Here is a 56349-nt window from a genome sequence, read left to right on the forward strand (position 1 = left end):
CCGCGCAGCGCTGCGCCACCACCTCCTCGGCGACATCGATCAGCAGCCGGGTGACGATGCCGGTGTCCGCGCCGGCCCGGTCGAGCGCCGCCACCATCACCTCGGTGGCGGCGTTGCCCGCACCCGCGCCCAGTCCGTGGCACGACCCGTCGAGGATTCCGGCACCGGCCTCGGCGGCGGCGAGGGCGTTGGCGACACCGACTCCGAGGTTGTTGTGGGCGTGCATGCCGAGGGTGACGTCGTCGTCCAGCCGATCGCGCAGTGCTTCGACGCGCTCCACGACCTGGTGCGGCAGGAGAGCCCCGGCGGAGTCGACGACGTAGATCGTGTCGGCCCCGGAGTCGCGCATGATCTGTGCCTGTTCCGCCAGTGCGGAGGGGCTGGTCATGTGAGACATCATCAGGAAACCAACGGTTTCCAGCCCTTGCCGCTTCGCTGCTCCGAGATGCTGGACGGCGATGTCGGCCTCGGTGCAGTGGGTGGCCACCCGCACGATGTCGATGCCCTCGGCGGTGGCCGCCTTGAGGTCGTCGATGGTGCCGATGCCGGGGAGGAGCAGCGCGGCGAGCTTGGACGTGGTCAGCTCCGCGCGGGCGGCCTTGATCAGGTCGAGGTCGCTCTCGGCGCCGAAGCCGTAGTTGAAGGACGACCCGCCCAGGCCGTCGCCGTGGGTGACTTCCACGACGTGCACGCCGGCTGCGTCGAGGCCGCGAGCGACGGCGCGTACGTCGTCGACGGTGAACTGGTGGGCCACGGAGTGCGAACCGTCGCGCAGGGTGGTGTCGCAGACGCTGATCGCACGATCCGCGAGGGGATCGCGGGAGGTGCCGTCGTGGATCACTGGCGAGCCGAGGAGGCCCGGTCGGTCGGCGCTCATGCGCGGGTCCTTTCCAGCTGCGGGGCGAGGCGCTCGGCGGTCGCGATGGCAGCGGCGGTGATGATGTCCAGGTTTCCGGCGTACATGGGGAGGTAGTCGCCGGCCCCGCGGACCCGGACGAAGACACTCACCTTCGTACTGCCGCCAGGGCCCTGCTCCGGGTCGATCTGTACGGGGGCGGCCAGCTCGTAACCGGGCACATAGCTCTGCACCAGAGCCACGGTCTTGTCGATCGACGCCCGCAGCTCGTCGTGGTCGGCGCAGGGGTCGACAGCGGCGAAGACCGTGTTGCGCATGATGACGGGTGGCTCGGCGGGATTGAGCACGATGATCGCCTTGCCCGATGCCGCCCCGCCGACCTTCACCAGGGCGTCGGAGGTGGTCTCGGTGAACTCGTCGATGTTCGCCCGGGTGCCCGGACCCGCGGCCCGGCTGGCGAGAGTCGCCACGATCTCGGCGTACGAGACGGAGGCGACATCGCTGATGGCCGCGACGATCGGCACGGTGGCCTGGCCACCGCAGGTGACCATGTTGAGGTTGGGTTCCGCGACGACCTGGTCCAGGTTGACGGCAGGAACAACGTACGGGCCCACGGCCGCCGGGGTGAGGTCGAGCACGGCGAGGCCCGCTTCCCGGTAGCGGGGTGCGTTCGCGAGGTGCGCTGCCGCCGAGGTCGCCTCCAGGACGAGGTCGAACTCGTCGGCGCGCTCCAGCAAAACGTCGACGCCGTCACTGGTGGTCTCCACGCCTGCGCGGCGGGCGCGGCGCAGGCCGTCGGACGCGCGGTCGATACCGACCAGGAGGCGCGGTTCGAGCACCGGCGACCGCCGCATCTTGGCGATCAGGTCGGAACCGATGTTGCCGGATCCGACGATCGCGCAACGGAGGGGCATGCTGTCTCCTTCGAGATCCTTCGAGAGGGCGTGGACCGACGGTGTGGGGTTCACCGGCGGAGCCACGCGCGAGGGTTGACGGACGTGTCGGCCAGCAGGTCGGGATCCGGCACGGCACCCGCGCTGATCAGCCGGCGGGCGGCGGCGATGGCGCGGGGGTCGTCGACGGCGGCGGCGCCGAGCAGGCGTCCGTCGTCGGCGAGGTCGAACACGGCCAGGGGGAGGCTGTCCGGTGCACCGCGCAGGACGCGTCGGCCACCGGTGCGGAGGTCTCCCACGCCTTCCACGTGCACGCCGTGGCGGTCGCTCCAGAACCAGTCCGGATCGGTGGCCGGCAGCGGCTGCCCGAGCATGGCGGCCGCCGCGGTCCGTCCGTCCTGCCGCGCCGCCTGCCAGTGTTCGCGGCGGTGCAGGGTGCCGTCCGGCCGGCGGATCCGGGCGGTGTCACCGGCGGCGAAGACGGCGGGGTGGGACGTGCGGTGGAAGCGGTCGACGATCACTCCGTCCGAGGTGTCGAGACCGGCGCTGCGGGCCAGATCGCCGGGCACCGTCATGCCGATGCCGGTGACCACGACGTCCGCGGCGTACTCCTGGCCCGCACCGGTGACGACGAGGAGGTGGCCGGGGCCGTCCTTGATGCGGGCCACGGTGTCCGTGACCAAGCGGATCCCGACCTGGGTGTGCTGACGGTGCAGGAGGGTGGCGATCTCCGTTCCGACGGCGGGCGCCAGGGGAGGTACGACCGGCTCGACCAAGGTGACCTCGCAGCCCAGAGCCACGGCGCTGGAGGCGACCTCGGCGCCGATCAGGCCGCCGCCGATCACGACGGTGCGGGCGCCGGGCACCAGGGCTTCGCGCAGAGCGCGGGCGTCGTCGACCGTACGCAGGACACGCACCCCGGGCAGGTCCCCGCCCGGAACCGGGAGGCGCCGGGCGATGCCACCGTTGGCCAGCAGCACCGCGTCGGCGGGCGCGTGCGAGCCGTCGTCGAGTTCCACCGAGCCCTCGGCCGGACGCAGCCGGACCGCCGAGCGTCGGGCGCGCAGTTCGACGTCATTGTCGTCGAACCAGGCCTCGGAGACGAGCCGGATCTGCTCGACGTCGGCCTCGCCCAGCAGGAACGCCTTGCTCAGCGGGGGCCTGTCATAGGGCTGTTCACCCGCGTCGATCAAGGTGATCTTCCCGCTGTGCCCGAGCGATCTGAGCTGTTCCACGGCAGCGATGCCGGCCACTCCGGCGCCGACCACGACGATCCGGTCCGGCGCACCACCGGGGCTCCCGACGCTCATCGGGCCTCCTCACTGCGGGGAGTGAGCGTCGCGGTGGCCGGGCAGCGGCGTATGCGGCGTGCTTCGGTCCGGTCGGTTCGAGGGAGGTGGGCAGTGGCCATGATGTGTCCTTCCGAGGTCACTGTGGTGCTTCGCGGCGGTTCTGGACGGTGTCCGGGGCGGCCCGGCGCCCGTCCGGGGCCGCGGTGGGCGGATGCCGCCCGTCCGGTCGAAGAGGCGACCCGGAGGGTCGGCGCCGACGCAGGGGCAGCCCGTTCTCATGACAGCTCACGCGGCGGACGCTGGGCACCGATCGTGCCGTTGGCCGGAACGGCGATCATGCGGGCGGAGCGCGGGCGACGGGCAGGGAGTGGGCAGTCCGGAGCCGTACGGGGGCGGACTGCGTGCCGTAGGTGCGAGAAGCACTTCTGTCATGCCGCTCCGGCACGAGGGGATCGTGCGCGGGGGTGCGCGGACTCGATGCGGACCGGCTCAGTCGCTTGCCGGTCCGCTCTCGTCCGCTTCGCCGTGCTGGATCAGCCCTGGGCGGTTTCGTCCGCGTCCCCGGCCGCGAAGGCGACCCGCACGGATCCCAGGCCGGAGATCCGGGCTTCGAACGTCCGTCCCGGCTGCGCGACGGCCATGGGGCCCAGCGCGCCCGTGAGCACTATGTCTCCGGCGCGCAGGGGATCGCCGAGCCGCGCGAGGGTGGCCGCCAGCCACACCGCGGCGTTCAGCGGGCCCCCGAGGCAGTCCGCGCCCGACCCCTCGGAGACCTTGGTGCCGTCGCTCAGCAAGGTCATCCGCACCGACCTGAGATCGACGGCGGTCAGCGGCACCGGGGCGCCGCCGAGGACGAAGAGCCCCGATGAGGCATTGTCCGCGACGGTGTCGGCGAAGGTGATGTCCCAGTCGGCGATGCGGCTGTCGACGATCTCCAGGGCGGGCAGGGCGAAGTCGACGGCCCTGAGCACGTCGGCCACGGTCGGCTCGACGTGCGGCAGGTCGGCGCCGAGGACGAGGGCGACCTCGGCCTCCACCTTCGGCTGCAGCAACCGGCGGTGGCCGACCGTGCCGCCGTCGGCCACCGCCATGTCCGACAGCAGGGTGCCGAAGTCCGGTTGGCCGACGCCCAGTTGACGCTGGACCGCGGGCGATGTCAGGCCGATCTTCCGGCCGACGACACGGCGGTCCCCCACCAGCTTGCGCGCGATGTTCAGCCGCTGAACGGAGTAGGCGGACACGGCACCGCCCTCTCCCAGGAGGTCGCGGACGGGCGGGCACGGTGTCGCGGAGCGTTCGGCCGCGAGCAGGACGTCGGCCGCCTTCTCGATCTCCGGCGTCATGAGCGGCGTCCCGGGAGCGTGACGGGGTTGAAGGGCAGCGGCATGGGAGCCTCCCGGAGAGACGTGGGCGTGCGGATGCGTTCGCCTCCGGTTTAGGCAATGACTCCGGCCGAACGCAGCATTCGTTCCGTCGACCGGAACGGCAACATCTCCTGGGAGGCGCGGGCGCGACAGCGACCGGGGGGCCGAGCCGGGGCGCGAGCCGGTTCAGCCCTTCGGGTGCTCGGCCGTCGCCGCCGCGGTGATCATGGCGCGGACGACGCCGTACAGCGGCGCCATTTCCGCGATCAGGCGCTCTCGGACGTACCCCGCGGTGAGCATCGCTCCTGCGGCGTAGACGGCGGAGAAGCGGGCGAGCCGGAACGCGAGACCGGCCGCGTCGGCGACGCCCGCCGCACGCACCACCGGTTCGATGACAGCGGCCAGCCGCCGGGCCACGGTCTCGTTGTTCTCTTCCAGCCGTTCCAGTACGCCGGGGTCGCCGCCGGTGAGCGAGCTGTGCAGGATCTTGAAGTACGCGACGTTGTTCATCAGCAGCTCGGGAGCGAGGTCGAAGTACTGCCGGAGACGCTCCTCCGGGCCCGCCGTCGCTTCCACCATGGCGTCCAGCCCGCCGTAGAACCGTCCGTTGCCCCGCTCCAGCACCGCCGCGAAGATGCCGCTCTTGTTGCCGAAGTGGTGGTAGAGCGAGCCCACGGGCAGTCCGGACGCCTTGCAGATCGCGGAGATCGAGGTGTCCGCGTAGCCGTGGTGGGCCATGAGCCGCTCCGCGGCGTCCAAGATCGCCTCGCGGGACGAGGGGCCGTCGACCGGCGTCGGGTCCGCACCGACCTCACCCTTGTCGATCATGCTCATGCTGGAGAGTCTACGCGGATCATGACACTCGGGCTTCGAGCGCGTCGGTCTGCAGCAGGGCACGGGCAATCCGCGCCGAGGTCTCCTGGAGGACGGGGACGAACTGCTCACCGCTGCCGACGGACGCAGGGAAACACACGGAGATCGCCGCCGCGGCCCGGCCCCGGGTGACGATGGGGACGGCCAGGCAGTGCAGGCCGGGCACGGCCTCCTGGCGGTCGGTCGCGATACGCCGGGCGAGCGCCTGCGACAGCGCGCCGCTCAGAGCCTGCCGGTCGGTGACGGTGGCGGGGGTGCGCCGTGCCAGCGGGCCGTCGAGAACCGTGGCGACCGTCCGCTCGTCGGAGAACGCGAGGATGGCCTTGCCCAGCGCTGTCATGTGCGCCTCCAGCCGGTCGCCGACCGGTACCGGGTTCAGCGATCCACGGCCACCCACCTTGGCGAGGTACAGGACGTCGCGGCCGCGCAGCACGCCGAGCTGGACGAGGTGACCGGTCCGGGTGGCGGCCTGCACCAGGTGGGGCATCGCCACCTCCCGCAGCACGATCTCCCCCGAACGGCTGCCGAACGAGAACATCAGCGGGCCCAGCCGGTAGTCCTCCCCTCCCCTGGCCAGCGCACCGAGTTCCACCAGCATCTTGATCACGCGGTGCGCGGTCGACTTGGGCAGGCCGCTGCGACGGCTGATCTCGCTCAGGGTCAGCAGATTACGGTCCCGGTCGAAGACGCCCAGGATGGCGAACGCCTTCCACAGGATCGATGAGGAGCCGCCACCCAGCGGCTCGCCGTCTCCTGCCGTCGGCCCCAGCGAGCATGCGGCGCCCGCGTCCGTCTTCGCCTGGGTGGAAAAGGCGCTGTCCATGAGGCCTCCCGAACTAGAACGCTCGCACTAGAAGGAGCGCTCTAGTACCGTACTACCGACGGCCTGGTCGAGGCCACCCGGAGGATTCACGCGGTTGGCCGGACTGTCATCTGGCCTTCGGACACGGGCCGCGCCCCTTGGCGGATCGACCCGCGTTCCGGAGGACGGAACCAGCGCTGGCGCGATCCGGGGCACTGGCCGTATTCGTGTCCGGGTGTGCAGGCAGGGCCGCACAGATACGAAGAAGACGCCGTTCGAGGAGCCGATCGCATGAGCCGCGACCGAATCGATGTACATACGCACTACATAGGCGGAACCGTGGCCCGCCTCATGGAGAAGACCGTCTTCCCCGGCGGGTTCCGCATCGCGCCGTGGACGGTGGCCGGTGCGCTCGGGTTCATGGACGAGCGCGAAATCGCCGCCCAGGTGCTGTCGTTCCCGTCGGTCCTGGCCGGCATGGAGCAACCAGGGCTCGCCGTCCGGCTCGCCCGGGACATCAACGAGGAGCTCGCCGACGTCGTACGGGCTCGCCCCGACCGTTTCGGCGCCTTCGCCTCGCTCCCGCTCGACGCGCCGGACGACGCGGTGAAGGAGATCACGTACGCCCTCGACACGCTCGGCCTCGACGGTGTCGTACTGCCCTCCAACGCCAGGGGTGAGTACTTCGGCGAACCGTTCTTCGAACCGATCCTCGCCGAGCTGGCCCGTCGGCGGACCCCGGTCCTAGTCCACCCCGAGAGCTGCCCGCACATCGACGTGCTCGGGATGGGCCGGGTGGCATCCATCGTCGAGTTCCCGCTGGACACCGCCCGCAACATCGTCAATGCCGTCTACCGGGGTGTCTTCCTGCGCCACCCGGGTCTCACGCTCATCCTCGCCCACGCCGGCGGGGCGCTGCCCACCCTCGGCTGGCGGATCGCCGCGCACAGCGCGACAGGACGTGCGCCCCAGGACGCGGCGATCGACGCGGGCCACGTGTCCGAGGCGCTGCGGAGCCTGTACTACGAGACCGCGCTGGCCGGCAGCCGCACCTCACTGCTGCCGACGCTGGAGGTCACCGGCGCCGACCACGTGCTCTTCGGTACGGACTGGCCCGCCGCCCCCGTCGCCGTCGTCGACGACAACATCGAGAACCTCACCGGCTTCGACGGCTTCACCCCCGGAGAACTCGCCGCCGTCGAACGCACCAACGCCACCCGGCTCTTTCCCCGCTTCGCCTGACATCCCACGGCTCCCGAGGCGACGACGAGCAGCCCGTGGGATCGCCCGGCAGATGATCGCATCGCGCGCGGACGAGTGATCGACTGCCGCCGGACGTGCTGGAGGCCACCATCATGACGAACCCAGCGCCACCGCACCGCCGACGCATGACCCCCGAACGCGAAGCCGAGATCTACGAAGTGGTCCTGCGCGTCATCCAGGACGGCGGATACGAGGCCCTCACCCTGGACAAACTCGCCGCACACACCCGATGCAGCAAAGCCACCCTGTACCGCCGATGGAACGGCAAACCCGACCTGGTCGTCAGCGCCATCCGGCACGAAATACCCGACAAGATCCACACCATCGACACCGGTTCCCTGCTCGGCGACCTGCACGCATTGACCACCCTGGAAAACGACGACACGGTCTACCGGCGAATGTCTCTGCTACGAAGCGTGGCCGTAGCGGCACGGGAGAACCCCGCTCTGCTCCAGGCGGTGCACAGGAACCTCCTCGCGCCGCCGGCCGCGGCCCTCCGCCGGATGGTCCAGCACGCCGTCGACCGGGGCGAGGTAGATCAGAACTGTCCGGCTCTCGCCTTCGTGCCGACCATGCTCTTCGGAGCCGTGATCGTCCACGACCTCTTCCACGACCAGGCGCCGGCACCAGAGACACTCGCCTCCTACATCACAGCCGTCGTCCTGCCGGCCCTCCTTCGGCCGCCCGCGCACCAAGAGCCGCTCGGACGGGCCCGATGACCACGCGGGCGGCCCACGGGGCTTTCCGTGGGCCGCCCGCGCGACGGGGTGCTCAGCCCACGGTGCTCAAGGCTTCGCGGAGTACACCACACCGTCGAGATTCTGTGCCGCGGAACCCCACACCTGGTCGTACAGCGTGGTGTCGACGCCCAGGGTGTACAACAGCCAGGCAGTCGTGATGCCGTAGGTGAGTTTCTGCTGGGCGGCGCGGGTGATGGTCCCGCTGTCACAGCCGATGCCCGAGCTGTCCTCGAATCCGCAGTGGAACCCGCCTGTGATGACACGCAGTTGGGTCACGGACGGCTTGGCGTCGTACATCTTCTGCTGGTTGGCGGCGACACCGGCGATGGTGTCCGCGCTGCCGCCGAGGTATTGGACGGGCATGCTCAGCGTGCCTGAAGCGGTGACGGCCGAGGGGTTGGTCTCCGCGGCCGCCAGAGTGGAGACGGACTTGACGGCCGGGTTGCGGCTCGCGGCGAGCAGCGCCGCTCCCCCGCCCATCGAGTGCCCGGACACGGCGAGACGGCTGGTGTTCACCGCGCCCGCGAACCTCGACCCGGTCGTGCTGCTCTGGCTGGTGAGCCAGGTGAGGGCGGCGTTCAGGTCGTCGGCGAAGGCCGAGTGGCTCGGGAACAGGCCGCCCTGGGACTTCGGGGCGACGGTGATGACGCCCCAGGACGCGTAGTGCTTGAGCAGGGTCTCGTACTGGGTGATGGCCTGGAAGAAGCCGTGACCGAACGCGAGGCCAGGGTGGGCACCGGCCGCGACCGGCGCGTTCGCCCCCGCGGTCGTACCGGGGTACCAGACACGCGCGCTGTAGGAGCGGCCCGAGGCCGACACGGTGACGTCGGTGTAGGCGACGGGATACGACCCCGTGGTGGAGGGGTCGGTCGCCCGCACCTGGACGGCCGTCTGCGATGCGTGAGCCGCCGGCGAGAGGGTCATGGTGGCTGCCGCGGTCAGCAGCACCGCGGTCAACGACCGCAGGAGTGTACGGAACACGAGATCACCTTTTCTGTGGGGACGAAACAGTGATGTCCGGTGGTAAGTCTCAGTGCCGTCCGGGTGTGCGGTCGGAGGTGAGCGCCGCGCGGGCACACCCGGAAGGCCCGAACGGTGCTACAGGAGGGGGTGTGGGGCCGAACCGGGCTCGTTCGGAGCGATTTGTGCGCCTGCCGGTGCCGCGCGGACAGGTCAGTGCCCGAAGCACAGGGTGAAGTCCCGCAGGGTGAGGCTGATCAGGGGGGTTCGACGGCCGAGCGCGCCGAGCCGGCCGCCGACCGGTGCCGTCCACTCGGCATCCGCCAGTCGCAGGGCGGCGCTGCTGCGGACCGGACTGGTCTTGATCCGGCCGTCCAGCGTCTGCGCGAGCTTGTAGGCCATGAGCCGGCGTCCGGGCAGGTGCCTCCGCTCCGCGTACCGTCCGGCGGCAAGTTCCCCCTCGTCCGTTCGGGCGGCGAAAGATGTCGGTGATGCAGACGCGGGGGCGTGCACCGTCGCGCGTCAGGACGGCGCGCAGGAGTGCGTGGTATGGCGTCCGTTCCGTGGGGGACTGGAGGCGCACGGCGATGATGGTGGGCGAGGGAGTGACGCCAAGGCCGGTGGAGAGGAGGGGAGCCGTCGATGACGAGGAAGTCGTGGTCGAAGTCGCTCATCGCTCGTCTCCTCTTCTGAAGTCGGCGAGCAGCGGCGTGATGAGACGTTCGAGGTGCTCGCGCCGGTCCTCGGGAGGAATTCCGCTCAGCGGAAGGGGGTGGTCCGGCGCGGCGACGTGCGAGACCAGCGCGAGATGCGGCAGGAGAACCAGAAGGATCGCCAGCAGAGCATCGAGATCGGCGTCCTGGCGCAGGTCTCCGACAGCGACGGCCCGGTCCAGCAGAGGACGGAGACCCGCCAGGTAGACGGCGTTCACCGGCACGCGGACCGCGTCCCGGACCGCCGGGTCCATCTCCATGTTGGTGGCGGCGGCCACGCCGCGCTCCAGCGGCCGGCGTGCGAAATAGTCGAGCCAGGCCTCCAGCGCGTCGACGAGGTGGGTGCAGAAGTCGCCGGTCCCGTCGTAGCCCTCGAGCCAGGGTCGCATGTGTGTGTAGACGCGCAGCGAGGTTTGCTCGGCGACGTAGGTGAAGAGGTCGAGTTTGCCCGAGAAGTACTGGAACAGTGAGCCCTTGGCGACACCGGCCTCACGGGCGATGACGTTCAGGCTGCCGGTGGAGTAGCCGTGGGTGCCGAACTCGTCCATCGCGGCGACGAGGACGCGCTCACGGCGGGCCGGCGACAGCCGGGTCCAGGTGGGCGTGGGCACGGGCACACCTCCTATGACCGGACGGTCATGTGACCGCCCGGTCATGGTGGAGCGTCCTCTGTCACATGTCAACGAGTCTGCCTGGCATGCCTGTTGGCGAGGGTCCACGCACCCGTTGAGAGCGCGTCGCGTGCTGTCCAGCCTGTGATCCGCCGGCGTCATGACCGACTGGTCACACGGAGGTCGCCCTGCGGAACCCGTCGCCTCCACCAGGCACACCCTTCAGGTCGACGTGCCGGCCTCCCTGAAGGAACTGGCCGGAGAGCGCATTCGACAGGCGGTTCGGCGTCAGCGGGACGGCCGCGTTCCCCTCGGGAGCGACGCAGCCCGACTGACGTGCATAGATAGCTCGGACGCAGATCCGTCAAGGCTGTCAACGATGACGTAATCGATTACGCTACGAGAGGAGCGCAGCCCGGCCGAGTCGCGCACTCCGATCTGACGAACTGTCACAGTGAGTGACCAGCGGTGTCCGTGACCCCGCATTCGACGCCGGCCGCGCAGTGGAAGACCAGACCTCGCACGCCAACGTGAAACCGTGTGAAGCGCTTCGACACGCAGGTCGCCCGTACACCGGTACAGGGCAACAGAGCGTGTTCTTCAGTGTATTCGAGACTTCCGCCAGGAGACGTTCGCTCCGTACTCGGCGGTATGGATCCGAGCGCGGAAATCGCTATCCTCCCGAATCAGCACGAGGCTTCCTGTCATAGTTTTTGAGGCACTTTGACCGAGGCCGCGGGCCGCGCGTTCGACGTTGCCGACCTCCTCACGATTCGTCAGGGGTGCTCATGTCCGGACAGAACAACCACCCGCCCGGCTGGGAAACTCAACTTCCGGTGTCCGACGGCGAGCTGATTGCTCAACTGGCCCGCACCGAACCACCCGCACACGAGACGGTACAGCTCTTTCGCCGCCGCCATATGTCGTCACTTCTTCGTCATGCCTGGCAGTGCGTGCCCGAGGAGCGGTATGCCAACCAGCTTGCATGGCAGGCGATTTCCATCACGGAGACAGCCGCGACCGCCGGCCGTTTCAGACCACGGGCGGTCCGGCACAGCATGCTGATCCTGGTTCAGGAACTCGCCGCGGAGTGGGCCGCCGACGAGCGCGGACAACGCCTGCACCCCGACTTCGTCGGATGGCTGACGAGCCGCGGAGTCGATCCGGCTCTCGCCGTTCCTGAATGGGCACGTCGCAACGTCATGCTGCGAGCCCTGCGTCGCACACCTCAACACGAGCAAGAACTGCTCTGGTACGTCGAGGTTGAAGGCTGCAGCGCCGAGGTGGCCTGCCTGCACGCGGGAACGGCCCTGGAGGAGTTCGCCTACCACTACGATCATGCCTTGCTCACGCTGGGCCGCAACTATCTGCAGGCCTACCTGGAGATCGATGACGCAAGTCCTGAATGTCGAGGATACGTACGCATCATGGACACCGCCGCGCGACGATCCCAACTCGACATAAGCCCGGAATTCTCCGATCACCGAAGAAGGTGCAGGCGATGCGAAGGCGCGGTGCGTGAACTGGAGGCCCTCTATCACCTTCCCGGACGCGCACTCGTATCCGCCTTACTCGGCTACGGGCTGAAAGCGTACTCCGAGCATTCCCCGGACCAGGCGGGTCATCCGCAATCGCCTTCCGTGGATCGGGCGGACTCGGCGAGAGGCAGACTGCGTGCCCATTCCTGGCGCCGGACCGCTCACCGGGAAGACCGGCGGCGATGACCGCATACAGTGGCATCAGCCGCCACGTGCGACGCGGTGCCGCGTTGCTCAGTCGCGACCGGAGCCGGACAGCGGGAGGTGGCGGATACAGGCGGGAGTGTCGATGCGGCGCCGAGTGACCATGACCGACGTCGCCCGTGCGGCCGGCGTCTCTTCGGCGACCGTCTCCTACGTCCTGAGCGGCAAGCGTCCAGTGGCCGATGAGACACGGCTGGCCGTCGAAGAAGCCATCAGGCGGCTCGGTTTCACCCTGAACCCGGTGGCGCGCAGCCTGCGCACCGGCCGGTCCACCCTCGTCGCCCTCATCGTCCCGGACATCGCCAACCCCTTCTACGCGCACCTGGCCGGCGCGCTGCAGGACCAACTGCGGGCGCACGGCTACCACGTGGTCGTCAGCAACACCGCCGCCCGCCGCGAAGCCGAGGAGGACCTGCTGCGCGAGGTCGTCAACCAGCGGTTCGCGGGCGTCGTCATGACACCGTTCCGACTCGACCGGGACGCGTTCAAGGACCTGCGCGCGGCGGGTGTCCCCGCTGTGGTCAGTGCCGACGTCGAGTTCAGTGACGTCGATCTCGTGATGCCGGACTCCACCGCCGCGGTGCAGCGGGCGCTGACCCTGCTGGCCGTCTCCGGACGGCGGCGCGTCGGTGTGATCGCCGGCCCCGAGGACGCGACCGGCGGGGACCCTCGCCTGGAACGCATCCAGGACGCGGCCGCAGCGGCGGGACTGAGCATTCCCGAGGACCTGATCATCCCCGGGGAGCACACCCGCCGAGCCGGAGTGCTCGGGTTCGAGCGCCTGATGGCCGCACGTCTCCGGCCGGATGCCGTGATGTGCGTCAACGACGTCACTGCTGTCGGTGTCATGGACGGTGCCGAGCAGGCGGGGGTGGAGATACCCGCAGACATCGCTGTCATCGGCCACGACGACATCGACTTCGCTTCGCTCGTGCGACCACGACTGACCACGATCAGCTACCCCGCCCGGCAAGTGGGCGAAAGCGCGGCCCGGCTTCTCCTTCAGCAGATGGACGGCCGCGTGTCCTGCCGTGTCGAACGTGTCGTCGCGGACCTCGTCGTGCGGTCCTCGACGTAGCGGCCCACCCGGCCGCGGGAAGGCGCGCCCTCGTCGTGGTGCCGGACCCGAACCGTTCCCGGCGCTTCTCGGTCTGGCCTGGCCAACCGGACGGCGGGCTCCTGTACGCCGGCCGTCAGCCGGTCGGCAGGACGGAACCGGGAGCCGCGCCGCCTGCGGAGATCGCGTCGATGTCGACCGGAGTGGACGTGGCGCTGGGCGGCGGGGCGAGCACGACCGTCGGCTGGCCGAAGGCCGGAGGAGGAGGGGTCACGTCGGATGCGGGCAGCGTAGGCGGAGCGGTCTGCTTCGCGAGGGTCTGCTCGAAGTCGACCAGGCCGGTCTTCTCCATGACCGTGATGTGATCGAGCACCGTGTCGTTCGCCTGGTCCGCCAGGGCGCGAACCAGTGTGTTCTTGGTGGTGGAACGGATCTTCGCCACCGTGTTGAAGATCGATCCGTGGGTCATCCGCAGAATGTTGGCGAAGTCCGTGTCGAACTGCTCGCCGTTGTCGGCTGTCAGCGTGAACACAAATTCCTGCTGCTGGGGGCTCGCGACGTTGGGCAGGGTGATGTTCAGCATGGGTGCGATCTTGCGGCAGGTCGTGTCCAGGGCGGAGTGCCCGTCGACGAGGTGCTGACTCGCGATGACGACCGCCTTCGACGTGCCCTTCTGCAATCCCATCTGCCCGACCGGGTATTCCCACAGGCCGGCCGCGCGGACCTTGACGACGAAGTCCCGGTCCGACTCGGTCAGCGGACCCCACTGCGTCTGGGCGATGACGGTGTCGTGCGAGGTCGAGGCAGCGCCGGCTCCCAAGGTGCCCGGGTAGACGAACGCCGCGAGCGCAAGGCTCGCCGCACCACCGACGACGAAGGCTCCCGCCACAGTCCAAGAGAGGCGCACTGAAACTCCTGCAGGTCGTAGATCTGTCCGCGGACAGTGCCCAACAGCAGTACGGACCGAAGGCCCGCGCGACTCGACATCCTTGGCCATTGATTCAAGCGGGATCCCATGAGGGGGATCCGGCCGACGGTGAACCCGGGGGCACGGAGGATCAGCCGCCGACGCTCGCGAAGGCCAGGTCGAGGATGTCACCGAAGCTGCCGGCACCGTCGTCGGCGATCCAGCCCGCGAAGGCGACGTCGAGACAGGACAGCGCGGCCACGATGACCGCCTGTGCGGGAACGTCGCCGCCACGGGGTGCGGCAAGGCGTGCGGCCATGACGGGCGTGATCATCTCCGCCCAGACGATGTGCTTTTCGAGATTGCGCGCGCGCAGGGACGCGGTGGCGATGATCACCCGCATGGCACGCAGGGTGCGTTCGGGGTCGGCGTCGGCGATGTCGACGATCGGCTGAAGAGCGGCCCGCATGGCCTGCCAGGGCACCTCATCGGCGGGCCGGGCGGCCAGCGCGTCCCGTACGAGGAGGCCAGGGCCCGCCGGGTCGACGATGACGGCGTCCTCCTTGGTCGGGAAGTAACGGAAGAAGCTGCGGCTGGAGATGCCGGCAGCGGCGGCGATGTCCTCGACCGTCGTCTCGTCGAAGCCCTTGGCGTCGAAAAGAACCAGCGCGTGTTCCGCGATGGCTCCGCGAATGGCTTCCCGCGCTTGCTCTCTCAACCCCATGGACACATCATACATTGCCACAGTTGACAGTCACTGACATCTAAGTCATACAGTGACAAGGCAATCAGCAGGCAGCACTATCCAGGAGATACAGATGCACCAGCGCACACTCGGCGGTCAGGGGCTCACGGTCTCCGCCATCGGTTACGGATCCATGGGCATCAGTTCGGCCTACGGACCGGCCGACGCCACCGCGGGCGCCACCGCCATCCGCCACGCCTACGACCTGGGCGTGACCTTCTTCGACACCGCGGAGCTCTACGGCTGGGGCGAGAACGAGAAGGTGCTCGGCGCAGCGGTCAAGGGCTTCCGCGACGACGTCGTCATCGCGACCAAGTTCGGCTTCACCCGCGAGTACGGATTCGACAGCCGTCCGGAACACATCCGCGAGGTCGTCGACAACAGCCTGCGCCACCTCGGGATGGACCACATCGATGTGCTCTACCAGCACCGGGTCGACCCCGCCGTCCCCATCGAGGACGTCGTCGGCACGATGAAGGAGTTCGTCGACGCCGGCAAGGTCAGGTACCTCGGTCTGAGCGAAGCCGGGCCGCAGACCCTGCGCCGGGCGCACGCCGTCCACCCCGTCTCGGTGCTGCAGACCGAGTACTCGCTGTTCGCGCGGGAGGTCGAAGCGCTGTTTCCCACGCTCGACGAACTCGGCATCGGCCTGGTGGCCTACTCGCCGCTCGCCCGCGGTTTCCTCACCGGCGCGGTGAAGCGCGCCGACCGGTACGACACCACCGACAGCCGGCACGCGGAAGCTGGCGTCTACCCCTGGTGGCAGCCCGGCAACTTCGAGACGAACCTCGACGCCGTGGAGCAGCTGGCCGAACTGGCCGCGGCCAGGGACACCACGGTCTCACAACTGGCGCTGGCATGGCTGCTGGCCCAGGGAGAGCACATCGTCCCGATCCCCGGCAGCCGCAACCCCGAACGCGTGGCACAGAACGCCGCCGCGGCGGACCTTCGGCTCACCGCGACGGAAATCGGCCGCATCAGGGAGATCCTGCCGAAAGGCGCTCAGGGAGCCCGTATCAACGAGGCCCACGCCCCGGCCTGGATCTGACTCCGCCCCGCATCCGCCAGACCCGCGCCGGACCCACCTCCACCCCCCGACAGAGGACAGCACGATGAACGACTACACCACCCTCGAACAGCGCATTCAGCGCCTGGAGGACATCGAGGACATCAAGAAGCTCACTGCCACCTACTCCGACCACGTCAACAAGGGCTGGCTGGGCAAGGAGGTCGCATTCGACAAGCTGGCGAGCGTCTTCACCGCGGACGCCACCTGGACCTCAGCCGCGATGGACGTCGACGCCCACGGAATCGACGCCATCGTCGAGATGCTCCGCGAGCGCACCGCCGGCGGCACCTTCGCCATGCACAGCTTCACCAACCCGATCATCGAGGTCGACGGAGACACCGCCACCGGCAACTGGCTCCTGTGGGTGGCCGTCGCCAACGACGGCCATCCCAACGAGGTCCACCAGAGTGAGGACCTGCGCTACACACGCACCGCCGACGGCTGGCGCATCCAGGCCCTGAACCTGCACTTCGGCCAGATGCTCCTCACCCCCTAACACTTGAAGTGGATCTCCAACAAGAGCTTCATGCCATTCGTCTGGTACCGCATCGCCCTCGGCGTCGTGATCATCGCCCTTACCTAGGCCGTTTCGTTTGGATCAGTCGATCGTTGGTCCGGGCGTGCCGTTAACTGATGCGCAGTGGTCGCGGATCGAGCCGTTGCTTCCTGACCGGACGCCGAAGCGGGGCGGCCGGTGACGGGATCACCGGGAGGTGATCGACGCGATCGCGTTCAAGTTCCAGACCGGAACGCAGTGGGTGCACCTGCCGGAGAAGTACGGCAACGGGCGGGGCATCCAACCGGCTGCGGATGTGGGCCGTCGACGGCACCTGGGAGCGGGTCTTCACCGCGCTGATGGCCCAGGCCGACGCCGCCGAGGACCTGGCCTGGGCCGTGTCCGTGGACTCCACGATCGTGCGAACTCACCAGCATGCGGCCGGGGCCCGCAAAAAGGGGCCCCGGCCGGCGAACCGGCCGATCACGCCATCGGCCGGTCCCGCGGCGGACTGACGACGAAGATCCACCTCGCAGCCGATGCCCGCTGCCGGCCTCTGGCGTTCGTCCTCACCGCCGGACAGGCAGGCGATGCACCGGCCTTCACCGATGTCATGGCCCGCGTGCGTGTTCCCCGACGGCGTGGCCGACCGCGCACCAGGCCGGATGTGGTCCCGGCGGACAAGGCGTATTCGTCCCGGGCGATCCGCGAGCACCTGCGCAGGCGCGGCATCCGTGCGGTGATCCCCGTGCCGACGGACCAACGCGGCCACCGCCTGCGCCGGGGCAGCCGGGGCGGCAGACCACCGGCCTTCGACCGCGAGACCTACAAGCAGCACAACAACACCGTCGAGCGGTGCATCAACCGCCTCAAGCAATGGCGCGGCATCGCCACCCGCTACGAGAAGACCGCGACCATCTACCTGGCCGGACTCCACATCGCCGACATCTTCCTGTGGTCCGCCCGCTGATCCAAACGAGACCGCCTAGGGCACCAGTATGGGAGCTGCGCCGAGCGCTAGCCGGGCTTTGCGCAGCGGCTCGGCAGCGCCCATCCTTTCGGCCGAACCCCGACCCGACGGCTGCGGCTGACGAGGGGGGAGACGCAGGCCTTGCCGGCAGTGCCCGGAGCATTCATAGAAAGAATTACCACCTCCCAGGAAACGCGAGAAGAGTAGGCGGCCGCGCAGTGCTGCTGGCAGTTGGTACGCGGTATCCGTAGATGCAGGGGGTTCGCCGGAGCCGTAGCGGCCCGTAGTCCCACGCCGCTACGGCCGCCGCCGCGCAACGGGGCTCTGGCCGCCGCCCCGGCAGCCAGCGCCCTCAACCAGTGCGGAGGTGCCGACCTGCCCCTCCCGCGCCGCGCACGCCTGATCGGACTCGACTTCGATGACGTCTATCAGGTGGTCCTCTACAGCGACGTGCTTCAGGACGTGATCTACAGCACCGCGGGCTTGAGCGGATAGCCCCACTGACGGCACGGATGCCGAGCGTTGACTGACCGTGGCGCTGGTGCCGGTATGTGCGTTGGTCCGTTCGTGTCCGTTTACAAGGGGTAGCCACGCCAGGTCTCGCAGGATGATCCGATGAACACGGTGCCCATCGGCGGATTCGCCGCCGAGACTCCTGGCTGAGAGAGCGCATCCCGGCGTCATCGTCACTCATGGACACTTCCGTCGGCCTCGGGTGTGGTGACCTGGTTGATGCGCCCCGAGGTGTCGTAGGCGTAGATGGTGCTGCCGCCGGTCACGTCGGTGACGGTCATCTTCGCCGTGCCGGAGGCCACCGCTCCCGAGGTCACGTACGAGACGGTGCGGCCGGAGTTGTCGGCGGCGCTGTAGTGCAGTGCGTCGGCGCCGCGTGTCAGGGACAGCCATCGGCCGGAGCGGGTGTCGGTCGCCTTGAACCCGGTCACCATGCCGGAGGCGAGCGTCTGCGCGACGGAGATCTTGTCACCGTTGCGGTCGGTGACCGCGGTCAGGTTCCCAGACGTGTTGTAGGTGTCCTTGGAGCCGGACTGTGTGTCGGTGAGTGTCTAGGTGCCGTCGATTGGCTGCCGCAAACACTGTCGCCGAGGGTGAGGCCATGGATTGGCAATGACGGTCGAATCGCCATGCTCGACGCACGAAACGTTCGACCGCTTCCCCCTTCGCCAGCCCTCCAGCGTCGACGTCCGCGCACCGTGAACCAGCGAGCCCGCAGGAACACTGCATATTCAGCGCCGGCGGAACATAGCACCACTTCGCCGGTTGGCCAAACCGGCAATCACCCGGATCATTGAACCCTCGCAGCTCGGCACCCTACGAGAATCCCTGCGGACACAACACTGAGGGGACACGGCTATCCAGTTCATGACTGCACAAGAAACGGCTAAATATCTAAATGTATCCATTTCATGGATATACAAGAATGCAACCCAGGTGGGACTCAACCCTTATAGGTTCGGAGCAGGCCGCAATGCCAAGATTCGATTCAAACTCCCCGAGGTAGAGGCGTGGACTAAGCAGCAAAGAACCCCATAGACAAGATCAGTATTTCGCAGCAATATACACTCCGATGATCGGACACATCTCATTTGCATCGTTCATTGATTCGCGGCATGGGCTCCTTCTTCAAGAAGTGTGAACACTCACAGACGCAGTGGCCCAAGTGCCTTCATCCCTACACCATCCGGTACAGGTCAATAACCGGAAGACAGACGGAAGAGTCTGGTTTTACAACCCAGGGGAAAGCTGTCCATCGCCTGACGGAGATCTATAACGAAAAGCACACGACGCACCACTCGCAGACAAAGTTCGAGCGTATTCAGAAGTACGGAATGATGCGCTTTGATGAGTACGCCACCGAGTGGAAGGCCAGCCAGCGAGATCTGGGCCCGGCTTCCATACGCCACCTAGACTCCCTGCTCCAGCATCATCTCTTTCCGTTGCTAGGTAGTCGGCGCATGAATTCCTTCGACCATAAGGTAGTTGAGGACTTCATTCAGACAATGGAACGCAACGGTGCCGGCCTAGCCACCCAGTCCAACACTTTCGATAAACTGCGTGCAATCCTCCTCGACGCTCACCGACTGGGCTTGTTCAGCGAAAGCCCCTTCAACGGCGTCAAGGCACCGCAGTACGACCCGGCGCGGGCTGTCATCCCGTCGCCGGAGCAACTCCGCGCGATACGCACTGCCGGCGATGACGTCTTCACGTTGTTCGTCGACCTGATGAGTGGCTGCGGCCTACGGAACGGCGAGGCGGCCGCCGTCAACCTCGACAACATTGTGGCTGACGACGTCTACCGAATCAGGGAGCAAGTCAACCAGACCACCGCGCGGTATGGCCCCCTCAAGCACCGTAGACCGAACAACTACCGCGACGTACCCTTGCCAGCGAGAGTCAAGCAGACCATTAAGCGGTACGCCGCCGAGCACGGAACCGTCGACGGCTACCTACTACGCCACCCGAAGGATCCAACTCGGGCATTCCCCTACTACGGTCTCAGCAATCAATGGCGGCGCATCAAAGAGAAAAGTCATGCTGATATCCCCCAGGGGATGGTGCTTTACGGGCTCCGTCACTTCTTCGCCTCGAACTGCCTCACCCATGGCATCGCCATCACGGACGTGGCCGAGTGGATGGGTCACAAAAACATTGACGTCACCTTCAAAATCTATCGGCACTTGATGCCCGGCTCGATCAGTGCAGCCGCCAGGGTACTCGAATTTGACCTCGCCGCCTAACAGTTATGGAGAAGCGCGGGAGAGCGGCTCAAACAAAAAAAACTTTGAGAACACACCTTCACACAACAATGCAGAGAAGACCGGAAGGTGGCACCGCCACGTCGTCGCATCACCCGCGCTCGCTGCCCACCGTACAATCCTCCTTCCTCCATGCATAGTTGGCCGCCCCGATAAGCAAGAGCTCAGCCTTTGCTACTCAAGGATCGGATCGGATCAGCCAACGCTGATCCCCGCTTCGTGGTCCATCTACAGCAACGCAGCGAATGAAACCTGAGCTCTGACGCAAGACCAACCACATCCTTATGTGCCCATCCGTTCACGCGACGAGGGCGGCGTTAAGGATCTGGGCAGCAGAGCTAATTGAGCCGGGCATGAGATGTCGGTAGATCTTGAACGTGACGTCGATGTTCTTGTGTCCCATCCATTCGGCGACATCGGTGATCGGAATATTGTTGCTGAGGCAGTTGGACGCGAAGAAGTGGCGGTTCCCGTAGAGCACCATCCCCTCGGGGATGTCTACCGCGCCCGACGCCCTGATACGCCGCCACTGGTTGTCCATCGCGTAGTGCTTGAACGGCTTACTGGGGTCGGTCGGCTGCCGAAGCAAGTAGCCATCGACCGTCCCGTACCCGTCGGCGTACCGCTCGATGGTCTCTCTGACCCGTACCGGCAGGGGAACGTCGCGGTACTCCCCCGTCTTCCGGTGCTTGAGGGGCCCGTACTGGCCCGTAGACATAACGACCTGTTCGCGGATGCGATACACGTCGTCGGCTACCAGGTTTTTGAGGTTCACTGCAAACGCCTCGCCGTTCCGCAGTCCACAGCCACTCATCATGTCGACGACCAACGTGAACGCATCATCGCCGGCAGTGCGTATCGCGCGGAGTTGCTCCGGCGACGGGATGACAGCCCGCGCCGGGTCGTACTGCGGCGCCTTGACCCCGGCAACGGGGTTGTCCGGAAAGAGTCCGAGCCGATGGGCGTCAAGGAGGATCGCGCGCAGCTTGTCGAAGGCGTTGGACTGGGTGGCAAGGCCGGCGCCGCTGCGTTCCATGGTGCGAATGAAGGCATCCACCACCTTGTGGTCGAACGAGTTCATCCGCCGACTGCCCAACGCGGGATAGATGTGGTGCTCCAGGAGCGAGTCGAGATGCTTGACCGATTGGGCAGCCAGGTGGCGCTGCCCAGCCTTCCAGTCCTCGGTGTAGTCCGCGAAGCGCATCGCCCCGTACTTCCGGATGCGCTCGGCCTTGGTCTCCGACCGCCTTGCCGCCTTCTTCTCGTTGTAGACCTCCGTCAAACGCTCAAGGGCGGCGTCCTTGTCCGCGAACCCGGATTCCTCCGCCTGTCTGCCTCCCGCCGACTGGTACCGAATCTTGTAGGAGTGAGGGCACTTGGGCCACCGCGACTGCGGATGCCCACACTCCTTGAAGAACGACCCCATCCCCCTCGGCAACGAACCTTGCGCCATCCCAAACCAACTCCCGCGACCGATGCTGACCTTTCGCTGACCGGCAGCCGTCCGGAAGGTCGCTGACCTGCGGAAACTGTGATGGAGTCATATATGTGGTGGAACTTCGTCGCCCGCACCCAGCAGGAGATCGAGCAGGCGCGCGAGGACTGGACGAGCGGATCGCGCTTCGGCGAGGTGAAGGGGTACGACGGGGCTCCGCTGCCGGCACCGGCGCTGCCGCCGACACCACTCAAACCGCGCGGACGGACCCGCTGAGCAGGCAGCACCCTGGATTCCGACTCCTGGCCGCCACCGCCGTCCTTCGGTCCTTCACACCATGACATAACTGACGGAAGTCCCTCCCGAGGCCTGTGCACAAGCGCCTGCCCCTGAGGGGCTTCACGATTCCACGGTGTGGGCATCCGCGGGCGGCTCTGCCAGGACGGATGCTGACCCGATGCCGAGTTTCCCTCGCTCTGAACGATCACCTCGCCTGCCCCCGCGGGAAAGGCGCCGGCCGCATCCACACCCCGCACCGCTCCCTACGCCTCGCACGGTGAACCATTGTGACGCCCGATCACGTGCATCAGGAGGGCGCCCACCGGCCGGCCGGGCCGGTGGACCGCACGCCCGACGGATCGCCTCCGACACGCGACCTGGTGGCGGTGTCAGGACAAGGGGAACAAGTGCAGATGACATTGAGGCGGCCCACGCGCCGCCGCATGGCGATGGCCGTGGCCGCAGGATCCGGGGCACTGGTCCTGAGCCTGGCCGGTGTGGGCCCGACACAAGCGGCCACGGGCGGAGCCCGCACCGTGAACTACACCGCTCTGGGCGACTCGTACGCGTCGGCCCCCGGGGTCGCCGACCAGGTGGACCCCACGTGCAAGCGCTCGGACCACAACTACCCGTCACAGACGGCCCGGCAGAACCACTGGCGGCTGACGGACGTCACCTGTTCCGGCGCCACGACCGACGACATCGGCGGCCCCCAGGGCGGCGTGGCGCCGCAGCTGACCGCGGTCACCCGCACCGCCGACGTGGTCAGCGTGACCATCGGCGGCAACGACATCGGCTTCAGCAGCGACCTGGCCACCTGCGCCGGCCTGACGTCGTCGAACCCGGCGGGCGCGCCCTGCCAGGCGCACTTCACGGCCGACGGCGTCGACCAGCTCGCCACCCGCATCGACGAGACGGCTCCCAAGGTCGCCGCGGTGCTGCACGCCGTCCAACAGCGGGCCCCCCACGCCCGGGTGGTGGTCGTCGGATACCCGGACCTCTTCCCGGACGACGGCGTGGGCTGCACCAGCAGCACCGTGCCGCTGGCCGCGGGGGACTTCGCCTACCTGCGCGACACCGAGAAGAAGCTCAACGCGATGCTGACCCGCGTCGCTCACCGAAGCGGTGCGCGGTACGTGGACACGTACACCCCGACCGTGGGACACGACATGTGCCACCCGGCGGGCGAACGCTGGATCGAACCGCTGGTGACCGCATCCCCGGCTGCCCCGGCCCACCCCAACGTCCAGGGCGAGACCGCCATGTCCACCGCCCTCACCCGCGCCCTGTCCTGCGCGGTCCACCGCCGCTGACGGCCTGGCTGGTGACGATTGCAGTCCTGCCGAGTCGCCATTCGGATCAATTCTGGATGGCGACACCACATCCACCGGCGCGGAGATGAGACATCGCCGCCTTCTGGGCGGTTTCTGTAATGTTTCCGCTCGGGCATCCCCATTCCGGGGTGCCCGAGCGGGAACCGCAGCTCAGACAGAGAGGCTGTCAGCCGTTAGCCGACTATGTAATAGTTCCCGCACTCCCAGCTCCAGTTGTCCGTCCTGAAAGTGCAGGGCTGGACGGCCGATATAGGACGGGTAGTGCTTCGGGCGATGGTGCCGTTCGCGTTGACCCCGAAAGACTCCATCGTGCCGTCCTTGTATTCGACGTTGATGCTCCCGCCGGATGTCCAGCTGGACGAAGAGCCGTAGGCCCAGACCCAACCGGGGGCTCCGTTGCCCGGCTTGGTGTCCACCTGGACCTGTGTTCCGAGGTACCCGAAATTGTAAAGTGCCGCGGACGCGGGTTGAACGGTGGCCACGCAGGCCAGGGCGATGGCTCCCGCGATGACAGACAGTCTCCCGGCGAATTTCCTCTTCCGCATAAAATAGCCTCCATGCGCTGCAGGTCTGCCGCTTCCTCAAGAACTCTGGTGAAGCAAGCAGAATGGGCGGTCACAAGAAGTGTGAGAGTCCCTCACTTGGAGGGTCAACGCCCGGGTGGACGTGAGAGGAATTGAGGCAGAGGAATTTCCCTGACGGCCGGTCAGGACGACGGACCATCATTCGGGCCCGGCAGTGAACCGTCGTCGGCGATCGATGTGACGCCGTGTCCGGCGGGCCGCCAGTATGCCTCCGCTCACGGAAGCCACCGTCTCAAGCCCCGGCAGATCTCTGCCGAAGAACCGCCAGAAGAACGACCATGCCTGCCCCGCTCATTCGACGGCCCGCCTCGGCCGGGCGAGTCCGGCTGACGGGACGTTTCGGCGGCGCAGGAGCAGGCCTGCGGGCCGCCACAGGGCGAAGGCCACGCCGAGGCCGAGCGGGAGTTGCAGGAGCCGCTGGATCACCGGAGGTCCGGGCCTGGCCCCGCGTCCGAGCGGGGCGCCGCCTCGCGGATCGACGGTGACCGTGTACGTGCCGCCCACCACCCACTTCCGGCCCAGGAGCCCCCTCTCCTCGAACGGGGCCAGCGGTGGGCCGTCGAGGACGGTGACCGTGTAGCGGCGGGCGGCGGGATCCATGCCGTCGCCCTCGGACCACGCGATCTGTCGGACCCTGACGTGTTCGGTGCGCCCGTGCTGGTGCAGTTCCTGCTGGTCCAGTTCCAGGTTCTGCAGGATCAGCACCCCGAAGAGGCACACCGCGCACAGCGGCCACCTGAGGTCCAGGTACCAGCACGTGCACAGGAGCACGCAGCCGAGCAGGATCGCCAGCGCGCACAGCGCGTCGATCCACGAGGCGTGCGTGACGAAGGCCGTGCGCCCGATCAGACGCACGACCGCGCAGAGCACAAACGTCGTGCCGGTGCTCGCGACACCCGTCAGCAACCGCCGTCCCACACCTGTCCGTTGCCCTTTGCCCGCATCCTCCGCGCTCACCCTCACCCCTGCTCTCGACGCGACCGTCGGCCTGATGGTGCACGCGCTCCAATGTATGGATTGTTCAACGATCCTTCAATAGGATGGTTCAACATCCAGTCGTCTGCTGCGCGGACGGGGAACGGTGACCGAGCGGAGAGGTGGAGGAGATGACCGGGTATCAGTTCGAACAGATCGACGACTTCGGGCGGATCCTGTTCAACGACGACCCCGCGCTGCGGCTCGAGGTCGTCCGGACGGTCCTGGAGACCGCGGACGGCACGCTCACCCTCGACCCCGCAGGGACACGCCGCATGCCCATCGCCCTCTTCGAGTTCCGGGAAGCCCTGGGTGTGGGCTGCTTCGGGTACGTCGGGCCGGACAGCGGCTCGCGCGACGAGACACCCGAGGAGCCGCAGCTCGAAGGCGCCATCCTGTTCGGCATGCAGCGACTGCCGCCCGGCCGGGCCGAGTTGCGCTCGATCCCCGGATGGGAACTGCACGAGATACCCGACGAACAGCCGAAACTGGCCGAGCGCTTCGGATACACCTACTCCCGGCTGGAGCTGCGCACGCCCGACGGGGAGATCTACTCCCGGACATGGGTCCCGCACGACCCCGAGTGGACGGCCGCCGCCTTGCGTCTCGGCTACGTCGTCTGTCTGTGCGGCGTGGAACTGGGAATCCGCGCGCCGTACGCGATGACCGAAGCCCAGCACACCCCGAGCATGCGCGAGGAGTCCTTCCGCCGCGGCTGCGCACTGGGCCTGAACATCGGCGGACTCGTCACGTACGTCGGCAACGAGGCCGCGCCGGGCGGCGGCTGACCCTCTTGAGGCGAAGGCGGCCCGTTCAGCGGCCTCCCGGCGTTCACGCGCCGCGTTCGTCTTCCAGTTCCCGCTTGAGGTTGCGCAGGGTCGTGTCGATGTTGCGGGTCTGGAATTCGGCGAACGTCCTGCCCGGGGTGACCAGGCGGTCGAAGGCGCCGGCCAGGAACGCCGGCCATGCGCGCCGGTCGTCGGTCCAGGTCTCCGTGACCCGGGTGCCCGCCCCCGTCGGCTCGAAGCGGTACTCCCAGGTGGCGATCGGGCCGCGCAGGCGCGGACGGGTGCGGCCGATGGCGTGGACGCGAAAGGCGAACCGGCGGCCCGGATCGGCCGCCGTGACGGTGCAACGCGTCACCCAGCGGAACCTCCCGCGCTTGTTGCGGCCCACGAACCTGTCGCCCGGCGTGAGGGCACCGCTCGCGGCCTCGCCCGTCGTGCCCAGGTTCTCCGGACTCCAGCGCCCCATGTCGGCGGGACGGCTCACGGCCTCGTAGACGGCTTCCGGCGGGACGTCGACGACGATGCTGCCGCTCACGGTGAACACTCGGGTCACTGCACTGCCTCTCACCGGAAACCTCAGGCTACTGTCGAGTAGGGATCATGTCAGGTGAGGGGCGGGACACGTGCCCCGCCCCTCGCCCTTCTCCCCCGTCACAGGAATCCGGAGCCGGATGCCGGGCGCCGACGGCTCGTCAGCTGGACGGCATCAGGACGGTGTCGATGATGTACACGTTGGCGTTGGCGGTCTTGACGTTGCCGCAGACGACCTTGGCGGAGTCGTTGACGGTGTAGGACTCGCCGGAGCCGGACGTGGTCAGCTTGGCCTTCTCCAGGGTGTCGAAGGACCCCTTGCTCAGGTCCTTCGGCGCCAGGGGCTGGCCCACGACGTGGTACGTCAGGATCTTGGTGAGCTGGGCCTTGTCCGCCAGGACCTTGTCCAGGGTCGCCTTCGGGATCTTGGCGAAGGCGTCGTTGGTCGGCGCGAACACCGTGATGCCCTGGGCGTTGTTGAGGGTGTCGACCAGTCCTGCCTTCTTCACCGCGGTCACCAGGGTGGACAGCGCGGGGTTGTTGGAGGCAGCCGTGGCCACCGGGTCCTTGGCCATGCCGTCGAAGGAACCGGCACCGCTCTTCGGCACACCGGAACAGGCCGGGCCGAACGGCGCGTCGGCCATGGCCGCGCCACCGCCGCCCATGCTGCTGCCGGAGGCGGACGCCTTGTCCGAGGTCTTGGACTTCGCGGAGTCACCGTTGTTGTCGGAGCAGGCACTCAGGGCCAGCGGAAGCACGGCGGCGGCGGCAAGGACGACCGCGGAACGGCGGATACGGGTGTTCATCATGAATCTCCTGTTGTTCGTACGGCACGTGCCGCCTGCAGACGGGGATGAGAGGGGATGAGCCATCTCGTTCGGGGTCAGCCGGACCGAGCGGAGGAGTCGATCTCCTCGTCGGACACGTGGGGAATCCGGATCCGCGGACTCCCCGGATTGGCCGTCCGCCCGATCTGATGAATTCCTTTTCCCGACCAATCCGCCGCCCCGCCGGCTACGGATACAGCGCCGACAAAAATCCCTCGCAGGGGACAACTCCCGCTCGGGACAGCAGGACGAACGCACCAAGCCGTTGCGGTGGCGGCCACGGATTATCAGCGCGAGAAATCGCCGAACAGAGATTTCCGGGAAAGAGGCGCCATGCGAATGCCGCGAGGTCACGGCGGGAAGCCGGACACGTCAGCTCTTTGGGTCCGGCACTGCCCGCCGCGGCCTCGGGTGGCGGTCATCACCCTGCACGGCGGGCGGTCGGACGGCTACCAGACCTCGCGGCCCTGGCATCTGGCGGCGCTCAGGATGCGCCCCGTGCTCCGCGCGGCGGCGTCGGCCGTCTCCCTGGAGGACGCCGTGCTGGCCCAGGTGCGTTACCGCCACAGGGGATGGAACCAGGGTGATCCGCTCCAGGACACCTACCGCGCGCTCGACGAGCTGGAGCGGCTCGCGGGACCGGTGCCGGCCCTCCTCATCGGCCACTCCATGGGAGGCCGGGCGGCACTGCGCGCCGCATCCCGTCCGCAGGTGCGCGGCGTGGTCGCGCTGGCGCCCTGGCTGCCGCCCGGCGAGCCCACCGGGCACCTGCGGGGCAAGCGCGCCGTCGTACTGCACGGCACCCGCGACCGGATCACCAGTGCAGACGCTTCCGCCGACTACGTCCGCCGAGCGCGGACGCAGCAGACCCGCGCCGGCATCATCCTGGTCCGCCGAGGCGACCACGCCATGCTCCGCCGCTCCCCCCTCTGGCACCGCACCGTCGCCGAACTCGTCGGCGGCCTCCTGCACCCGGGCGGGCAGCTCACGGGCCGGGCCGCCGCGAGCTGCCTGTCCCCCGGGCCGATCTTCCTGTAGGCACGGCGACCGGCGGGGTGCGGCCGCCGGCGCACCCGGGTCCCGGAAGGCGCCGGCGCCTCGTGGTCCCGGGTGCGCAGGGCCGGACGAGGACGGGTGGCGGAGCGGCGCTCAGCGGCCGAGCAGTCGGCGGACGATCCCGTCCAGGTCCTGTCCGTCGGAGGCCGGCGCGTCGTCGGTCTTCCAGGCCACGAAGCCGTCCGGGCGGACGAGGACCGCGCCGTCGGGCGTCGTCCCGTGCGCCTCCCACCAGTCGGGGCCGTCGCCGGTGTCGAGGTCGTACGCCGGGCCCCGGCCGATGAGGCGGGCCTCGATCGGCACGCCGAGCCGTGCGGCCGTCCCGCGCGCCGCCTCGGACCAGTCCTGGCGCCCGCTGAGCAGCACGAAGGAGTCCTCGTACAGGTCGATCGTGGAGATGGCCTCGCCGCCGTGCACGACCGGCAGGTGCGGGGCGCGGGAGCCGGGGTCGGCGCACAGGCGCAGCAGGTCCGGGACGACGGGTCCGCCGTCGCCGGCCACCGCCGAGGACGTGTAGCGGTAGCCGAGCGCCACCGTGATCGGCACCTCGGAGTAGCCCGCCGACTTCCTCGCGGCGTAACCGGAGTTCTGGTCGCTGCGGGCCTGCGAGGTCGACCGCGCGCTGATGGTCCTGGCCAGCGGCCGGCGCTCCGCCTCGTAGGTGTCGAGCAGCCGCGGATCCGCCCAGCCGCGCAGCACGGCGGCGACCTTCCAGGCGAGGTTGTGGGCGTCCTGGATGCCGATGTTGGCGCCGAAGGCTCCGGTCGGCGGCATCTCGTGCGCCGAGTCGCCGACGAGGAACACCCTGCCGTCCCGGTAGACGTCCGCCAGCCGCTCCGCGGCGCACCAGGGCGCCTTGCTGGTGATCTCGACGTCCAGGTCACGTGTTCCGGCCGCCGCGCGGATGTGCTCGGCGCACACCTCGTCGGTGAACTGCTCGGCCGTCTGCCCCTTCTCGGGGAGCCAGGGCAGCTGGAAGACCCAGTGCTCCTTGTCGTCCACGGGCTGCAGCACGCCCTGGCCCGCGGGGTCGGTGATGTAGCACAGGACGAAGTGGTCCTCCCCGACCATCTCGCGGAGCATCGTGCTGCGGAAGAGGATGCTGATGCGGTGGAACAGGACCCCGGGTCCCGTCTGCCCGATGCCGAGCTGCTCGCGCACGGTGCTGCGTGCTCCGTCGGCGGCGAGCAGGTAGTCCGAGCGCAGCGTGCGGGTCGCACCGGACGCGGTGTCGCGCACGAGGGCCCTCACCCCGTCGTCGTCCTGGGTGAACGACACCAGCTCGGTGGCGAACCGCACGTCCCCGCCGAGGTCCCGGGTGCCCCGCAGCAGCACCGGTTCGAGGTCGTTCTGCGGGCAGTCGCAGCGGACCGCGGAGCACAGACCGTGCTCGGGGGGGCTGCCGGAGACCGGTGCCTGCAGCCATTCGCGGTGTTCGCCGTGGAGCGTGTCCACGCGGAGGATGCCCCGGTGGTGGGAGAGGGCTCCCGCCGCCCGCCGGATCGCCGGCTCCATGCCCGCGGTCCGGAAGAGTTCCATCGTCCGCATGTTGGTGCGCCGGCCGCGCGGGTGCCCCGACAGGGTGGTACGGCGCTCGACGACCTGGTGGCGGATGCCCAGGCGTCCGAGGAACAACGACGCGGACAGTCCTACGAGCGATCCCCCGGCAATCAGCACGGGTACATGTTCGTCGCCGTCTCCACTGCCGACCATACGACCGCCTCCTCCAGGGTCCGGGGCGCGAGCGGTACCAGCGCCTCCCTGGAGGACTCTCCCCCATCACGGGCCGTCTCCCGGCCGGTCACGCCCGAGTGATCGCCTGGATGCCGTATCGGGGCCGCTGCGGATGCCGCTCCGGGCGCGCGGAAGGGTGCCCGGGCCGTCAGCCGGACCCGTCCCGGCCGGGAAGGGTCTCCGGGACGGCGGCCGGTACCGCGTCGGCGGCGAAGGGGAAGGGCGGGGTGGTCCGGGTGTGCCGCCGGGTCCGTGCCGTGACCAGGGCGGACAGCGCGAGCGCGGAGGACGCCGAGACGGCGCCGGCGAGGACGAGGCCGGTGCGGGCGCCGAGGGCGTCCGCCGTCAGGCCGGCCAGCGGGGCGCCGATCGGGGTGCCGCCGAGGAGGACGAGGAGGTGGACGGCGAGGACGCGGCCGCGCAGCCGCGGGTCGGCGTGCAGCTGGATCAGCGAACTCGCCGTGGCGGTCACGGTGACCGCGGCGAAGCCGGTGGGGACCAGCAGCGCCATGAAGGTGCCGTAGTCCGGCGTGAGGCCCAGTGCCGACTCCAGTGTGCCGAAGACGACGGTGGCGAGGATCAGCCGTCGCCGGGTGGGCGGCCGCGCGCGGCCCGCTGCGTGGATCGCGCCGGCGAGGCTGCCCAGGGCGTAGGCGGCGGAGAGCCAGCCGAAGGCGGCGGCGCCCGAGTGGAAGACGGTGACGGCCACCAGCGAGATGGTGACCTGGAAGTTCAGGCCGAAGGTGCCGACGACGGCGATCACGCAGACCGGCAGGAGCAGGTCCGGGGTGGCGGCGACGCAGCGGAAGGCGTCGGACAGCCGGGGCCGGCCGGGCGTACGGTGGCCCGTCTCGCCGGGTCCGGCCGTCCGGACGGTGGCCAGGCCGTACAGGACGGCCAGGTACGACACGGCGTTGACCAGGAACACGGGACCGGTGCCGAAGGCGGCGACGGCCAGGCCGGCGAGGGCGGGGCCGAGGACGCGGGCCGCGTTGAACTGGGCGGAGTTCAGGGAGACCGCGGTGGCCAGGTGCTCGCGGGCGACCAGTTCGCAGAGGTACGCGTTGCGGGCCGGGCCGTCCAGGGCGGTGGCGGTGCCGAGCGCGAAGGCCAGCGCGCAGACGGACGGCAGGTCCACCGCCCCGCTGACGGTCAGCAGTCCCAGCACGAGCGACTGCGCCGCCATGGCGGTCTGGGTCAGGAGCAGCAGCCGCCGTCTCGGGAACCGGTCGGCGAGGACGCCTCCGGCCAGGCCGAACAGGGTCTGCGGCAGGAACTGCAGCGCGGTGACGACGCCCACCGCGCGGCCGCTGTCGCCGGTGAGGTCCAGGACGAGCAGGTCCTGGGCGGCGCGCTGCATCCAGGTGCCGACGTTCGAGGTGAGCTGTGCGAGCAGGTAGCGGCGGAAGCCGCGGGCGGCGAGCGTGGCGAGCATCCCGCTCATGGCGTGCCGGGCGCGGGGCCGGCCGGGGCGGGGGCCTCGGCGTCCTCGACGTGGTGGAAGGCCGGGTGCGGATGCATGAGGAAGGCGTGGTGGGAGATGTTCCAGGCGTAGGCGCCCGCCATGGCGAACGCGATCCGGTCGCCGGTGCGCAGCCGGTCCACCGTGGTGACGCGTGCCAGGACGTCCTTGGGCGTGCACAGCTGTCCGACCAGGGTCACCGGCTCCCGCCGGACCTCGGGGCGGCTCCAGGACGGCAGCCAGGTGTCGTCGGGGATCACCTCGAAGGGCTGGTCGTGCTGTTTCGCCGCCGGGGTGCGCAGATGGTGGGTGCCGCCGCTCAGCACGGCGAACGCCTGCCCGCGGCTGGACTTGAGGTCCAGGACCCGGGTGACGTACCAGCCGCAGTACGCGGTGAGCGAGCGGCCGGGCTCAATGCGCAGGGTGAGGCCGGGACGGCGGGCCAGGAGGGTACGCAGGCCTGCGCCGAACGCGGGCCAGTCGAAGACCTGGTCGGGGGCCGTGTAGTCGACGCCCATCCCGCCTCCGACGTTGATCTCTCCCAGGTCGGCTCCGCGATGCGCGGCCCACTCCTCGGACCAGGTCAGGACCTCGTCGACCAGGGCCAGTTGGTCCTGGGCACGGAGTCCGCTGGCGAGGTGGACGTGCAGGCCGTGCAGCCGGACGCGCGGGTCGGCCGCGATCACCTCGAGGCAGGCGTCGAGGCGTTCGGGGTCCATGCCGAAGGGGCCGGGGCGGCCGCCCATGGCCAGGGCGGCCGGGCCGACGCCGACGTCGACGGGCGGGTTGACGCGCAGCAGGATCCGGGCGATCCCGTCGCCCAGCACGGTGGTGAGCAGGCGCAGTTCGTGTTCGCTCTCGACGTGCAGCCGCTCCGTCCCGGAGTTCAGCGCGCGGGTCAGTTCGGACTCGGTCTTGCCGGGTCCTCCGAAGGCGATCGGCGCGCCGGGCACGTGCGCGCGGACGTGGGCGAGTTCGCCGCCGGAGGCCACCTCGAAGCCGTCGACGAGGGCGGCCAGGGTCCGCAGGATCCGCGGGTCGGGGTTGGCCTTGGCCGCGTACAGCAGCTCGACGCGTTCCGGCAGCGCGGACCGGATCGCCCGCACGTGGTCGCGCAGGGCCGTCAGGTCGTAGACGTAGGCGGGCAGGTCGTCGTCGGTCAGGGTGCCGACCAGGTCGCGGACGGCGGGCCTCACCGGGCCGCCTCGCGGGGGAAGTCCGCGCCGAGCGGGCTGGGCAGCGGGACGTAGGTGGCGTGCCGGTCGGCCTGGCGTGCCCAGCGCAGCAGGAGGTTGGCCTTGGCGGGCAGCGGGCAGCGGGACGCCGGACAGCAGGGCGCGCAGGCGGGGCGGTTGGCCCGCGGTGCGGGCGTAGTCGGCGAGGTGGTCGCGGACCAGGCCCCAGAGGGCGGGTTCCCGTGCCGGGTCGAGGTCGGCCAGGGCGCCGAGCAGGTCGGCCGTGTGGTTGACCAGGAGGCAGTAGGCGACCCGGTTCCAGCCGCGTTCGGCGTCGTAGGAGAGGGATTCGCGGACCTCGTCGGGGAGTTCGGCGAGGGCCTGCCGGTGCGGTCCCGGCAGGAGCTTGGTGCCTTCCAGGTCGCGGAAGAGCATCTGCGCCGGTGTGCCGTCCGCGTGGACGCCGACGACGACGTTCTGGAGGTGGGGTTCCAGTACGACGCCGTGCTCGAAGTAGGCGGCCAGCACCGGGGGCAGCAGCAGTCGCAGGTAGGCGTCCCACCAGGCCAGGACGTCGCCGTCGCCGCGGGCGAGGAGGTGCGAGACGTGCGCCGGGCCGGTGGGGTACTCGTCCGCCACGGCGGCGGCGAGCAGGGGGGTGACCCCGGGGCGGAGGTGGCCGCGCAGGCCGGAGCGGACGATGACGCCGAGTCCTTCGAGGAGGCCGGGTCCGCCGTCGAGGGTGCGGTAGCCGGGCTCGGCCAGCAGCGCGCAGCCCGGGTGGCGCCGGGACAGGCCGGCGAAGACGGGCCGCAGCAGCCGGTCGAGGGCGACGGCACCGGGCAGTTCGTACCGGGCGTGCCTGCGTACGCAGTTGGTGAGGCGGACGTTCAGGCTGAACTTCAGGAAGACGTCGCTGCCGGGGTGGTAGAGGGTGCGTACCGACGCGGTCGGCACCAGCTCCGGGCCGGCCGGGCCGGTGTCGACGACGTCCCCGGCGGCCAGGGCCTCGCGCAGCCGGGCGTCGCCCTGGAGCAGCCGGTACTGCCAGGGGTGCACCGGCAGCATCGCGAACTGCGGTCCTGACGGCGGGCACAGTGCGTCCATCTCCGCCAACTCGCCCTCTTCGACGATGAGATGCCGACGTACGGCGAGGTGGCGCAGCCGGAAGCGGGCCCCGGTCTCCGGGCCGTGCGCCAGCCAGTCCGCGGGGTCGCCGGTGCGGGCCTTGGGTGTCGGGTGGAACCGGTGGCCGAACACCAGGGACTGCTCGGAGGCCACGTACGGGTCGGCGTGCGGCGCGGACGCGGCCCGCTTCTCCAGCACGGTGCGGATCGTCTCCCGGCTGTCGGCCACCTGGGAGACGAACTCCTCGTTGGCGACGCCGGTGCGCAGCTCCAGTTCGTCCTCCACGAAACCGGCGAGCTGCCGCCAGTCCACCGGCGTCCAGGTGCCGTCGGCGAGCCGCTGCACCGGGCCCTGGAACCGGTGGGCCCCGATGAGCGAGGTCCGTCGCAGCCGGGCGCGGAGCAGGAGGTCGCGGCGCGGCAGTCGCAGCAGGAGGTGCCCGTCGGCGACGGTCACCTGGTGTTCGGGGGCGGAGACCTCGCGGATCAGGCAGTTGAGCAGGGTGTGGGCGGTGACGGCGTCGGCCGTCAGGACCGGTGCGCCCGCCGGGGCGGTGCCGGGCCCGGTGTGGGGGGCGGTGTCGGTGGTCATGGGGTCGCTCCAGGGGACGGCGTGCGGCGGGGTGGTCAGCGGCGCGGGGCCAGCGGGTTGGGCGGGTACGTCCACTGCGCCGTGCCGGGGTTCGCGGACAGGCGCATGGCGACGGTCGCCTTCAGCGGCATCGTGTCGCCGAAGAACGCCGCGGCGTCCTCGCTCTCCGGCAGGCCCGCGTACACCTCGCGGCCCACTGCGGCCACCGCCTCCCACAGCGCCCGGGGATCGGCGCCGCGCGTCCGGGCGAGGACGTCGACCAGCTCGCTGAAGACGCCGCTGACCAGGCCGCCGAAGAGTTTGGCGTGCAGCGCGCCCGGGTCGTCGCCCGCTCGGTTGCCGAGCAGCGGCGGCAGCGTGAAGCCGCACCGGGCCAGGCGCCGGGGGCTCACCCGTACGCCGTCCAGGTCCCGGTAGAGCACCCGTACCGGCCGTCCGGCACGGAGCACGACCAGGGTGTTCTGGCCGTGGGCCTCCAGCGCCACGCCCATGGAGAGCAGGGTCAGCGCAGGCGGCAGGACGAGTCCGGCGAGGTCCGCGAGCCAGCGCACCGGGTCCCCGGAGACCGGTGCGGCTCCTGTCGCGTGGACGGCGGTGAGCGGCACCGCGATCTCGCCGGACTCCAGGCAGCTCTCGGTGGACTCCCGGACCATCGCCGAAAGGCTCGCCGAGGGCCGCCCGTCCACCAGTACGGCGCCACCGCCCAGTTCCCGCAGGACGCGCAGCCGGTCGCCGTGCCCGGACTTGTCCAGGAGGGTGTGGACCAGGTCGGACAGCACCGGTCCGTCGGCGACCTCGGCCGGTGAGATGGTGCGCCGGTAGTTGGTGAGCTGCACGTCGAGCGCGGTCTTGAGGTGGTATCCGGACAGGGCGCCCAGCGGCAGCAGCGTGCGCAGGGACAGCAGGGGCCGGGCCGGGACCGTCTCCCGGGCGACGGCCAGGCCGGGGTGCCGGCCCAGTACGTGGTCGCGCTGCCAGGGGTGCAGCGGGACCAGGACCGTGTCGCCGTCGAGCAGTTGCCGGGGCCAGTTGCCGGCGCCCCGCCAGCGCTCGGCCGGGACGCGCAGCAGCGCGAGACCGACGACCGGGCGGTGCTCGGGGGCGTAGGCGAGCACGTCGGCGACCGACATGCCCGTCCGCGTCCGGCAGCAGGGATGCTGGGGATGGCCCTCGACGACCGCCTGTTCGGCGTCGGCGGAGTCGTGCGGCGGGGCCGCCGGGCGGAGCGCGTGCGCGGCCCTGGCCAGGGCCAGGTTGTGCACACTGTTGTCGAGTTCGGCCGCGAGCCGCTCCGCGGCCGGGGTCCGCAGGCCGAGCCGGGCCAGGAGTTCGGCCGGTTCGCGGATGGCGCCTTCGGGTCCGGACACGGTGAAGTCCGCGGGTACCTCGGCGAAGGGCCGCGCGCAGGACCGGGCCGCCGACAGCGAGCCGCCGCCTCGCAGATCGATCACGAGACGGTCGGACACCGTCCGGCGCCCGGTCACGCCGGGCACGGGTTCGCGTGCGAGCGCGCCCCAGAGCCGGCCGAGCACGGTGGCCCGGGCTCCGGGCAGCGCGGCCGAGCAGGGGTCCACCAGGTCCGGCCGGATGCGGCGCAGTTCGTCCAAGGGCATGAGGGGTCCCGGGTGTTCGGGGGGATGGGTGCGCGGTGCCCGACGAACGGCACCGGAGTCGCGACCGACGCTACGGGACGACGATCAAGCACGTGGCCAGCGCGGATGCAGCGCAGATCCCGGAATCGTACGAGGGGTCCCGCGCGCGGCTCGCCCGCGGTGGTCGACGTACCGGACGGCCGGCCCCTGTTGTACGGACGCTGTACCGGCGTTCGACAGCGGTCCGCCCGGGAGCGGCGCACCACGGCCCTCAACCCGCCGTCTCCGCAGCCGAGTTGTCCGTCGCAGTCCGGAGCCTGGTGCCGGTCGCCGTTCGAGGGTCCTGGCTGCGCGCTGGAGCGGGCCGGCGGTGTCCTGGATGTCGCCGTCCGGTGACTGCGCCGTCCGTGGTGAACCCGTGGGCGGCTCGTCACCGGCTCGGGGGAGCTTCCGGCGTTTGCGCCACGCGCTCGGGCGGAAGTCTGTGAGCCTTCCGGCATGCGCGTATTGCTGATCGAGGACGACGACCGGGTGGCCGGGCCGCTCACGGAGGGGCTGCACCGGTTCGGGTTCACGGTGGAGCACGCCCGCAGCGGCGCCGCCGGCCTCGCCGCGCCCGAGGCCGCCATGGTGCTGCTGGATCTGGGGCTGCCCGACATGGACGGCATCGACGTCTGCCGTGCGCTCCGGGCCCGTTCGGCGGTGCCGATCATCATGATCACGGCCAGGGACGACGAGGTGGACCGGGTCCTCGGCCTGGAGCTGGGCGCGGACGACTACGTCTCGAAACCGTTCGGCGTACGGGAACTCGTCGCGCGGATCCGGGCCGTCACCCGGCGCACCCGCCTCGCGAACCCGCAGACGGGTGACGCCGGGAGGGGGCCGTCCGCGGATCCGGCCGGGCCCGGGACCCGGCGGGTCCAGCTGATCGGCCCGCTGGCCATCGACCGCCGCACCCGGCAGGTGCGCCTGGACGACGCGCCGATCGCCCTGGCCCCCAAGGAGTTCGACCTGCTCACCTGTCTCGCGGAGGACCCGGGTGCGGTCTGCTCCCGCCGCCAGATCCTCGACACGGCGTGGGAGCCGAACTGGTTCGGACCCACCAAGACCCTCGACGTCCACATCGCCGCGCTGCGCCGCAAACTCGGTGACTCCGCCTGGATCGAAAACATCCGCGGGATCGGTTTCCGCCTGGTCCCGCCGCCCTGGACCGGCGCCGCGCCGGCCACCGCGGCGGTGCGCGGCGGAGGGGCCCGGTGACGCGCCGGATCCTGCTCAGCCATCTGAGTCTGATACTGCTCGTCCTGCTCGCGCTCGAAGTGCCGTTCGGTGTCTTCTACGCCCGCAGCGAGCTGTCCCGCTTCTCCCGTACGGCGCAGCAGGGCGCGATGACGCTGGCCGCGGTCTGCGAGGAGCGGATGGAGCACGGTCTGGCCGCCGATCTCCCCGCCCTGGCCCGCGCCTACGGGCGGCGCACCGGCAGCCGCGTGCTGGTCGCCGACCGCGAGGGGGTCGTCCTCACCGACACCGCCCGGGTCCTGACGGGCAGGGACCTGTCCGCCGATCCGGACGTCTCCGGCGCCCTGCGCGACCGTCCCGTCGCCGGGACCCGGAGCGACCCGTCCGCACGGGGCGACGTCCTCTCGGTGACCGTACCGGGCGGCTCGGGCGCCGCGGTCCCCTGCGTGGTGCGGACGGTGTACCGGCTGGACCCGCTCCGGGCGAAGGTCCGTGCCACCTGGCTGGCGCTGGCCGCCGTCGGGCTCGGCGTGCTGGCCACCGTCGCGCTGATCGGTTTCGTGCTCGCCCGCTCGATCACCCGACCGGTCAGGGCCCTGGAGCACGCCACCGCCCAGCTCGCCGAGGGCCGGCTCACCGATCCGCCCGCCACCGACCACGGTCCGCCGGAACTGCGGCGGCTGGCCGCGTCGTTCACGACGACCGCGGCCCGGCTCCAGCATGTGCTGCGCGCGCAGCAGGCGTTCGCCTCCGAGGTGTCCCACCAGCTGCGGACCCCGCTCACCGCGCTGCGGCTGCGCCTGGAGAACTTCGAGCCGCACCTCGCCCCCTGCGCCCAGGACAGTCTGGACACGGCGCTGGCGGAGCTGGAACGGCTCAGCCGGATGGTGCAGGGGCTGCTGGCGCTCGCCCGGCTGGAGAACTCCGCGACCCGGCCCGAGGCGGTCGATCTGGACGCCGTCGTCGCCGAACGCGCGGCCGTCTGGGCGGCCTTCGCCGACGAACAGCACGTGGGCATCGCCGTCTCCGGGACGACGGCCGCCCGGGTGTGGGCGGTCCCTGGGGCCCTGGACCAGATCATCGACAATCTGCTCTCCAACGCGCTGCGCGCGTCCCCTCCTCGGACCACCGTCACGCTGGCGGCGGCCGTCGCCCCGGGCGACGGCCACCGCGCGCCGCACCTGGCCGAGCTGCACGTCGTGGACCAGGGGGCGGGCCTGAGCGAGGCCGAACGGCACAGTGCCTTCGACCGGTTCTGGAGAGCGTCCGACGCCGACCACGACGGCACCGGCCTGGGTCTGCCGATGGTGCGGCAGCTCACCCGCGCGGCGGGCGGTGAGGTCACGCTGGAGCCGGCCGCGGGCGGCGGGCTCGACGCCGTGGTCCGGCTCCGGCTCGCCGGGCAGCACCCGTACCAGGAGCGGCCGGACGGCGCCGCGGACGACCGCGGGTGTCCGCGGCACCCCTGCGCGCACGGGGTGCGGGCCGCCGGGGGCGAGCCGGGTGCCGGGTGCGGCGCGGAATGCCGGCCGCCCCGGCGCCGGGCCCGGGTCGGGGCGGTCCGTCGTGGCGGCTCGCTAGCCGAGTGAGGTGAGGAGCGTGTCGAGCGCCTTGACCTCGGTGGCCTTGTCGGGGCTGGAGGCCCGCAGCGCCGTCAGGACCTGGTCGATCTCGCTGTCGAGGAAGTGCCAGGACCGGCCGTTCTTGGGCTCCAGGGCGGACTGGTCGTCGTCCCAGGCGGTCTCCAGGTCCCGCACGCGGGTGGTCGCCGCCGACTGGTCGCCCGCCTCGATCTTGGCCAAGGTGTCGGCGGTGATGGTGCGGAACTTCGCGATCTCGGCCGGCGGGAACGGAGAGGTGGCCTGCGCGGGGGTCAGGTGGACCGTCACGGGTGCGGGGGCGGCGTCCTCGCCGGCCGGGGCCGCGTGCGGCTGCTGGTGCGCCCAGACGAGGAGCGCGGCGGTCGCGACCGCCACGACGGCGTAGTAGCCGAGCATGAGCCGTTCGCGCGCCGGGTTCGCCGGGCGGGGCGTGCGAGCGGGCGCGTCGGTCTCGATGACGTCGCTGCGGCTGACCGTGAGGTACACGACGGTGGCGAGGATCGCCGCCAGGAAGAGCACGCTGGTGACCGCGGTGCCCAGGCCCAGGCCGCCGTCACCGCCGGGCGAACCGAGCCAGTCGCCGAGGTTGGCGCCGAGCGGGCGGGTCAGGATGTACGCCAGCCAGAAGGAGAGCACCGCACCGGCGCCCAGCCGCCATCCGGCAATGATCGCGACGATCAGTCCGAGGGGCAGGAACACGGACACGCCGGCGGTCCAGCCGGTCAGTTCCAGGGTCCAGTCGCCGGTCGCGGTGCCGAGGGCGAAGGTGACCAGGACCGCGAGCCAGTAGAAGAGTTCCCGGGGCCGGGTGGTGATGGTGTGCACCGACAGGGTCCGCTCGCGGGCGTACCAGATGCCGAAGACGACGGCCAGGAGACCGGCGAAGACACTGCTGCTCAGCGCGAGGGGCACGCCCTGGCTGTCGGTGAGGATGTCGGTGTAGAGGGTGCCGGTCACGCTGACCACCACGACGGTGAGCCAGTACACGAACGGGACGTAGCGTCGGGTGCGCAGCTGCCAGGTCATGACGGCCGCCAGCACCGCGGTGAAGATCAGTGCGGTGTTCACGAGGCCGACGCCGAGGTTCATGTCGATCCAGTCGGCGAAGCTCTCGCCGACCGTGGTGCACAGGATCTTGATGATCCAGAACCAGATCGTGACCTCGGGGACCTTGTTCAGCATCTGCCTGGCGGGCGTCCGGAGATTTTCGGGCGTCGTCGCGGTTGTCATGTGATCCTCGCCTGGAACGGGCGGCAGCACGGAGGGGGGCCCTCACGTCTGCGGACGGTGATGGTCGGGAAGGACGTGACCGGGCTCGGTCCGGAACGCGCGGGGCCGCGGTACGGCGTCGACCGCGCGCCGGAGCCTGCGGGCCGCTCGGCGTCGGGCGTGCGGCGGGGGCTCCGGGAGGGACCGGCCGGTGTTCGGTGGGTCATGTTTCGTGGGTCATGGCGTCCGACGGTGCCACCGGGAACCTGAACGCATCCTGACTGTCACCGTGCGCACCGGCGGGTGACGCGGCGGTGGACGACCGCTCCGAGGACGACGGCCAGGGACAGGGCACAGGCCATCACGGTGCCCGCCCCGCGGTCACCGGCGGGCCGGGCCAGCAGGTCACCGGCCCAGCTGCCGAGCGGGCGGGTCAGGACGTAGGTGATCCACAGACTCCACGCCGCGTCCAGGTCCAGCGCGAGGTGCGCGACGGCCACCGCGGCGACGACCGTCGTGAGGAGGACCGCGGGCAGCAGGCGGCCGGATCCGAGGTGCGCCGACAGCAGATCACCGGCCCCGGTGCCCAGCGCGGAGGCGGCCAGGACCGCCGCCCAGGAGAAGGCCTCCCGGCCGAAGGTGCCGACGTGACGGACAGACGGCATACGCTCGCGCCGGTACCGGGCGGCGCACACGAGCGCGAGGAGGGCCGCGAGGACCCCGGTGCCCGTCGCCCGCGGCACAGCGGCGTCGGCGAGACCGGCGCCGGTCAGCGAGGTGACGGCACCGACCAGCGCCACCGCCGGCCAGTACGCGCCCGGCAGGCGGGCCCGGAACCTGACCGCCAGGACCACGGCCAGCAGGACGGACAGCAGCGCCGACGCACCGGCCGGACCGAGCCCCGCCGTCCCGTCGAGCAGGTCCGCGGCGGCCCCGCCGACCGCCGTGCACACCGTGTGCACGATCCAGAGGGGGCCGGTGGCCTCGGGCACCTCGCTCCGGTACGGCCGGTCCCGGGAGCCGGGCGCCGGGCCGGCCTCCGGAACGGCCTGGCCTTCGGACGCTTCGTCGATCACCGCCCGACCATGACACCGGGCACCTGAACGCATCCTGACCGCGGACGGACGTGCACCGCCTCGGGCCCGGACGGGCGACGGCCGACGGGTAGATTAGGCATACCTTAGAAACACCGGGGAGGGACCTTGGCGAACGGGCGTCGGGACGAGAGACGTCAGCACGGCGAGCTCGTCGCGGACGTGCTGGCGGTGCTGTGGGAGGCCGGTGAGCCGATGACCGCGCAACAGGTGAACGCCGTACTCGACAAGGGGCTGGCCAGGACGACGACGGCCACCATCCTGGCCCGCCTCTACGAGAAGGGCACGCTGCGGCGGACACCGGTCCCCCGCGGTTTCGCCTACGAGCCGGTGGCGGACGAGGCGGGGCTGGCGGCGAGCCGGATGCGACGCGAGCTGGAGAGCGACCTCAGCCGCGATCTGGTGCTGAAGCGGTTCGTCTCGTCGCTGTCCGCGGACGACGAGGAGACGCTGCGCCGCCTGCTCCTGGAAGCCGGGGACGAGTCCTCGTGACGTACGTGCTGGTCGTGGTCGCGCTGACCCTCGCCCTTCCGTGGGGCGGGGCGGCCATGGCGAACAGCCTCGCCGGCCGGCTGCCGCCGCGCCGGGCGTGCCGGATGCTGACCGGCGCGGCCGTCCTGCTGGCCGGCGGGACCGTGGCGGCGCTGGTCGGCCTGTTCCACGTACCGTTCCTGGCCTCGCTGGAGCGGCTGCCGTTGTCGCGGGTGCTGGAGGTGTGGCCGGCGGCGGTGCCCGTCGCGGCTGCCGCCGGAGTGGTGATGCTGTCGCAACTGGCGCTGCTGGTACGGCGCGTGCTGCGGCACCGCTCGCTGCTCAGGCGTGCCTGGCTGTCGGCGGACGAGGGCACCGGCGGCGGGGACATGCTGGTGGTCCCGGGACAGGACGTGGACGCCTTCGCGCTGCCCGGCTACCGGGGGCGCCGCGGCCGGGTCGTGGTGACGTCGGGCATGGTGCGGTCGCTGAACCCGGGCGAGCGCGAGGTGCTGCTGGCGCACGAGCGGGCCCATCTGGCCGGGCGCCATCACCTGTTGTCGGTGGTGGTCGACCTGGCCGCCGTCGTGCACCCCGCGCTGCGGAGTCTGCGGGAGACGCTGGGCTTCCATCTGGAGCGGTGGGCCGACGAGGAGGCCGCCGCGGCCGTGGGCGACCGGCGGGTGGCCGCCGCGGCGATCGCCAGGGCGGCCCTGGCCGGGGCGTCGCAGCGCCGCACGGACCGCTATCCGCTGTTGTCGGTGACGAGCGGCCCGGTGCCGCGGCGCGTGGAGGCGCTGCTGCGGCCGGCGCCCGCGGCACCGCCCGGCCGTGCCGGACGAGCCGGTGCCGTCGCCCTGGCGGGATCGGTGGTCCTCGCCGCGGTGGCGGCTCTCGTGACGGCCTACGGGCTGCACGAGTACGTGGAGTACGCGGCACGCCGGTTGGTCGGCGCGTCCTAGGTCCGCGGTGACCCTGACGGCCCGTCATGGACCGCGATCGGCATCGTCGTTCCGTGACCGGGCCGGTCGGCCCGTTCCGGAACAGGGCCGACCGGCCCGCCTTGGAGGGTCACTTGGGCATCGGCCCCGCCGGCCGGCGGGGCCGCGCCGGGCCGGACCGGCGCGGCGGGCGGTCACTCCGAGTCGTCCCGCTGCACGAGGCGGTATCCGGTGCCGGACGGTCTGCGCCCGGGTCTGCGCGGCCGGTACGAGGAGGGGACGAAGGCCGTCGCCTTCGGCGGCCGGACGCGTCGCGCGGCGTCCACCAGAGCGACCAGCGTCGGCGAGGCCCGCCACATCTGGCGGAGTTTGTAGGTGCTGAGGCCCGCCGTGTCCGCGGCCGTCCCCCAGGACGCGCCCTGGCTGAGGGCCAGGAGTACGACGCGGACCATCGCCGGTGTCCTCGCGCCGCCGGGTTCGCGTCCGTGCGCGGCACCCAGGGCCGCGGCCGCCGCGACCGCATGGGCGAACTCCCGGTCACTCTCCAGCCATTGCCGCACCAGGGGTTCGGGCACTCCGGCCCACACCGCGGCGGCCTGCGGCGCGAGGCCCTGCGCGGTGGCCTGGAGAACGTCGGCCATCCGCGCGAGGCGTTCGTCGCGTTCGCTCGGCAGCCCGCCCAGAGAGGCGTGCAGCGTCTCTTCCACGGCGCTCCGGCCGGCCAGCCAGTCCAGTGCCCGTTCGGCCTTCGGCTCCGCGTCCCTGACCTCTTCGGCGTCGGGCCGGTGGCTCTCGAACATCAGCACTCTTCCGAGGCGGCGACGACGGACGCGGCGGCGGCCACCGGCGACACGCTCGCCCGAGGCCGTGCCGGTACCGGTGCCGTTGAGGGCGCGCAGGGACCGGCGGACACGGGAGCCTCGTTTCGCGCGAGTGGGCCGACGGCACGCGCGGATGCCCGGCCGCCACGAGTCTACGTAAATGTAGACAGTGAGAGAAGGCCACCTCCGTGGCGCGCGACCGGTACCGGTCGGCGATTTTGCTCCGCCATGACCTTCGCATTGCTGACTGTCTACAGACTTGTAGTCATGATGGATCGCGTCTTGGTTAGGTATGCCTACGCTAATGAGACCTCTCAGCGGCGGGGCCGGGCGGGGAGAGCCGCATGTGGGATGACGCGTTTCCGAGCTTTTTGATCGGACTGCGGGAGGGACTCGAGGCCGGGCTCGTCGTCTCCATCCTCGTGGCCACGCTCGTCAGGGCCGACGCCCGTTCCCGTCTGCCGCAGGTGTGGACGGGCGTGCTCGCGGCGGTCGCGCTCGCGATGAGCTTCGGCGCGGTCCTCACCTTCACCGCCGCGTCCCTGTCCGCGACCGCTCAGGAGGCGTTCGGCGGCACGCTCAGCGTGATCGCGGTCGCGTTCGTCACCGCGATGGTCTTCTGGATGCGCCGCTCGGCCCGCAGCCTGTCCGGCGCGATCAAGGAGCGGGTCACCGGCGCGCTGACCATGGGCGCGGGAGTCCTGGTGCTGACCTCCTTCCTCGCCGTCGGACGGGAGGGCCTGGAGACCGCGCTGTTCCTGTGGACCACCGCCCAGGCCGCCGGCGAGTCGGCCGGCCCGCTGACCGGCGCCGCGGTCGGCCTGGTCCTCTCGGTCGCGCTGTGCTGGGCCCTGTACCGGCGGGTCCTGAAGATCAACCTGACGAGGTTCTTCACCGCCACCGGCGCCGTCCTCATCGTCATCGCGGCCGGCGTCCTCGGGTACGGCCTGCGCGACCTGCAGGAGGGCGGTGTGCTGCCGGGCAGGACGGCCTACGCGGTCGATCTGAGCGCCGGTGTCGACGCCGGCTCCTGGTACGCCACCCTGGTCCAGGGCGTTTTCAACCTGACCCCGGTCATGACCTGGCTCCAGGTCCTCGGCTACGCCGGTTACCTCGCCACGGTGATGACGCTCTTCGTCCGCGGGGTGCGCACCCCGGCCGCCGGGCCCGCCGCCGGTACGGACGGCCCCGCCCGCACGCGTCCCGTGCGCCGCCGCCCCGGCTGGGTGGTGCCGGTCGCCGTCGTCACCGTCCCCGCCGTGATCGCGGGCCTCGCCGTCGCCCTCGGCCGCCCCAAGCCCGCCGCCGCGCAGACCGTCGCCGTCTCCGAGAAGGAGTGCGGCAACGGCTTCTCCGCGCCGAAGCCGGGCCGGCAGACCTTCCAGATGCACAACACCGGTGACAAGACGTCAGAGGTGTACCTGATCGCCCCGGACACCGGCGCGGTCTACGGCGAGATCGAGGGCCTGGCACCCGGCACCACGCGCGCCCTCGTCGCCACGGTGGCAGGCGGCAGTTACGCCTGGCGGTGCGTCCCCACCGGCGGCACCGCGGTCACCTCGCGGGCGGTCCGGGTCACCGGCGGAGGAACGGCGAAGGCGGTGGTACCGGTCTCCGCGCGGGACCTGGCCGCGCCCCTGCGGCAGTACAGGGAGTACGTCGACCGGGGGCTGGCCGCCCTCGCCGCCAGGACCCGCGTGCTCGCCGCCGACATCGAGGGCGGTCACCTCGGCCGGGCCCGCGCCGACTGGCTCACCGCCCACCGTACCTACGCCTCCCTCGGCGCCGCCTACGGCACGTTCGAGGACTTCGACCAGAAGATCGACGGCAGGGCCGACGGACTGCCCGGCGGCGTCCACGACAAGGACTTCAGCGGCTTCCTCCGCATCGAGTACGGCCTGTGGCACGGGGAGACCCCGGCCTCCCTCGCCCCGTCCGCCCGGCAACTCGCCGCCGACGTCGCGCAGTTGCGCAAGGCCTTCCCGCACCAGGCCTTCGACCCGTCCGACCTGCCGCTGCGCGCCCACGAAATCCTGGAGAACACCCTGCAGTTCGAGCTGAGCGGTGCCACCGACGAGGGCAGCGGCACCAACCTCGCCACCGCCGACGCCGAACTCGCCGGCACCCGCGAGCTGCTCACCGTCCTCACACCGCTGCTGACCAGCCGCGCCCCGCACCTGCTGCCGGCCCTCGACACGGACATCGCCCGGCTGCAGCGGCTTCTCGACGCCGCCCACCACGGCGGCTCGTGGACCCCGGTCGACCGCCTCGGCGCGACCGGCCGGGCCCGGATCGACGGAGCCACCGGCCGGCTCCTGGAGGACCTCTCCCCGGTGCCGGACCTGCTGGAGATCCGGAAGTCCGCCTGATGCCCGGCCCCGAACGCCGCCACGACACCGACCCCGCACCCAGGAAGGGGAACTCCCCCATGCCGTCCGCCGAATCCCCCTCCCCGCAGGGCGGTTGCCCCGCCGGCGCCGGCCGCCGCTCGTTCGTGCGGACGGCCCTGGGCGCCGGAGCCGCCGGAGCCGTCCTGGCCGGCGGCGGTCTCGCGCTCGCGGAGAGCGGGAGCGGCACCGCCGGGGCCGCCCCGCGGACGGAGAACGCCGCCGGGGTCCCCTTCCACGGCACCCATCAGGCCGGCATCCTCACCCCCGCCCCCGAGTCCGCCGCCTTCGTCTCCTTCCACGTGACAGCCGACGACCGCGCCGAGCTGGCCGACCTGCTGAAGACGATCACCGCCCGCGCCCGGTTCCTGACCGCCGGCGGCACCCCCGCCGACCTCGGCGTCGGCGCCCCGCCCTCCGACAACGGCATCCTCGGCCCGACCGTCCCCGCCGACGGCCTCACCGTCACGGTCGGCGTCGGCGCGTCCCTGTTCGACGACCGCTACGGCCTCGCCAAGGCCAGGCCCCGCGGCCTGACTCCGATGCGGACCTTCCCCAACGACGACCTCAGGCCCGCCGAATGCCACGGCGACCTGTCCCTGCAGATCTGCGCACAGCGGCAGGACACCGTCCTGCACGCGCTGCGCGACATCGCCAAGCACACCCGCGGCGGTCTGCAGATCAAGTGGCGCATCGACGGCTTCCAGAACGTGCCCCGGCCCACCGGCACCCAGCGCAACCTGCTCGGCTTCAAGGACGGCATCGCCAATCCAGACGTCACCTCGGCCCGCGAGACGGCCCGGCTCGTCTGGGCGGGCGCCGGCGAGCCGGACTGGGCCGCGGGCGGCAGCTACCAGGTGATCCGCGTCATCCGCATGCTGGTGGAGTTCTGGGACCGCGTCTCGCTCAGCGAACAGGAGCTGATGTTCGGCCGCCGCAAGGACACCGGCGCCCCGCTCGACGGCGCCCACGAGACCGACGTCCCCCACTACGCCAAGGACCCGCAGGGGAACGCGATCCCGCTGGACGCCCACATCCGCCTCGCCAACCCGCGCACCGCCAGGACCGACGACACCCGGATCCTGCGCCGCGGCTACAACTACGACCGGGGCGTCGACGCCGTCGGCAACCTCGACATGGGCCTGGTGTTCTGCTGCTACCAGCGGGACGTCAGGCGGCAGTTCGAGGCCACCCAGACCCGCCTGATCGACGAACCCCTCGTCGACTACATCTCGCCGACCGGCGGCGGCTACTTCTTCGCCCTGCCCGGCGTCCGCGACCACGAGGACTGGCTCGGCCGCGGCCTGCTCAGCACGTGAGCGACGGGCGGCCGCCGGGTCACGGGCGGCAGCGAGGCCCGATGCCCGCCGCCGTGCCGCCGCCCCGGTGACCCCGCCGACGGACCGGGCCGCCTCACGGCCGCCGCCACGCGCGCCGAGGCGGGCGGTACCGCGCCCAGGAAGCACCGCGACGGCCAACGGCGGGCCGAGAGCTCCGGCGCCGGGGCCGCCGGGACCGGACGCCGTCCGGTGCGTACGGGTGCCGCACCGCGCCCCGCCGTCCTGCGGCGACGCCCAGGCCGTCCCGACGTCCTCGGTGTTCCGCGCCAAGCTGACGCCACCGTGGCATCCGGGACCACAGGAGGCGGACGGCCCCGAGGCGGGCAGGACGGCGGAAGGCACGAGGCCGCCTGCACCGCAGTGTCCGGAACGGCGGCAGGCGCAAGGCCGACGGCACCGCGGTGACCGGAACGGCGGGACGCGCGAGGCCGAGGGCACCTCAGTCGCCGAGACAGCGGGAGCGCACAAGACCAACGTCAACCCCAGTCGCCGGAACAGCGGGAGCGCACAAGGCCGACGGCACCCCAGTCGCCGGAACAGCGGGAGGCGGACTGCGCCGCGGTCGCCGGGACGGTAGGGGCGTGAGGCGGGCGGCGCGGCGTGGAGGGGTGGTGGCGGGCCGTCCGGCAGGGGCAGGCGGTGGGCGCGAGGACGGTGGGTGGGTCACACCGCTTTGCGGTGGGCCAGCAGCGCCAGGACCAGCAGGCCGGGGAGCATCGGCAGCCAGCCGGTCAGCAGGCGGTAGCCGAGGACCGCCGCGACCGCGTCCGGCCCCGGCGCGCCGGCCGCCGTGAGCGCGAGGGCGAGCGCCGCGTCCAGCGAACCCAGTCCGCCCGGCGTGGGCAGCAGCGCCGCCGCGCCGGCGGCCACCAGGTAGGCCACGACCACGCGGCTCGCGGGCAGGCCGAGGCCGATCGCGCGGACCACGGCGAGGACCACCCCGGCGTGCAGCAGGGCGAACGCGACCGATCCGCCCCACAGCGCCCCGGCCCTCGCCCCGCGCCGGTGCACGTCCCGCACGTCCGCGAGGGCCCGGCCCAGCGCAGGTCCGAGGCGCACGGCGAGCGCGACGGCCAGGACGGCGGCCCCGGCCAGCGCCGGCCACAGGACCGTCGGGTGCGGGACCGGCACGGAGAGCCGGACCGTACCCGGCGAGGCGGCCAGCAGGGCCGCTCCGAGCACGCAGCGGACGATCCCGCCGACGGCCGCCTTCACCGCCAGCGCGGTCGCCGAGCGCCTGACCGACAGTCCGCACCGGGTCAGGAACCGCAGGTTGACCACCGCCGCGCCGGCTCCGGCCGGCAGCAGGTGGTTGGCCGCGCCGGCCGCGAACTGCGCCGCCACCAGCCGTCCCCTGGGCAGCCGTTCGGCCACCGCTCCCTGCTGGGCGACGGCCGCGCACACCCAGGTGCCCACCGCGGCGAGGCAGGCGAGCAGCAGCCACTCCCCGTCGGCGGCGGCCAGCCGGTCGGTGCCGCTGTCCAGGGTGTCCCGGTGCGCGGCGGCCACGCCTCCGGCGGCGGCGAGCACCGCCAGGGTGACTCCCAGCCGGACGTACGAAAGGCGGCCCGCGACGGCCGGCGGGGTCCCGGCCGCGGTCACGGCAGTCGCCTTCCGTGCCGTGCACCGGGTGCCGGGTAGGCCAGCAGGGCCCCGGCCGGCTCCTTCGGCCACGCGCGCGCGTACCCGGGCGGGCGGCCGCCGGGCGGTGCGAGGACGGCGAAGGGCATCTGGTGGGCCTTGCGTGCCAGCTCGGCCGGGGTCATGGCGGCGTCGTGCCCGGCCGTCTGGGCGGAGCCGCAGCCGGCGTAGACCGCGACGGGGACGGCGTCGTAGCCGCTGAGCAGGCACGGCGGCCTGATCCCGAGCGCGTGGAGCGCGGTGGCGGTGCGGGCCCAGTCGGCGCGGGAGGCGGCGGAGCCCCGCACGGTGTGCTCCAGGACGGCGACCTGCACGGCCAGATGGCCCGCCAGGCAGACCGCCGCCAGACCGGCGGCGAGGCCGCGCGCGGTCCGGCGGGCCGGGGCGGTGACCAGGTGGACGAGGCCGTGCGCCACGGGCACGGCGAGCAGGGCGTAGGCGGGCAGCAGGAAGCGGGGGGCCGCGTAGCCGATGAGGAAGAGGTAGGGCACCGCGGCGGTGACGGCGCAGACTCCGGGGAGCAGGACGGGCATCGCGCGCCGGGCACGCACCGCGGCCACCGCGCCGAGGGCGGCGAGGAGCGGCAGCGCGAACCACCACAGGGTGACCGGCAGGCCGGGCGCCGGTCCGGTGCAGGGCCGGCACAGGGTGCGGCCGCCGAGCGCCCGGACCTGGTCGGCCACGGCGAGGTGCAGGCCGAGGCCGCCCTGGACGGCGGACGCCGTGGACAGGCGCCGCGCGAGACCGCCGTAGCCGGCGTACGCCTCGATCACCCACTCGGCGCCGCCCGCCACCAGGCCCGCGGCCAGCGTGCCGAGGAGACGCGGGCGGCGCACGGCGAGGGCGAGCAGGGGCAGCACCACGTAGACGGCATCCATGGGGCGCATCCACGCCATCAGCGCCGCGCCCGCGAACACCCCCCACCGGGCTGCCCGGTCGGCCGTGTCCGCGCGGGCGCGCAGGAAGCAGCCGACGCAGCCCAGGGCGCCGACGGCGACCCAGTAGTTGGGCATGGCCTGCGGGCCGTAGAACAGCGTCACCCACAGCGAGCCGAACAGGGCGCCGGCCAGGGGCAGGACGGCGGTCCCGAGGTGGCCGCGCCAGACGCGCAGGGCGAGGTGGAGGGCGAGGCCGGAGAGGACGGCCAGGTAGATCCGGAGCAGGACGGTGGAGTCGGACCAGGTGGCGACCGGGGCGACGAGGAGGGAGATGCCGCGGGCGCGCGGGGCGCTGAAGTAGGCGGCGGGGACGTGACCGCTGACCTGGCTGACGTAGACGCCCTCGTCCCAGCCGAGTCCGAGGCCGGGCCGTACGAGGACGAGCTGGGCGAGCGTGAAGGCGGCCGCGACCGCCGCGAGCCGGGGCACGCCCCGGGGGCGCCTGGGCCGGACGGCCCGGCCCGGGAGGCGGGTGCGCGGGACACCGGTCGTCGTGGCGTTCGAGCCGCCGGTCATCTCGCACCTCTTGTCGTCGCACACCGCGGGGACCGCTTCCTCCTACAGCTCGTAGGAGGAGATCCCACCCTACGGCTTGTAGGGTGAGATGCGGGTGAGAAGACGTCCGGCGGCGCCGCGCGTTCAGCCGGGGGCGGGGCGGGCGAGTCCCAGGTCGTAGGCGAAGATCACCGCCTGGATGCGGTCGCGGGCGCCGATCTTGGCGAGGACCCGGCCGACGTGCGTCTTCACGGTGGACTCGGTCACCACGAAGCGGGCGGCGATCTCCCCGTTGGTCCAGCCCTTGCCGATGGCGACGAGGATCTCGCGCTCGCGTTCGGTGAGGGCGGCCACCCGCGGATCCTCGCCCGGATCGCCCCTCCGGGCCGGCACGTGCCGCGCGTACTCGTCGAGGATGCGGCGGGTGAGGGCCGGCGCGATCACCGCGTCGCCGCCGGCGACCGCCCGGATCCCGGCGAGGAGTTCCTCCGGACGCGCGTCCTTGAGCAGGAAGCCGCTGGCGCCGGCCCGCAGGGCGGCGTGCACGTACTCGTCGAGGTCGAAGGTGGTCAGCACGAGGACCCGGGACCGTCCGCCGGCCTCGGCGATCCGGCGGGTCGCCTCGATGCCGTCCATGCCGGGCATCCGTACGTCCATCAGGACGACGTCCGGGCGCAGTTCGGCGGTCCTGCGGACGGCCTCGGCGCCGCTGCCGGCCTCGCCGACCACCTCCGTCTCGGGGATGGAGTCGAGCAGCACCCGGAAGCCGTACCGCTGCAGTTCCTGGTCGTCGACGATGAGCACCGTGGTCACCGGGTGCCTCCCTGCGGTGTCAGGTCGAGGGCGGCCTCCACGGCCCAGCCGCCGTCGGCGGCGGGGCCGGCGGTCACGGTCCCTCCGTACAGTGCCGCTCGTTCGCGCATGCCCACCAGTCCCTGTCCTTCCTCGTTCCCCGGTCCGGGGCGTCCGGCGGTGCCGTCGTCCCGGACCCTGATGACCAGCCGTTCGCCCCGGACGCCGACCGAGAGGTCCACCCGGGTGCCGGCGCCGGCGTGCTTGAGGGTGTTGGTCAGGGCCTCCTGGACGATGCGGTAGACGGCCAGCTGCACACCCCGGTCCAGGGCGTCGACCTCGCCGACGGTCCGGTAGACGATCTCCAGGCCGGCGGTGCGTACGCCGTCGCACAGCGTCCCGATGTCCGCGAGGCCGGGCTGGGGACTGAGTTCGGGCGCCTGCCGGGTGCCGTCGGAGGCCTCGCGCAGCACGCCGAGCACGCGGCGCAGTTCGCCGAGCGCAGTCCGGCCGGTGTCGCCGATGAGCCGGAGGGCCTCCTTGCCGCGTTCGGGCGCGGTGTCCGTGGCGTAGGAGCCGGCGTCGGCGAGGGTGATGATGACGGCCAGGTTGTGGCCGACGATGTCGTGCATCTCGCGGGCCACCCGGGCGCGTTCGGTGGCGGTCGCGAGCCTGATGCGCTGGTCGCGTTCGGTCTCCAGGCGCGCCGCCCGCTCCCGCAGCCCGGCGAGCTGGGCCCGCCGGGTCCGGACCGTCAGGCCGACGGCCAGCGCCGCGGTCGCCGTGCTCAGCAGGAAGAACAGGGCGTCCCAGACCGACACGGCGGGCGCGACCCGTACCGCGACCAGCACCATCCCCGCCGCCATCACCGCGCACGCCCACGGCAGCCTGCGCAGCCGGCCGTGCAGGGCGAGGCTGTACAGGGCGATGAACAGGGCGACGTCCGCGCGCAGCGCCGCGCCCAGCGACCACTGCAGGACGAAGACGACGGCGATGGCGACGAACGCCGCCATGGGCCGTCGCCTGCGCCACAGCAGCGGCAGCACCAGTCCGGCCTGGAGGGCCAGCATGGCCGCCAGGGGGAGCCGGGTGAAGGCGAAGTGGAACCGGTGCGGGGCGTCGCCGTCCCCGTCGCCCGCGCCGCCGTGGTGCAGCAGGTCGGGCAGGCAGAACATGAGGAAGACCAGCGCCGTCACGGCGGTGTCCAGCACCCAGGGACGGGCGCGGTCCGCCTGCCGCAGCCGCTGGCCGGCCCGGGCGAGCCGGGCGGCCACCGGGCCGGTGTGGCCGATGTCCTCGGCCGCAGTGGTCGTCGTCAAGGTGGTCACCTGCCCATGGTGCGGGTCGTCAGACGTCGCTGCGCACCAGCCGGTGGGCGGCGGCCGCCAGGGCGAGCGCCGTCCAGCCGAGGAAGACCAGCAGTCCGGCGCCCGGCGACAGGGCCGTGGCGTCGTGGGTGAGGGCGAACATCGACTCGCCCGCGTCGGACGGCAGGTAGGGGCTGATGTGGTCCTGCCAGGAGCTGGGCAGCAGGGAGATCAGTCCCGGGAGAAGCATGAGGGTGCCGACGAGGACCGAGATGCCGCCGGCCACCGACCGGAGCAGGGTGCCGAGGGCGGTGCCGATGACGCCGACCAGGCCGAGGTAGAGCCCGGCGCCCAGCAGGCTCCGGACGACGCCCGCGTGCCCGAGGCCCATGGCGGCCGGCGTGCCGGACACGATGTTGCTGCCGGACAGGAAGGCGACGAACACGCCGAGCGTTCCCACCACCAGCGCGACCACCCCGAACACCGCCGCCTTGGACCAGAGCACGGGCAGCCGGCGGGGCACGGCGGCGAGCGTGGAACGGATCGTGCCGGTGGAGTACTCGCCCGCCGTGACCAGCACGCCGAGCACGCCGAGGGCGAGCTGCGCGAAGTTGGTGCCGAAGAGGGACAGGCTCAGGGCGGTGGCGGTGGCGAAGTCACGGTCCTGGTGCGCGGAGCCGATGCCGGACCGGTAGTGGGCGGCGGCGATCACACCGAAGGCGACGAGGAAGAGCAGGCCGAGGCCGAGGGTGATCCAGGTCGAGCGGAGCGACCACAGCTTGGCCCACTCCGAGGCGAGCACCCGCCGTCCGGTCACCCGGTAGGCGGGACGGGCGGGAGCCGCGGGGGACGTCTCGGCGGTGGTGGTGAGGGTGCTCATGCGGTGCTCCCGACGGTTTCAGGGGTCTCGGCGCTCTCGCGCGCGGTCTCGGCGGTCGTGGAGCCGTGGTACTCCACGGCGTCCCTGGTCAGGTTCATGAACGCCTCCTCCAACGACACGGTGCGCGCCGTCAGTTCGAAGAGCGCGATGCCGTGCTCGGCGGCCTTGAGGCCGATCTCGCGGGCGCTGAGCCCGCTCACCTGGAGCTCCTCGGAGCCGGACCGTCCGGTGATGGCGACGCCGGGACCCGCCAGCGCCTCCCGCAGCCGGGCCGGTTCCGCTGCGGCCACCTGCACGGTGTCGCCGCCGGCCGCCCGGACGAGGTCCGCCACGGTGGTGTCGGCCAGCAGCCGCCCGCGCCCCACGATGATCAGGTGGTCGGCGACCAGCGCCATCTCGCTCATCAGGTGGGACGACACGAACACGGTGCGGCCCTCGTCGGCGAGGGCCTTGAGCAGGTTGCGGATCCAGAGCACGCCCTCCGGGTCCAGCCCGTTGACCGGCTCGTCCAGCATGACCGTCTGCGGATCGCCCAGCAGCGCCGCCGCGATCCCGAGCCGCTGGCCCATCCCGAGGGAGAAGGCACCGGCCCGCTTCCCCGCCACGCTGCCCAGTCCGGCCAGTTCGATCACCTCGTCGACCCGGCGGCGCGGAATGCCGTGGGTCAGCGCGAGGGCCAGCAGGTGGTTGCGGGCCGAGCGGCCGGGGTGGATCGACTTCGCCTCCAGCAGCGCGCCGACCTCCTGGAGCGGTGCCCGGTGGCGGGCGTAGCGCTGTCCGTTGACGGTGACCGAGCCGCCGGTCGGGGCGTCGAGTCCGACGATCATGCGCATGGTCGTGGACTTTCCGGCGCCGTTGGGACCGAGGAACCCGGTCACGCTGCCCGGCCTGACGTCGAAGTCCAGTCCGTCGACGGCCGTTTTCTCGCCGTACCGCTTGGTCAGCCGCTGCGCCTCGATCATCCGCGTTCTCCCTGGGGGCCCGGGCGTCCGTCGCTTCCGACGCCTCACCTGCCACGCTAGGAGCCGTACCGGCCGGTCCCGTGGTACCAGGAGCCTGAACCGGGTGCACCACGTCGTACCCCGGTACTACGGCTCCGCTACCCGCGCCGGTTCGCGTGCGCGGCGGCCCCGCGGTGCTCGCAGCAGGCGTCGTCGTGCCGCTGCCCGCGGTGCCCCGCCGGGTCCGGCGGCCCGGCGTCCGCGGCGCACCGGGCCAGCTCCGCGCCGTCGAGCAGGCTCTCGCTGTCGGAGGCGGCGTTGGCGAGGCCGCCGCAGCACAGGGTCAGCAGCAGGGCGACCGCCACGAAGGGCAGGGTGCGGCGCGGCGGGGGCGGGGCGAGCAGGGCCCGCACCCGCTGGGGCACCGCTCCGCCGGTCGCGGCCAAGGCGGCCGGGCGTGCGGCGCCGGCGGTGGCGAGCGCCGCCCGTCCGACGGCGCGGGCGACGACCGTACGGCTGCCGACGCGGGCGGCGGCCTCCTCGTCGGCCCAGCGTTCCAGGACGAAGGCGCCCGCAGCGGCGAGCGGCCGCAGCAGCGGGCAGGCGGCGGCCGTGAGACGCCACACGGCCTGGAAGAGGTGGTGGCGGCACCGCAGATGGGCCCGCTCGTGCGCCAGCAGCGCCTCCAGTTCGACGTCGCCGAGGCAGCGCAGCATCCCCCGGGAGACCACGATCCGTCCCGGGGCGCCGGGCAGCGCGAACGCCTGCGGCATCTCGTCGTCGACCACGGCCAGTTCGGTGTCCCCGGGGATCCGCCCGCACTCCCGGCGCGCCCACAGGACGTGGCGGACCTGCCGCCGGGCGGCCACGGCCAGCGACCCGAGGCCCGCCACGAGGGCGAGGGCGCCGACGCCCGCGACGGACAGCGAGACCGGGTCCTCGGCCCGGAGGGCGGCGACGGACCAGTGGCCCTGCTCCGCGACCTCGGGGATCTGCGCGAAGCCGGTGAACGCCAGCAGGGCGAGCGAACCGAGCCAGCCGGCCGCGGTCACCAGCGCCGCGCAGGCCAGGGCCCAGGCGGCGGGCCGCGGCGCCGGGCGCCGGGCGGCCCGGGGGGCGAGCACGGCGAGGACCACGGTGACCAGGAGCGGGACGTAGACGCTGATCGTCACCGGCTCACGGCCCGTCGTCGCCGGGTCCGGTGTCCTGGCCGCCCAGCAGGCGGTGCAGCACCTGCTCGTCCTCCTCGGAGAGTTCGGACACGAAGCGGGACAGCACCGCCTCCCGGTCCGAGCCGCGCTCCAGCAGGCTGTGCATCTGCACGGCGGTCTGGGACGCCTCGTCGCGGACGGGCGCGTAGGCGTAGCCGCGGCCCGCGGGATGCCGGACGAGCATGTCCTTGTCGTACAGGCGGGACAGGATCGTCAGCACGGTCGTGTAGGCGAGGTCTGCGGGGAGCCGTTCCAGGACCTGGCGTGCGGTCAGCGGCCGGTCGGCGGACCACAGCACCGCGAGCACGCCGCTCTCCAGCTCGCCGCGCGCCCTCCTGCCGCCCGCACCGCTTCCGCCGCCGCGCACCCGCCACCCGCCTTCCGTCTCGGCCCACCAGCCTACCGGGGGCTACTACGGCTTGTAGAACGGGCCGCCGGACGGTGGGCCGCGGAACTACTACATCGTGTACGAGGTTATCTACTACATGTTGTAGAGTCCCGCTGCCCGCTCCACACTCGGAGGGACCACCCCATGCCCCACCTCGGAAGTACGGTGCATCTGCGCGCCCTGGCGGCCGCCACCCTGCGCCCCGGACCCCAGCCGCCCACGGCCGGCGCCGGGCGCGTCGCGATCGTCTCGGCGAGCATCGGCGCCGGCCACGACGGCGCCGCCGCCGAACTGGCCCGCCGGCTCACGGCCCAGGGCCTCGCCGTCGACCGGTTCGACCTGCTCGACCTGCTGCCCGCCGGGCTGGGACGGCTGGTGCGGGACGGCTACCACCGCATGCTCGTCCGCGCGCCCTGGGCCTACCAGCGGATCTACCGCAGCACCGAACGCGCGGGCGGCGGCGGGCCGTTGGCGAACGCGCTGCTGCGTACCGCGGAGGAGCGCCTGCTGCGGGCGCTGCGGCCCGGCACCGGCGCGGTGGTCTCCACCTATCCGGGAGCCAGCCGGGTCCTGGGCGGCCTGCGGCTGCGCGGACGGCTGGACGCGCCCGTCCTCACCTATCTCACGGACTTCTCCGTGCACCCGCTGTGGGTGGCGGACGGCGTCGACGTGCACCTCGCCGCACACGCCGTGCCCGCCGCCCAGGCCCGCGCGGCCGGGGCACGGGACGTCCGGGTGTGCGGGCCGGTGGTGGACCCGCGGTTCCGCCCGGGCGGGGCGCGGGAACGCGCGGCGGCCCGGGCCCGGTTCGGACTGCCGGCCGACGCCACGCTGGCGCTGCTGGTCGCCGGCTCCTGGGGTGTGGGGCCGGTCCGCCGGGTCGCCGCGGAGCTGCGCGCGTGCGGGGCCGCCGTCCCGGTCGTGGTCTGCGGCCGCAACGAGGCGCTGGCCGAGCGGCTGCGCGCGGACGGCGTCGAGCACGCCTACGGCTGGGTCGACGACATGCCCGCGCTGATGCACGCCGCCGACGTCCTG

General features: G+C 71.6%; 49 protein-coding genes and 4 pseudogenes (2 of these 53 running past the window's edge). 21 read left to right on the forward strand and 32 right to left on the reverse strand.

Annotated elements, in window-relative coordinates; translation table 11 throughout:
• The 6 genes from dmpG to ACIQOE_RS08115 form a co-directional block, all read right to left on the reverse strand.
• Positions 1 to 877, reverse strand: the 5' portion of a protein-coding gene (dmpG, locus tag ACIQOE_RS08090; protein ID WP_401410442.1) for a 4-hydroxy-2-oxovalerate aldolase. 203 nt of this gene lie to the left of the window's left edge; the window shows 877 of its 1080 coding nt (coding positions 1-877); the start codon lies at positions 875 to 877; its stop codon lies beyond the left edge, outside the window.
• Positions 874 to 1770 carry an acetaldehyde dehydrogenase (acetylating) gene (locus ACIQOE_RS08095; RefSeq protein ID WP_363019580.1) on the reverse strand — a complete coding sequence of 299 codons (897 nt, stop codon included), beginning with the start codon at positions 1768 to 1770 and terminating at the stop codon, positions 874 to 876. The genes dmpG and ACIQOE_RS08095 overlap by 4 nt, the downstream gene beginning before the upstream one ends.
• A 50-nt stretch (positions 1771 to 1820) precedes the next feature.
• Positions 1821 to 3059: an NAD(P)/FAD-dependent oxidoreductase gene (locus ACIQOE_RS08100; RefSeq protein ID WP_401410445.1), complete on the reverse strand. Its 1239-nt coding sequence runs from the start codon at positions 3057 to 3059 to the stop codon at positions 1821 to 1823.
• A 515-nt stretch (positions 3060 to 3574) separates the two neighbouring features.
• Complete coding sequence (locus ACIQOE_RS08105) at positions 3575 to 4384, reverse strand: 2-keto-4-pentenoate hydratase (protein ID WP_401410447.1); 810 nt, start codon at positions 4382 to 4384, stop codon at positions 3575 to 3577.
• Positions 4385 to 4591: 207 nt separating this feature from the next.
• Entirely contained in the window at positions 4592 to 5239 is a 648-nt protein-coding gene (locus ACIQOE_RS08110; RefSeq protein WP_363019577.1) for a TetR/AcrR family transcriptional regulator, read from the reverse strand.
• A gap of 19 nt (positions 5240 to 5258) precedes the next feature.
• Positions 5259 to 6101 (reverse strand): IclR family transcriptional regulator, encoded by an 843-nt coding sequence (locus tag ACIQOE_RS08115; protein ID WP_401410449.1) that lies wholly within the window; start codon positions 6099 to 6101, stop codon positions 5259 to 5261.
• A gap of 270 nt (positions 6102 to 6371) precedes the next feature.
• Between ACIQOE_RS08115 and ACIQOE_RS08120 the strand changes: the two genes are divergently transcribed.
• A complete protein-coding gene (locus ACIQOE_RS08120; RefSeq protein ID WP_401410451.1) occupies positions 6372 to 7322 on the forward strand; it encodes an amidohydrolase family protein in 951 nt (316 codons plus the stop codon).
• A 146-nt stretch (positions 7323 to 7468) separates the two neighbouring features.
• Positions 7469 to 8062 (forward strand): TetR/AcrR family transcriptional regulator, encoded by a 594-nt coding sequence (locus ACIQOE_RS08125; protein ID WP_401410453.1) that lies wholly within the window; start codon positions 7469 to 7471, stop codon positions 8060 to 8062.
• 66 nt (positions 8063 to 8128) lie between these two features.
• On the opposite strand, the gene ACIQOE_RS08130 is transcribed toward ACIQOE_RS08125, so the two are convergent.
• The 3 genes from ACIQOE_RS08130 to ACIQOE_RS08140 all read right to left on the reverse strand — a co-directional run bounded on the left by ACIQOE_RS08130 (position 8129) and on the right by ACIQOE_RS08140 (position 10367).
• Positions 8129 to 9064 (reverse strand): alpha/beta hydrolase family protein, encoded by a 936-nt coding sequence (locus ACIQOE_RS08130; RefSeq protein WP_401410455.1) that lies wholly within the window; start codon positions 9062 to 9064, stop codon positions 8129 to 8131.
• A gap of 192 nt (positions 9065 to 9256) precedes the next feature.
• Positions 9257 to 9445, reverse strand: a complete 189-nt coding sequence (locus tag ACIQOE_RS08135) for a hypothetical protein (RefSeq protein ID WP_363019568.1) — start codon at positions 9443 to 9445, stop codon at positions 9257 to 9259.
• Positions 9446 to 9713: 268 nt separating this feature from the next.
• Positions 9714 to 10367 carry a TetR/AcrR family transcriptional regulator gene (locus tag ACIQOE_RS08140; protein WP_363019567.1) on the reverse strand — a complete coding sequence of 218 codons (654 nt, stop codon included), beginning with the start codon at positions 10365 to 10367 and terminating at the stop codon, positions 9714 to 9716.
• A gap of 788 nt (positions 10368 to 11155) precedes the next feature.
• On the opposite strand from ACIQOE_RS08140, the gene ACIQOE_RS08145 reads away from it, so the two are divergent.
• Together ACIQOE_RS08145 and ACIQOE_RS08150 are read left to right on the forward strand one after the other, a co-directional pair.
• Positions 11156 to 12091, forward strand: coding sequence for a hypothetical protein (locus ACIQOE_RS08145; RefSeq protein ID WP_363019565.1), 936 nt, complete (start codon positions 11156 to 11158; stop codon positions 12089 to 12091).
• A 103-nt stretch (positions 12092 to 12194) separates the two neighbouring features.
• Complete coding sequence (locus ACIQOE_RS08150) at positions 12195 to 13187, forward strand: LacI family DNA-binding transcriptional regulator (RefSeq protein WP_401410458.1); 993 nt, start codon at positions 12195 to 12197, stop codon at positions 13185 to 13187.
• Between the two features lie 115 nt (positions 13188 to 13302).
• Here the strand turns inward: ACIQOE_RS08150 and ACIQOE_RS08155 are convergent, their stop codons facing one another.
• Entirely contained in the window at positions 13303 to 14073 is a 771-nt protein-coding gene (locus ACIQOE_RS08155; RefSeq protein ID WP_401410460.1) for a DUF4142 domain-containing protein, read from the reverse strand.
• Between the two features lie 151 nt (positions 14074 to 14224).
• Positions 14225 to 14797, reverse strand: a complete 573-nt coding sequence (locus ACIQOE_RS08160) for a TetR family transcriptional regulator (protein WP_401410462.1) — start codon at positions 14795 to 14797, stop codon at positions 14225 to 14227.
• Between the two features lie 94 nt (positions 14798 to 14891).
• Here ACIQOE_RS08160 and ACIQOE_RS08165 point away from each other — a divergent pair, with 94 nt between their 5' ends.
• The 4 genes and pseudogenes from ACIQOE_RS08165 (at position 14892) to ACIQOE_RS08180 (ending at position 17353) form a co-directional block, all read left to right on the forward strand.
• Complete coding sequence (locus ACIQOE_RS08165; RefSeq protein WP_401410464.1) at positions 14892 to 15866, forward strand: aldo/keto reductase; 975 nt, start codon at positions 14892 to 14894, stop codon at positions 15864 to 15866.
• A 64-nt stretch (positions 15867 to 15930) separates the two neighbouring features.
• Complete coding sequence (locus ACIQOE_RS08170; protein WP_401410466.1) at positions 15931 to 16383, forward strand: nuclear transport factor 2 family protein; 453 nt, start codon at positions 15931 to 15933, stop codon at positions 16381 to 16383.
• A 3-nt stretch (positions 16384 to 16386) separates the two neighbouring features.
• Positions 16387 to 16470 (forward strand): annotated as a pseudogene (locus ACIQOE_RS08175) (UDP pyrophosphate phosphatase); the annotation flags it as partial.
• Positions 16471 to 16492: 22 nt separating this feature from the next.
• Positions 16493 to 17353: pseudogene (locus ACIQOE_RS08180) on the forward strand (IS5 family transposase).
• 686 nt (positions 17354 to 18039) lie between these two features.
• On the opposite strand, the gene ACIQOE_RS08185 reads toward ACIQOE_RS08180, so the two are convergent.
• The gene (locus ACIQOE_RS08185; protein WP_401410468.1) at positions 18040 to 18300 is read right to left on the reverse strand and encodes a hypothetical protein; all 261 of its coding nucleotides are present in this window, start codon (positions 18298 to 18300) and stop codon (positions 18040 to 18042) included.
• A gap of 433 nt (positions 18301 to 18733) precedes the next feature.
• On the opposite strand from ACIQOE_RS08185, the gene ACIQOE_RS08190 reads away from it, so the two are divergent.
• A complete protein-coding gene (locus ACIQOE_RS08190; RefSeq protein WP_401410470.1) occupies positions 18734 to 18904 on the forward strand; it encodes a helix-turn-helix domain-containing protein in 171 nt (56 codons plus the stop codon).
• 77 nt (positions 18905 to 18981) lie between these two features.
• Positions 18982 to 20109 (forward strand): tyrosine-type recombinase/integrase, encoded by a 1128-nt coding sequence (locus ACIQOE_RS08195; RefSeq protein WP_401410472.1) that lies wholly within the window; start codon positions 18982 to 18984, stop codon positions 20107 to 20109.
• Between the two features lie 316 nt (positions 20110 to 20425).
• Here the strand turns inward: ACIQOE_RS08195 and ACIQOE_RS08200 are convergent, their stop codons facing one another.
• Entirely contained in the window at positions 20426 to 21553 is a 1128-nt protein-coding gene (locus ACIQOE_RS08200; protein WP_401410474.1) for a tyrosine-type recombinase/integrase, read from the reverse strand.
• Positions 21554 to 21664: 111 nt separating this feature from the next.
• Here ACIQOE_RS08200 and ACIQOE_RS08205 point away from each other — a divergent pair.
• Together ACIQOE_RS08205 and ACIQOE_RS08210 are read left to right on the forward strand one after the other, a co-directional pair.
• Positions 21665 to 21838, forward strand: a pseudogene (locus ACIQOE_RS08205) (pirin-like C-terminal cupin domain-containing protein); the annotation flags it as partial.
• A gap of 539 nt (positions 21839 to 22377) precedes the next feature.
• Complete coding sequence (locus tag ACIQOE_RS08210; protein ID WP_401410476.1) at positions 22378 to 23154, forward strand: SGNH/GDSL hydrolase family protein; 777 nt, start codon at positions 22378 to 22380, stop codon at positions 23152 to 23154.
• A gap of 896 nt (positions 23155 to 24050) precedes the next feature.
• On the opposite strand, the gene ACIQOE_RS08215 is transcribed toward ACIQOE_RS08210, so the two are convergent.
• Positions 24051 to 24614, reverse strand: a complete 564-nt coding sequence (locus ACIQOE_RS08215; protein WP_401410478.1) for a hypothetical protein — start codon at positions 24612 to 24614, stop codon at positions 24051 to 24053.
• 251 nt (positions 24615 to 24865) lie between these two features.
• On the opposite strand from ACIQOE_RS08215, the gene ACIQOE_RS08220 reads away from it, so the two are divergent.
• Complete coding sequence (locus ACIQOE_RS08220) at positions 24866 to 25522, forward strand: hypothetical protein (protein WP_401410480.1); 657 nt, start codon at positions 24866 to 24868, stop codon at positions 25520 to 25522.
• 43 nt (positions 25523 to 25565) lie between these two features.
• Here the strand turns inward: ACIQOE_RS08220 and ACIQOE_RS08225 are convergent, their stop codons facing one another.
• Both ACIQOE_RS08225 and ACIQOE_RS08230 read right to left on the reverse strand, forming a co-directional pair.
• Positions 25566 to 26075 (reverse strand): SRPBCC family protein, encoded by a 510-nt coding sequence (locus tag ACIQOE_RS08225; RefSeq protein ID WP_365559523.1) that lies wholly within the window; start codon positions 26073 to 26075, stop codon positions 25566 to 25568.
• Positions 26076 to 26214: 139 nt separating this feature from the next.
• Positions 26215 to 26859: a fasciclin domain-containing protein gene (locus tag ACIQOE_RS08230; RefSeq protein WP_401411539.1), complete on the reverse strand. Its 645-nt coding sequence runs from the start codon at positions 26857 to 26859 to the stop codon at positions 26215 to 26217.
• Positions 26860 to 27291: 432 nt separating this feature from the next.
• Here ACIQOE_RS08230 and ACIQOE_RS08235 point away from each other — a divergent pair, with 432 nt between their 5' ends.
• Positions 27292 to 27918 carry an alpha/beta fold hydrolase gene (locus tag ACIQOE_RS08235; protein WP_365559525.1) on the forward strand — a complete coding sequence of 209 codons (627 nt, stop codon included), beginning with the start codon at positions 27292 to 27294 and terminating at the stop codon, positions 27916 to 27918.
• 111 nt (positions 27919 to 28029) lie between these two features.
• Here ACIQOE_RS08235 and ACIQOE_RS08240 read toward each other — a convergent pair whose 3' ends face one another.
• The 5 genes and pseudogenes from ACIQOE_RS08240 to ACIQOE_RS08260 form a co-directional block, all read right to left on the reverse strand.
• On the reverse strand, positions 28030 to 29613 hold the full coding sequence (locus tag ACIQOE_RS08240; protein WP_351313632.1) for an FAD-dependent monooxygenase: 1584 nt from the start codon (positions 29611 to 29613) through the stop codon (positions 28030 to 28032).
• A gap of 205 nt (positions 29614 to 29818) precedes the next feature.
• Positions 29819 to 31105 carry an MFS transporter gene (locus ACIQOE_RS08245; RefSeq protein ID WP_401410483.1) on the reverse strand — a complete coding sequence of 429 codons (1287 nt, stop codon included), beginning with the start codon at positions 31103 to 31105 and terminating at the stop codon, positions 29819 to 29821.
• Positions 31106 to 31110: 5 nt separating this feature from the next.
• On the reverse strand, positions 31111 to 32328 hold the full coding sequence (locus ACIQOE_RS08250) for a type III PLP-dependent enzyme (protein WP_401410484.1): 1218 nt from the start codon (positions 32326 to 32328) through the stop codon (positions 31111 to 31113).
• Positions 32325 to 34026 (reverse strand): annotated as a pseudogene (locus tag ACIQOE_RS08255) (IucA/IucC family protein). Before ACIQOE_RS08255 ends, ACIQOE_RS08250 begins: the two are co-directional and overlap by 4 nt.
• Positions 34027 to 34061: 35 nt before the next feature.
• Positions 34062 to 35639 carry an IucA/IucC family protein gene (locus tag ACIQOE_RS08260; RefSeq protein WP_399009392.1) on the reverse strand — a complete coding sequence of 526 codons (1578 nt, stop codon included), beginning with the start codon at positions 35637 to 35639 and terminating at the stop codon, positions 34062 to 34064.
• Between the two features lie 477 nt (positions 35640 to 36116).
• Between ACIQOE_RS08260 and ACIQOE_RS08265 the strand changes: the two genes are divergently transcribed.
• Together ACIQOE_RS08265 and ACIQOE_RS08270 are read left to right on the forward strand one after the other, a co-directional pair.
• Positions 36117 to 36878 carry a response regulator transcription factor gene (locus tag ACIQOE_RS08265; RefSeq protein ID WP_399009394.1) on the forward strand — a complete coding sequence of 254 codons (762 nt, stop codon included), beginning with the start codon at positions 36117 to 36119 and terminating at the stop codon, positions 36876 to 36878.
• Positions 36875 to 38446 carry a sensor histidine kinase gene (locus ACIQOE_RS08270; protein ID WP_401410487.1) on the forward strand — a complete coding sequence of 524 codons (1572 nt, stop codon included), beginning with the start codon at positions 36875 to 36877 and terminating at the stop codon, positions 38444 to 38446. Before ACIQOE_RS08265 ends, ACIQOE_RS08270 begins: the two co-directional genes overlap by 4 nt.
• On the opposite strand, the gene ACIQOE_RS08275 is transcribed toward ACIQOE_RS08270, so the two are convergent.
• A complete protein-coding gene (locus ACIQOE_RS08275; RefSeq protein WP_401410489.1) occupies positions 38435 to 39688 on the reverse strand; it encodes a hypothetical protein in 1254 nt (417 codons plus the stop codon). The two genes, ACIQOE_RS08270 and ACIQOE_RS08275, sit on opposite strands and share 12 nt — an antisense overlap.
• A gap of 263 nt (positions 39689 to 39951) precedes the next feature.
• On the reverse strand, positions 39952 to 40743 hold the full coding sequence (locus ACIQOE_RS08280; protein ID WP_401410490.1) for a hypothetical protein: 792 nt from the start codon (positions 40741 to 40743) through the stop codon (positions 39952 to 39954).
• A 126-nt stretch (positions 40744 to 40869) separates the two neighbouring features.
• Between ACIQOE_RS08280 and ACIQOE_RS08285 the strand changes: the two genes are divergently transcribed.
• Both ACIQOE_RS08285 and ACIQOE_RS08290 read left to right on the forward strand, forming a co-directional pair.
• The gene (locus ACIQOE_RS08285; RefSeq protein ID WP_351313656.1) at positions 40870 to 41253 is read left to right on the forward strand and encodes a BlaI/MecI/CopY family transcriptional regulator; all 384 of its coding nucleotides are present in this window, start codon (positions 40870 to 40872) and stop codon (positions 41251 to 41253) included.
• Positions 41250 to 42194 (forward strand): M56 family metallopeptidase, encoded by a 945-nt coding sequence (locus tag ACIQOE_RS08290; RefSeq protein WP_351313660.1) that lies wholly within the window; start codon positions 41250 to 41252, stop codon positions 42192 to 42194. The genes ACIQOE_RS08285 and ACIQOE_RS08290 overlap by 4 nt, the downstream gene beginning before the upstream one ends.
• Before the next feature lie 173 nt (positions 42195 to 42367).
• Here ACIQOE_RS08290 and ACIQOE_RS08295 read toward each other — a convergent pair whose 3' ends face one another.
• Positions 42368 to 42973, reverse strand: a complete 606-nt coding sequence (locus tag ACIQOE_RS08295) for a hypothetical protein (RefSeq protein WP_365559541.1) — start codon at positions 42971 to 42973, stop codon at positions 42368 to 42370.
• A gap of 365 nt (positions 42974 to 43338) precedes the next feature.
• Between ACIQOE_RS08295 and efeU the strand changes: the two genes are divergently transcribed.
• Together efeU and efeB are read left to right on the forward strand one after the other, a co-directional pair.
• The gene (gene efeU / locus ACIQOE_RS08300) at positions 43339 to 45363 is read left to right on the forward strand and encodes an iron uptake transporter permease EfeU (RefSeq protein WP_401410493.1); all 2025 of its coding nucleotides are present in this window, start codon (positions 43339 to 43341) and stop codon (positions 45361 to 45363) included.
• Positions 45364 to 45422: 59 nt separating this feature from the next.
• Positions 45423 to 46700, forward strand: coding sequence for an iron uptake transporter deferrochelatase/peroxidase subunit (gene efeB / locus ACIQOE_RS08305; protein ID WP_401410495.1), 1278 nt, complete (start codon positions 45423 to 45425; stop codon positions 46698 to 46700).
• Positions 46701 to 47384: 684 nt separating this feature from the next.
• Here the strand turns inward: efeB and ACIQOE_RS08310 are convergent.
• The 8 genes from ACIQOE_RS08310 to ACIQOE_RS08345 form a co-directional block, all read right to left on the reverse strand.
• Positions 47385 to 48323, reverse strand: coding sequence for a lysylphosphatidylglycerol synthase domain-containing protein (locus tag ACIQOE_RS08310; RefSeq protein WP_401410497.1), 939 nt, complete (start codon positions 48321 to 48323; stop codon positions 47385 to 47387).
• Positions 48320 to 49816, reverse strand: coding sequence for a hypothetical protein (locus tag ACIQOE_RS08315; protein ID WP_401410499.1), 1497 nt, complete (start codon positions 49814 to 49816; stop codon positions 48320 to 48322). The genes ACIQOE_RS08310 and ACIQOE_RS08315 overlap by 4 nt, the downstream gene beginning before the upstream one ends.
• A gap of 123 nt (positions 49817 to 49939) precedes the next feature.
• Positions 49940 to 50608 carry a response regulator transcription factor gene (locus tag ACIQOE_RS08320; protein WP_351313675.1) on the reverse strand — a complete coding sequence of 223 codons (669 nt, stop codon included), beginning with the start codon at positions 50606 to 50608 and terminating at the stop codon, positions 49940 to 49942.
• Positions 50605 to 51906, reverse strand: coding sequence for a histidine kinase (locus tag ACIQOE_RS08325; RefSeq protein ID WP_401410501.1), 1302 nt, complete (start codon positions 51904 to 51906; stop codon positions 50605 to 50607). The genes ACIQOE_RS08320 and ACIQOE_RS08325 overlap by 4 nt, the downstream gene beginning before the upstream one ends.
• A 28-nt stretch (positions 51907 to 51934) precedes the next feature.
• The gene (locus tag ACIQOE_RS08330; RefSeq protein ID WP_399009406.1) at positions 51935 to 52774 is read right to left on the reverse strand and encodes an ABC transporter permease; all 840 of its coding nucleotides are present in this window, start codon (positions 52772 to 52774) and stop codon (positions 51935 to 51937) included.
• A complete protein-coding gene (locus ACIQOE_RS08335) occupies positions 52771 to 53736 on the reverse strand; it encodes an ABC transporter ATP-binding protein (RefSeq protein WP_365559552.1) in 966 nt (321 codons plus the stop codon). Before ACIQOE_RS08335 ends, ACIQOE_RS08330 begins: the two co-directional genes overlap by 4 nt.
• A 137-nt stretch (positions 53737 to 53873) precedes the next feature.
• Positions 53874 to 54887, reverse strand: a complete 1014-nt coding sequence (locus ACIQOE_RS08340) for a M56 family metallopeptidase (RefSeq protein WP_401410504.1) — start codon at positions 54885 to 54887, stop codon at positions 53874 to 53876.
• 4 nt (positions 54888 to 54891) lie between these two features.
• Positions 54892 to 55293 (reverse strand): BlaI/MecI/CopY family transcriptional regulator, encoded by a 402-nt coding sequence (locus ACIQOE_RS08345; RefSeq protein ID WP_365567501.1) that lies wholly within the window; start codon positions 55291 to 55293, stop codon positions 54892 to 54894.
• A 165-nt stretch (positions 55294 to 55458) separates the two neighbouring features.
• On the opposite strand from ACIQOE_RS08345, the gene ACIQOE_RS08350 reads away from it, so the two are divergent.
• Positions 55459 to 56349, forward strand: partial view of a glycosyltransferase gene (locus ACIQOE_RS08350; RefSeq protein WP_401410506.1) — the 5' portion only. It continues 507 nt past the right edge of the window; 891 of the gene's 1398 nt are visible here — the first part of the coding sequence; the start codon lies at positions 55459 to 55461; its stop codon lies off the right edge, out of view.

Origin of the sequence: Streptomyces sp. NPDC091282 (assembly GCF_044757385.1) — a bacterium.
In the GTDB taxonomy this organism is placed as follows: domain Bacteria; phylum Actinomycetota; class Actinomycetes; order Streptomycetales; family Streptomycetaceae; genus Streptomyces; species Streptomyces gramineus.

Bases quoted from the DNA above. Each gene is read 5' to 3' on its own strand.
- ACIQOE_RS08220 (WP_401410480.1), top strand. From the start codon at position 24,866: ATGACCGGGTATCAGTTCGAACAGATCGACGACTTCGGGCGGATCCTG.
- ACIQOE_RS08145 (WP_363019565.1), top strand. From the start codon at position 11,156: ATGTCCGGACAGAACAACCACCCGCCCGGCTGGGAAACTCAACTTCCG.
- ACIQOE_RS08190 (WP_401410470.1), top strand. From the start codon at position 18,734: ATGACTGCACAAGAAACGGCTAAATATCTAAATGTATCCATTTCATGG.
- ACIQOE_RS08115 (WP_401410449.1), bottom strand. From the start codon at position 6,101: ATGGACAGCGCCTTTTCCACCCAGGCGAAGACGGACGCGGGCGCCGCA.
- ACIQOE_RS08160 (WP_401410462.1), bottom strand. From the start codon at position 14,797: ATGGGGTTGAGAGAGCAAGCGCGGGAAGCCATTCGCGGAGCCATCGCG.
- ACIQOE_RS08195 (WP_401410472.1), top strand. From the start codon at position 18,982: ATGGGCTCCTTCTTCAAGAAGTGTGAACACTCACAGACGCAGTGGCCC.
- ACIQOE_RS08125 (WP_401410453.1), top strand. From the start codon at position 7,469: ATGACCCCCGAACGCGAAGCCGAGATCTACGAAGTGGTCCTGCGCGTC.
- ACIQOE_RS08135 (WP_363019568.1), bottom strand. From the start codon at position 9,445: ATGGCCTACAAGCTCGCGCAGACGCTGGACGGCCGGATCAAGACCAGT.
- ACIQOE_RS08120 (WP_401410451.1), top strand. From the start codon at position 6,372: ATGAGCCGCGACCGAATCGATGTACATACGCACTACATAGGCGGAACC.
- ACIQOE_RS08275 (WP_401410489.1), bottom strand. From the start codon at position 39,688: ATGACAACCGCGACGACGCCCGAAAATCTCCGGACGCCCGCCAGGCAG.
- ACIQOE_RS08315 (WP_401410499.1), bottom strand. From the start codon at position 49,816: ATGACCGGCGGCTCGAACGCCACGACGACCGGTGTCCCGCGCACCCGC.
- ACIQOE_RS08265 (WP_399009394.1), top strand. From the start codon at position 36,117: ATGCGCGTATTGCTGATCGAGGACGACGACCGGGTGGCCGGGCCGCTC.
- ACIQOE_RS08105 (WP_401410447.1), bottom strand. From the start codon at position 4,384: ATGACGCCGGAGATCGAGAAGGCGGCCGACGTCCTGCTCGCGGCCGAA.
- ACIQOE_RS08335 (WP_365559552.1), bottom strand. From the start codon at position 53,736: ATGATCGAGGCGCAGCGGCTGACCAAGCGGTACGGCGAGAAAACGGCC.
- ACIQOE_RS08100 (WP_401410445.1), bottom strand. From the start codon at position 3,059: ATGAGCGTCGGGAGCCCCGGTGGTGCGCCGGACCGGATCGTCGTGGTC.
- ACIQOE_RS08260 (WP_399009392.1), bottom strand. From the start codon at position 35,639: ATGCCCTTGGACGAACTGCGCCGCATCCGGCCGGACCTGGTGGACCCC.
- ACIQOE_RS08295 (WP_365559541.1), bottom strand. From the start codon at position 42,973: ATGTTCGAGAGCCACCGGCCCGACGCCGAAGAGGTCAGGGACGCGGAG.
- ACIQOE_RS08230 (WP_401411539.1), bottom strand. From the start codon at position 26,859: ATGAACACCCGTATCCGCCGTTCCGCGGTCGTCCTTGCCGCCGCCGCC.
- ACIQOE_RS08110 (WP_363019577.1), bottom strand. From the start codon at position 5,239: ATGAGCATGATCGACAAGGGTGAGGTCGGTGCGGACCCGACGCCGGTC.
- efeU (WP_401410493.1), top strand. From the start codon at position 43,339: ATGTGGGATGACGCGTTTCCGAGCTTTTTGATCGGACTGCGGGAGGGA.
- ACIQOE_RS08245 (WP_401410483.1), bottom strand. From the start codon at position 31,105: ATGCTCGCCACGCTCGCCGCCCGCGGCTTCCGCCGCTACCTGCTCGCA.
- ACIQOE_RS08330 (WP_399009406.1), bottom strand. From the start codon at position 52,774: ATGAGCACCCTCACCACCACCGCCGAGACGTCCCCCGCGGCTCCCGCC.
- efeB (WP_401410495.1), top strand. From the start codon at position 45,423: ATGCCGTCCGCCGAATCCCCCTCCCCGCAGGGCGGTTGCCCCGCCGGC.
- ACIQOE_RS08150 (WP_401410458.1), top strand. From the start codon at position 12,195: ATGCGGCGCCGAGTGACCATGACCGACGTCGCCCGTGCGGCCGGCGTC.
- ACIQOE_RS08165 (WP_401410464.1), top strand. From the start codon at position 14,892: ATGCACCAGCGCACACTCGGCGGTCAGGGGCTCACGGTCTCCGCCATC.
- ACIQOE_RS08200 (WP_401410474.1), bottom strand. From the start codon at position 21,553: ATGGGGTCGTTCTTCAAGGAGTGTGGGCATCCGCAGTCGCGGTGGCCC.
- ACIQOE_RS08170 (WP_401410466.1), top strand. From the start codon at position 15,931: ATGAACGACTACACCACCCTCGAACAGCGCATTCAGCGCCTGGAGGAC.
- ACIQOE_RS08095 (WP_363019580.1), bottom strand. From the start codon at position 1,770: ATGCCCCTCCGTTGCGCGATCGTCGGATCCGGCAACATCGGTTCCGAC.
- ACIQOE_RS08185 (WP_401410468.1), bottom strand. From the start codon at position 18,300: ATGGTGACCGGGTTCAAGGCGACCGACACCCGCTCCGGCCGATGGCTG.